Source organism: Halalkalirubrum salinum (assembly GCF_005543295.1).
Classification (GTDB): Archaea; Halobacteriota; Halobacteria; order Halobacteriales; family Haloferacaceae; genus Halalkalirubrum; species Halalkalirubrum salinum.
The window spans coordinates 1-53,925 of the sequence record NZ_SRSG01000011.1 but is presented as its reverse complement, the minus strand read 5'-3'; the positions used below and the strand labels follow the sequence as shown (position 1 = coordinate 53,925).

Below are 53,925 nucleotides of genomic sequence, written 5' to 3'. Positions count from 1 at the left end.
TAAGGAGATGCTCTTCTTCGATCTGATTGTCTGCTTGGTTTGGTTTCACACTACGTCCAAGCAGACACTTCCTCTAATCCGATGTGATCGACTGATACTACACCAGGGAAGTGTCCAAACTATCGCAGACGCTACTTATTGTCGCGCTTCCCGCAATTCTGTTTAATGCCTCGACAATCCTTGCGATCAACCAGCAGATTCTCCCTGAATTCCAGATTTTGGGCCTCCCAACCCTGCAGGTGTTCGTAGCCGTCTCATTCACGATCTCGTTGGCTCCGTACCTCGTATTGACGTCCTACATGCTCCGGCTCTCGACTGTCGCGCAAGTTACCTCCTCCGGCGCGATCTTTTCGCTTAAATAACCGGGACGATCGCTGGTTTCGATCACCGGGACGATCGCTGGTTTCGATCACCGGGGCGATCGCTGGTTCCCATCCATGCACCCCGATCGCACTGGGCAGAACGGCGGCAAAGTGAATAGGAATTCGACTGCCACAGAAACTTCGATATCGTGGGTCCGTCTCGATCACTCGGTACGTCTCACGGTCAGGCAGAATCTGCTTCGTCCGCTTCTGCGGCTGTCTCGTCGGTGGGAGTGTCTTCGCGTATCTCTTCGCTTTTCGCACCCGTTTCAGTGGCGATATCTGGATCTGGATCGATCGCTTCGCCGTGGAGCAGCGCTGGAAGAACGATCCGAGTTGCCTCGAGTATCAAGACGAAGACAATCGGGAGAAAAAAGAACCCGTACCAGCCGAAGAGGATCGGTCCCAGGATGTACGCAAAAAGGAGTAAGATCGCGTTGATCTGTCGTCCGGAAATATACGGCTGCAGAAACGACTGTGGAAGGATATCTAACACGAAGACGTAGACCGCGAGGAGGCCACCGACAAAGAGGAGCTGCCCGCTGCCCTGTTGGACCGCTGCGACCGCGAGGTACCCAATCACAGGCAGGTAGATGATCTTCCCGACAACGAGCGGGATGAGACTGGCGACACCGGTTAGCACGCCGAGTGTGAACACCATCGGGATCTGCATCTCCGGTGAGACAATGAGATTTGTTGCCGCGTACGTCGCTGTTGCGATAACCGACATGACGAGGATAAACAGGAAGTTGCCGAAGAAGATTGATTCGAGATCGCTGTCGACCGCACGCGCGTACGAATACACGGTCGTCTCTCGATCGCCGGCCAGGGTGGCAAACGCCGTTGCGATCGCCTCGTCGTACACGAGTAAGGCGTACGAGAGGGTCGCAGCAAGAGCAACCAAGAGGAGCGCGCCGAGGATCACGTCAACGATATCCAATCCGGTCTGCAGTGCTGACCCAAACAACACGTTTGTTACTTGCTCCAGCGACGGTGGGTTTTGCAGCAGCGACGTGAAATCACCCCCAGTGCTCCCTTGCAGGGCATCCAGCCATGGGAACTGCGAGGTGAGCATCGAGACCGTACGCTCCCCGAGCAGTGGTTCGAGCTGTTGGAACACCCGAAATCCCGCATAGAAGCTAAGCACCAGTACTGGGACCAGTACGATCGATACTGTCAGCGCAGCCGCCAGCGATTTCGATTCGATGACCGTCTGAAACCGAGTACAGATTGGCCTGATTGCGTAGTAGCCGAACAGGCCAAGCACAAGAATACCGACGAAGGAGTACGCAATGTACAGCGCCGCAGCCACGAGAGCAACCACGTAGAGCCACCAGAAAACGTCGTTTCGACGCAGAGCAGTCATATTTCACCCCTCATTCGATCCCGACCCTGCGATCGGGAGGCAGTATCCGCCAAATTAGAGTACCACCAGAGCCAAACGGCCCGAGCCAGAACGTAACTGCTCACTCCAGTTGTGGAGAGATCACCTCCCCCGACCTGACGGCGATCTCGACGAGCGGAGTCGATCCCGATTCGTCGCGGAGTCATATTGGAAGCAGTCGATGACGGTGTTCCGCCGGTGTAGTCAGATATGCGAGCACGAGGTGAACCACGATCATCACCGAGAGGAATCCGACGTTGATCCACGCGGCGTTATACCAGACGAGGTCGATCGACCACGGTGCCGCAAAAAAGGGCCAGAACGGTTCGATCGGCGTCGAAATGTCAGGCGCTGAGAGCGTGTCCGCGACGAGGTGGCTGAGACCGCCAGCCAGGAGCCCGAAGAATGAAAACACGAAGAAACGGGATACGTCGAACTGGTCGCTTTCGATCCAGTCGTCGATCCGAGCCGTGAACAGCCCAGCAACAATCGCGCTGCCAACCAGACTCACTGCCGTGACGAACAAGACTGTGTGCGTCACGCCGTGGTGATGCACCTCCGCGGGAAATAGTATCGTGAGCCACAGATCGATGTCCGGAATGAGCGAACTGCCAACCGCGAGAGCAAGGAACCCGACGCTTGCTCGATCGCTCCATAAAAACCACGCCGGAACCGCAAACAGCAGTCCGAACGCGATGTGGCCCATAATATCTACCATTGGTGTGTCATAGCAGATGTCGACATAAAGCGGGGGTGCTTGTACTCGCAAGTATCCCGGGCTGATATCCCAACAAAGGTGAATCCACGGCCCACCCGAAGGGATGACTTGCCAGAGTACTTTTATTTCACACCCACCACGTGTGCGTATGGGTAACACAGATATCGATCCGATAGAGGATGCTGACCCCGAGAAAGATTTGTACGGGATCACTTCGTGGGAAGAGCGATCGGTACTCGATCGGCTCTCGGTTGCGCTGTACTGGGTGGCAATCCGAACTGGCCAGGCAGTGATCGTCGTCCTTGCGCTGGGGCTATTCTTGGCCGTCGGCGGAGCGACCATTCTCCTCGATCCCCCGATCGGACTGCTGACAGCCATCTCGATTATTCCCGCGTTGATCCTGGCAGGATACGTCTGGCACAGCGACGTGACGGAGAACGAACCACTCTCACTGTTAGCGATCACCTTCTTGCTCGGCGTGCTCACGGCGGGATACGCGGCAATTCTCAACAGCGTGCTTCAGCCGTACTTTTCGGCACTTGGCGCACTCGGGATGGTTCTCTTTTTTTATGTCGTGGTCGGGCCGGTCGAGGAATCGGTCAAAGTACTCGCCGTGCGGCTGTACGCGTACAACGACGATCGGTTTGCGGCCGTGATCGACGGCGCGGTGTACGGGGCTGTCGCCGGCCTTGGATTCGCGACCATCGAAAATGCCATCTACATCAGTCGGGCCGTCGGCGATATCGGTGGCATGGTGATCGGGCTCGGATTGATTGGGATCGGGAGCGATATTACTGCCACTCGTGCCTTGGCCGGCCCCGGCCACGTGGTCTACTCCGCATTTGCGGGGTACTACCTCGGGTTGGCGAAATTCAACCCCGAGAACCGTGGCCCGATTATCGTGAAGGGGCTTATCATCGCTGCCCTGATTCATGCGACCTACAACGCAACCGTGGGAATCGCAAGCTCACTAATACAGACGGTCACTGGACTTCCGAGCATCGCCGCATTCTTCATCTACATTCTGCTGTACGTCGGTGGCTTTGGATATCTGCTCTATCGCAAAATCGATCGATACCGGGTCGCCTACCGGGCGGCTCATACAGGGAGACAATCCGATAGCATCGAGCCGATCGACACGAAACAGAATGATCGGTGACTGCTCTGTGAGTTACATCACGGTCTGGGACACGGACAACCCGTCGGGAATGTTCGCGACGTCAACAACGATCGAGCACTCCGACAACGAGTCTCAGTACCAGTCCCACATGTCAGATCGATACTTTATTGCGTTTCCTCGGTCATGTACAATCATGGCAGTAACAGGACTTGTTGGTTCGGTAGTCGCATTCGTGATTGCGCTGTTGATCGGCGGGCTCGCGATTTACATTAGCGCGCGCGTCGTCTCCGATATCGATGACTACAGTCACGCCGTCGTCACCGCATTTGTGGGGGCGATTGCGTGGGCGTTGACCGCGTGGATTCCGTTGATCGGCCCCGTCATCGCACTGATTGTGTGGATCGGCGTGATCAACTGGCGGTATCCCGGCGGCTGGGGCAAAGCCGCGATCATCGGATTGGCCGCGTGGGTATCCGCGCTCGTGATCCTCTTCGTGGTGAACTCGATCCTCGGACTAGGAATCGGTGCCTTTGGGATTCCGGGAGTATAGCGGGAAGATAGCATGTCATTCACAAAACTACTCGGTGTCGCCTGGACGGCCTGGAAGTTCGCAGCCAAGCGGTTAGGCCCAATCGGGGGGCTCGTCGTCGCGGCTGTGGCTGCCGTTGGCTACGTATATCTCGGTCCCCGACTCGCAGAAAACCATCCCGCGTTAGCGAAGATCATCAGGTGATCGACGAACGAGCATCGTCGCAGTTACAATAAGGTTCAGACGCGTTTGCAGAGACGATCAGTGTACGCCCGGTCGAAGCGACCGTCCAGCGCCGTTCGAAAGCGTTGCAATCGATACGATCGTGAATATCGGAGGGCGGTTATACGCCTTGTTTTGGCAAGCACAACTCTTATTCAGCCTGTTAGCCTCTCAAGAAACACAATGAGTCTAGCAGAAACTGTTTCCGAAATCGGTCGCCTCAGTGATGAACAAAGAGAGTGTATCGAGAACTGTACCGAAGCCGCACAGGCGTGTGAGTGGTGTGCTGATGAGTGTCTCGGCGATCCAGAGATGGAAGGCTGTGCCCGGCTTTGCCGGGACGTTGCAGATCTCACGTCGCTGCACGCCCGATTCATGGCCCGCGATTCGGCGTACAGTACTTCCCTTGCGGGAGTGTGCGCCGAGGCGTGCGAGGCCTGTGCGGAGGAGTGCGAAAGACATCAGGCAGAGCACTGTCAAGTCTGTGCCAAAGTGCTCAAGACGTGTGCGGAGAGCTGTCGAAAGATGATCGCCGCGTGATCGAAGAATCGAAGCGACGGTTCGATCCATTTTTGTGTTGATCCCATCGGAGGTTCGTCTACGAGGATGCCCGGCGAGAGCCCCGAACATACTTATTGGTACGTCTCGAAGTACAATGCGTTATGCCTTCTGAGCAGGTTATCGAGCTATTGCAGCGAGCCTACACCGCGGAGATAGAAACAGTGATGAACTACCAGACGAACGCGATCGTACTCGACGGCGTCAGCGCCGAGGAGATCAAAAACAGTCTTCGCGAAGACGTCCAAGAGGAGCTGGGCCACGCCGATCAACTCGGCCAGCGCCTCAAGCAACTGGGCGCGCGGCCTCCCGGATCCGCAGCGTTTACTGCGCGACAGGAGTCGCTCCAACCGCCGGAAGACTCGACGGACGTGCTCGCGGTTATCGAGGGCGTTCTCGAAGCTGAAAACGAGGCGATCGAAACCTATCGGGATTTAATCAACGCCGCTGAAGCCGAAGACGATCCGGTCACCGAGGACCTCGCCGTGACAATTCTCAGTGACGAAGAGGCCCACCGGACGGAGTTCCAGGGCTTCCGGAAAGAGTACCGCAACGTCTGAAGCAATTGAGCGGGGACACGCTGTGTCGTCACTGTTCCCGCTGGTCCACTGGATGAAAAGACGAACTCATCGGCTAGATGGAACTATTATATTGAAGGAACAGTCGACGTTGGCGCGGCCGATCCGGTAGTCAACGTGTGCACGTCGGCGCGGAGCCGGCGTGCCTGTTCGATCCGCATCGACCGAGCATCCCGATCGCTGAGTGTCGACGGCCCGCTGAGTTGCGGCGAAAGCGGCTGATACTGCGAGAGGTCAAATCCGAGCCGCTGGAGGTACTCTCGAACTTTGGGGTCTGCGAGCCCAGAGTCGATCGCCTGTTGGCTGAGTTTCTGGATCGCCGGGAACTTCGGAACCTGAATACAGTCTCGTCTAACGCCTGGGACGCCGTATGTTAACGATTTTGTCTGCGCCTGTGAGACCAGCCTCCCGACATCGAGCGCTAGTTGAATGACCTGGCTCGGCAACGCTGCATCGGGGGCACGCCACTCGACGGTCGGGTGACACTCCGAGAGCCGAACGGGATTTAATACCGTATCTCCGGGAGTAAAGTACTCCGCAACGACCTCCTCGGAAACACCGCGATCGCCTGCTAATCGTTTGAACGCGGCGTACATGTATTCGGTACGCTGTTGCCACTCGTCGAGGCTATCAGTATAGTTCCAGAGATCGCAGTAGCCACGAAACTCGGCACCACACTTCTTTCGGTAGGCTCGTGCCCGAGAGCAGTATTCCTCGCGCGTGCCACAGTAGTACGGTGAGGAACTCACCAATGCCAGTGCTGGATCGAGTGCCGTCAAGAGATTGAGCTGATCCACAACGTTCTTGTTTTCGAAGTGGATGTGCGTCCCTGCGCAGTTCTTTGCGCTCCGTACATCGTCTCCATAGATTGTTTCGAAGAGCCGACCTCGCTCGCAGTTTGCCGGCGTGTCCGATTCGGTCAGAGGCGTTCCCAGGGGCACAAGCTGTTTGCCGCTGGCATCTGCTGCCCGTATCGCGGTCTGCAGGATCGCTTTCAGGTCGCCTCTCAGCCGCTTTTCGTTTTCGTGAGGCTTTGTCTGTACCTCCACGAGCGGACCAATGAATTCGGGCTCGATTCGATCGTGCGCATCGGCGATCTCACGTCCGTCACACAACTGTCCCGTCTGGTCTATGACCCACAGCTCCAGTTCGATGCCGGTTTTAATGTCACACATAGTTGTTATACGTTGATCGCGTCGACCGTGCCGGAGGTTCCGTCGATCGTCTCATCCGTGCTGTAGTCGATGAGGCCGATGTTCGCCATCATCGGCAGATGTTGATGGTACAGTGCGGTCTCTAATCCTGTAATTGAGTCATCAGTCACCATCTTCGAGTTCTCGCACGCGTCCTGAATGGTCACCTGTCTGGCCAGCGTTCGCACGTCGATCGGCAGTGATTCGCGCTGCAGCGCACAGAGAACCTGTCGACGCCACTTGTTTGCCAGAATTCGGTGTACCTGATCAAGTTTGCCTTCAGTGTCGATCACCATCGGGGGGCTGTCATCGTTGGCGATACTGACTTGCACCTGCGGTGTGTTGCTGGACATGCTGTTTCCCTATGGAAGGATACCCAGAGACAATGGTTGAAGCCTGTGTCTAATATAATTGGGTCGCGACTCGTTTGAATCTGTATTTTTCCAGATCTCCCGCCGCTGCCGCCGAATTAGCCAACATATGTTAAATAAACAATCTTTTTTTAGAGTATATCACACAGCTGGGCTCCTCTTCGCGTGTAACGAGGATTTATGCCGCTCTGTAACCTGAGGCCCGTATGAACGGCCCTCGTGACTGGATGCTACAGTACCTTCGAACCCGTCAAAAATATCTCGTGCGTGCTGAAAGGAAGGGACTGTCAGAGCAACGCTCCAGAGCCGGAATGGCGCTCTCGGATGGTCATCCCCCAGCCGCCGATGATTGACCGCCATGGCGAACCCGTGGATATTCTGTTGGTTGAGGATAATCCAGGGGATGTCCGGCTGACGAGGGAAGCGTTCAAACAGGGACAAATCAACAATACAGTGCACGTTACAACCGACGGCGTCGAAGCGATCGATTTCCTCTGCCAGCGCAACGAGCACGCCGACGCACCACGTCCAGACATCATCCTACTAGATATCAATCTCCCAAAAATGAACGGGGATGAAGTCCTTGAGACAATTCGTGGCGATTCGAAGCTCAAGAATCTCCCCGTCATTGTCCTCACAAGTTCCTCGGCCGAGGAAGATATCATCAAGTCATATGAGCTGCAGGCGAATGCATACCTGACAAAACCCGTCGATCCAGTAGAATTCATCGAGACCATCAGATCCTTTCAACAATTTTGGCTTTCGGTGGTCGTGCTCCCACCCTATGACGAACAATGATATTCGACAAAACCCCCCACATCCTGTTGATCGAAGACAATCCCGGCGACGTGCGGCTGATCGAGGAGATGATTCGCGATTCCGAGCGGATCCTCCAGTTCGGCTCTGACGACACCTCGGCTGGCAGCCGACTACAGCTCCATCGCGAGGGGAAACTATCGACTGGCCTCGAGTATCTCGACGCGAACGATGTCGACCTCGTGTTACTCGATCTGAATCTCCCCGATAGCAGCGGGATCGATACGCTGACCACGATATCCGATGCCACCGAACTACTTCCTATCGTCGTGCTCACCGGACTCGACGATCGGCAGCTCGGAATCGACTCGATCAAGCAGGGCGCACAGGATTATCTCGTGAAAGACGAAGTAACGGGCGACATGCTGCTTTGGACGATTCGCCACGCGCTCGAGCGCAATCGACTAGAACGAAACGAGGTTCGGCGCCGGGAGCAGCTGGAGGTTCTCAACGACCTCAACGAGATCGCTCAAGACATCATTCATATCGTTATCACGGCCTCGACACGCGAAGAGATCGAGCGGGAAATCTGCGATCGGCTTGCCGCGTCAGACGCCTATCGGTTTGCCTGGATTGGAGAAACCCAACGAGGAACCAATGAGGTCGAACCACACGCGGCGGCGGGCGCCGGTGAACGCTACCTCGAGTCGATCTCGATTACCATCGACGGTACCGAGACTGGGCGAGGACCGACCGGAACAGCACTGCAGACACACGAGGTACAGGTCGTCCAGGATATCCAGACGGATCCAAACTACGAACCGTGGCAAGAACTGGCCGAACAGCACGGATACCGGGCATCGATCGCGATTCCGATCACCCACGAGGGGGTTCTCTACGGCGTGTTAAACGTCTATTCGGGGTCAAAAAATGCATTTTCAGCGCCAGAACAGGAGGTGTTCACTCGACTTGGAGAGAGTATCGGCCACGCAATCTCCGCCATTGAGCGGAAAGCCGCACTTGTCAGCGACGTCGTTCTCGAACTCGAGTTCAAAATTACGGGAATCTTTGCGGAGCTGATCGCATTTACTGCCACAAATTTGGGGGAGATTCGAATCGAGAATGTGATGCAGTTCGGCGACGAAATATATGGATACGGGACAGCGTCCGGGTTCTCTGAACCAGCGTTTTCTGAGATAGTTGCAGGGGCAGACTCTGTCAAAGACTACTGCCAGCTGCCGACGAACTCAGAGGGAGACGAGTTCAAATTCGAACTCGCTCTCGCAGCCGCTCGTCCGCTGGTTACCGCGGCCACAGTCCACAGTGGCCGGATCCAATCGATGACCATGACCGGCGGCGAGCTTCGGATCGTTATGGAGTTTCCAAGAGGAAACGACACCCGCGAGATGGTTGGGCTGGTGCAAGACCACGTCTCGGAGGCGACGCTCGTCTCCAAGCGAACGAGACAGCGATCCAGCGTTCGCGGGGTCGCCGAGCCGGTACTGGAAAGCCTCACTCAGAAACAACACGAGGCGATCGAAAAGGCGTACACTGCGGGATATTTCAACTGGCCACGAACGAGCAACGCTAACGAGATGGCCGAGCGACTGGGAATCAGCTCAGCGACGTTCACGCAGCATCTCCGTATTGCCGAACGAAAGGTCTTCGAGCGGATATTTGAGGGAAAATCGCCAGACATGAATGAGAGCGACTTGGAGGTACCTCCCGAGGGATGAGTGGATGAAGCCTATTCTCACGCTCAGACCCCGCACGGATCGGGATGAGTCGATATGAGTAGTCCAGTCGTGTTCTTGCGGCACGTGCTCTCGGTCGTTGGCTCGAGACGTGTCATCGGAACGCTCGGCATTCTGTACCTTACGCTTGCGGTCGGGAGAGCGCTCGCTGAGTTCGCCCAGGGTGTGCCGCCGGTGAGCATCGCAATTATCGGGCTTCTAATCGCCACTCCTGGCGCCCTGCTCCTGTATGGCGCCCACTGGATATCACAGGCCGATATCGACCCCGAGTTCTATCCAGACATCGCCGGCTGGTGTCTCGCCGGATTGGGGGCGCTGGCAGGCGTACTGTTGCTCTATCATATTCAGCCCGGAGAGAGTGTGGCACGGCCACTGTCGTCCCTCCAGATCCTCACGGCACTGAGCAGTGTGGGGGGCCTCACCGTGGGCATCTACGACGCCCTCGAAAAAACCCGAACCCGTCAACTTGAACAACGCACAGAAGAACTCGAAGAAGTCCAACGAGCCCTTGAAGCGACGGTGGCTGAGTCCAAGAACGCAAACGATCGTCTCGAACACTACAAAACGTACACCGGTGACATGCTAGATGCCATCGATGATATCCTCTATGTGCTCGCCAGAGACGGAACAGTCAAACGCTGGAATACGAGCCTCTGTGAGGTGACTGGCTACGCCAAGACAGAGATCTCGTCGATGAGTATTGGAACATTATTCGATTCGGCAGATCAAGAGTCGATCGCGGAGGCAGTCGACGTTGGATTCGAAACCGGGAGCACACAAGTAGAAGCGAAACTCCGAACTAAAGACGGCGAGCGGATCCCCTACGAATTTGTCGCGTCGACGCTGGAAACGCCAGAAGACACGACGGTACTGGCAGGAATCGGTCGGGATATTTCTGAGAACACCGCCCACGAACAAGAACTCAAACAGCGGGCCCGACAACAGGAGGCGATATCCGATCTCGGTCAACTTGCGCTCAATACCGACGATCTCGAAGAACTCATGTATGAGGCCACCCGACGGGTCGCAGATATCATGGAAAACGAGTACTGTAAAGTGCTCGCCCTCGACGATGAGGGCGAAGAACTCCTGCTCAAGCATGGAGTCGGCTGGAAGGAGGGATCCGTGGGTACCGTAACCGTATCCGCCGTCGAAACGGACTCGCAGGCGGCATATACTCTCGAGAACGACCATCCGATCGTCGTCCAGGACCTCACGACGGAAACCCGATTTCACGGCCCGGAATTACTGACGAGCCACGGCGTCAAAAGCGGCATCAGTACGATCATCGGGTCCTTCGATGAACCGTGGGGGATCCTGAGCACCCACGACACGCAACCCCGGACGTTCACCGAAGCGGACGTTAATTTCGTTCAAAGTGTTGCCAACATCCTCGCGGAGGCGATCGAGCGCGACCGGTACCACCGAGATCTCGAACGGTCGATCGCAGAGTTAGAGGAGTCCAACGAGCGCTTAGAGCAGTTTGCGTATGCGGCCTCACACGACCTCCAAGAGCCACTTCGAATGGTTTCGTCGTATCTCCAACTCATCGAGCAGCGATATGCCGACGATCTCGACGAAGAGGGACTTGAATTTCTTGAATTCGCCGTCGACGGGGCCGACAGAATGCGGTCGATGATTGGCGGGCTCCTCGATTACTCCCGCGTGGAGACGAAAGGAAACCCGTTCGAACAGGTGGATTTGACGGCTGTCTTCGAGGAAGTGTACGCAGATCTGCAGCTCACGATCGAAGCCAGCGACGCGACGATTACAACAGAACAACTCCCGACAGTCAGGGGCGATCCCGATCAGTTACGACAGGTGTTTCAGAACATACTGGAGAACGCGATTAATTATAGCGGTGCGGAGCCACCGAATATACAGATTTCCACACGCCGTCGTGGCGATACCTGGATTGTCTCAGTTCACGACGAGGGGATCGGGATCGCGCCCGAGAATCAAGATCGCATCTTTGAGGTATTCCAGCGGGCGGCCGACAGTAGCTCGTCTAGTGGCACCGGAGTTGGTCTCGCGTTGTGTAAACGGATTATCGAACGCCACGAGGGAGAGATCTACATCGAGTCTGTCCCCGGCGAGGGGACGACCGTTTCAGTTACGCTCTCTGCGGCGGATGACGACGGTAAATGACCGCAAAGACGGGATAAAATGGCAGGTAGGAGCCCGTTCACAGGAAACCAGTACGCAAAATAGGGCCACGACAATCAGGGTGATTATGAGTTTCGTGTCGAGTTAGCGCTTGAAGCAGACAACAATGAAATACGGGGGGCAGTATTATGCCGGTTTCGAGCAAATGTGTTGACATGGCTGCTCGTAGTCCAGACCCAACCCAGCGAGGTCGTCATCGGATCGGTACCCGCGGATTGGACGTGTTCCGCGGATTGATTCGAGGCATCGGCGGCGGCCTCCTCGCCACAGCATTGATGACTCTGTACCGGTTCCCGCTCTTTCGCGCCGTTCCGCCGACTGCGGATTTCTGGGCAACGTACATTAGCGGTGGTGCTCCTGAAGCGTCCACCGGAGCAGGGCTTGTGTTACATTTCGTGTATGGTGGGGTTGCCGGTGGCCTGTTTGGATCCGGGTTCAGTCTACTTGGGTTTCGAACCGAGCGTACCCGCCGGTTCGCGGCGATCGGTCTCTCTTTTGGGTATAGCCTCGTGCTTTCTGTCTTTGGGACACGTGTTATTTTCAAACACCTCCTTGATCAAGAACTCGATCCCGACGAGGCGACCATCTTTCACGTTGGCCACGTCATCTACGGGCTAACGCTTGGGACGTGGTTGTGCTCGCGGGAACAAAGCGGCGACGTCTACAAGTAAACGCGGACAGGGGTCTCAAATCGGTTCGAGCTGATCTCAAAAAATACCGATTTGGGCGCTCACGCCGTCAGATTAACTGCTTGAGGAACTGCTAGTTTTGTCAGCGGTTTCTGTGTCATGCTCCGAGGAGTCGCTCGACTCGTCGGTTTTCTCGGCGTAGGTTGTGTCCGAGTCGCCGTTTGTAGTCGTTCGCTTCGAAACCTCTTCGCCAGCGGCCTCCGTTTTTTCGGCCGCGTCTGAACCCAGTTGCTCGACGTGATCGCCAGCTTTCTTCGACTCTGTTTCGACCTGATCGGCGATCGCCTCGCCGCTGCTTTGGACCGTTTCAGCGGCCTGTTCGGTCACTTCTTGGGTTCGCTCAGCGGTTTTTTCGGCTGCGTCCTGGACGAATTCGCTGGATGTCTGGGATTTTCTCCACCAGAGGAGGCCACCAACCGCGCCAGCCAGAAGCAACAACCCAGGGATTCGCCTCCAGCCGCTCGAGTTGCTTACGGGCCTGATTTCGACGACCTTGTCGTTCGATCCCTCGATTGCATCGACGATCGCCTCTGTAATCTGCTCGTCGTCGTCAGACGCCGATGAGCCAGACGAATCTCTAAATGATAATCGTTTCATTGTCACTCGTTTCGCCAAATGAGGTCCAGAGAGTAAAATGTTGTTTTTATTGAAATAACATCTAACATTCATGAGTGCAGTACACTCTCTGTGATCGAAATATTAGATGGAAAACGGATCTAAAATGTGCAGCGAGGCGCAGATCCTTCTATTCGAGAGGCATTCGATTGATTTCTCGGCATCGTGGCACTGATAACAAAGACACTAGATTTACCAGCCCTAAATTCTCACCGAAGAGCGTGAATGTACCGGTATGCGGTTCGCATGGCCGCATCGAGAGGCGTCGTCCGGATACACGGTTCGACGTTGCCATCCCGGATCGCGTCAACGACTGCATCGGGTGTCAACGCTGTCGCTTGGATGCGCGTTACCGCCCGTCCGACTTCGAATGGGTAGTGCGCGTCGCTCCCGGCGACGATCGGGAGATCCAGAGACGCCGCCAACTTCCGGACGCGATCAGCGTTGTCTGGATGTTTGCCATTTATTTCGACCGCGTCGAAGTCGGCGTCGCTCTCACGAACACGGCTCCGCCGAAACGGATGGGCAATGATCGCGGCACAGCCACGCTCATGCGCCAGTGAGACAATCTCTTCTGGAGTGTGCGTTTGAGGCGTTGTTCGGATCGGGGGGTTGGCTCCCACGACCAAGATGTGGCCTATCGTCGTTGAAACTTCGATCCCCGGGATGAACTGTGGCTGCGGTCCCGTTGTGTCGACATCTGGGTAATAATCGTGGTTCGTGAGTGCCACACCGTCAAGGTTCTGTCGGCGAGCACACAGCGACAGTAGTCGGGCCCCGATCGGATCGAAGGCGGTCGGTTTCCCTCGCGGTGGATGAAAAAAGCGCGTGTGCGTATGGAGATCTACGGTGTACATGTGAGCCTCGGGCCGTGACCGGAACAAACTCGAAGCGGATATGAGACTGGTAGAATCATACGTGATCAGGGTTAGGATCGTACGTGTCCCCAACCGCTACCGTGAGCGTCTGCGGACAAACGTCGAGAGAGAGTTCGTTGTATTTGATGATCTCGCCATCGAGACTGAATCTGATTGTGTCCGGTGTATGGACAGTTATGTTCAGTGAGGAGGTCTGGAACCGATCGATGTGCGCTGAATCTCGACCGAAAAGCCGCTCGACGATCCGATCGCTCATCAGATCAAGCGTATCTGCGTCTTTGATGACCGCAACGTCGAACAGTCCGTCTTCCATGTTGGCCTGGCTGTCTCCCGCGGTCGTGAACCGTCGCCCGTTGCCCACCAATACGCTGAGGGCTTTACCGCTCCAAGCTCTTGTTCCCGGTTTGGTTTTGCAGCTGTCGATCGTGATTGGCAGCGAATCGAAATCCGAAATAGATCGAAGAGCCGTAATTACGTATGCCAAGGTTCCCATCCGATTTTTCATGTCTGCAGACGTCTCACTGCTCGAATTAGCAGTCAAGCCGGCAACACAGGAATTCACAAAGAGTCGATCGTTGGCCCGACCGAGATCGATTCGGCGGTGATCACTCTTTTTTAAGACAGAAAACGCGGCATCCAGATCAGTAATGCCAAGCTGTTCGGCGAAGTTGTTGCCTGTCCCAACCGGTACGACCCCGAACGTCACGTCAGCGAAGGCCTCGGCTTGATAAATACCACGAACGACCTCGTTCACTGTTCCGTCCCCGCCGGCAGCAACGATCGTGTCGAATCCGGCTTCTGCGGCCTCTTGTGTCAACAAGATCGCATCGCCTGCGTTCTCTGTTCGTTTAATCGTATAGCCGAGTAACTCTGCGCGGTCTTGTACCGCATCCACGTGGTCTCCGGTCCCACTTTGCGGATTCTGGATTATTATTGTGTTCGACATACCGTTGGTGGACAGCGTGTTCGAGATTTGTACGTCTCCGAAACCGTCTGGACAGATTTAACCGAGATGATACAAACGAACACGCTAAGACAATTTGTTAGGCGCATCGTACGATCGGTAAGCACAGTGTATCCTGCTGCGCTCGCGATACTGCGTCGAATCCGGGCAGAAGTATAGCAGCGTTTGCAATTATTTTCCCTCTGCTATGCAATATTCGTCTGCTTAAACGCTCTTGGACCGAATAGTGTTCTATTTGCTGCAAAGCGTTGTAAACACTATTATAAGTCTCAAACGCTGTAGTGCCACCAACGAGAGACAACAACGAGCAGCCTCGGTCGAATTAAAATCACCCGAGATGGCTACCACGATTGTGCAGAGGATGGGGATTTCGATTCGCTTGAATCGCACCCATATAACAACAAATATTTGTCAATATTGACTAAACTATCTAAGATATAAATATATAAAAAATAATATATTGTAAGAAGACAGTTACGAATACTCGTATATATTTTATAGTATATCGATATATCGTGGATCACTACTCAGACGATCGAACTGGAACGAAGGTCACGATCGACGTTTGGCCGTGGCACCGTCGATCGGCTACCCAGTCAATAGGGTCGTTCAGCTGTAGTGCTTCCGGGTCGTATCATTCAGTCGAATGGACCGGATGGGCACTCTCAGCCACTATTTCAATGGAGGTTTGAAACGTTGCCTCTGAGAAATGTCTCTCTGAGTGTTTCGATGCCAGCGGCTGCAGAATACGTGCGTTACTGGCCGAATGAGACCGCAAAAGGAGTTACAGAACGAGTGAGATCACCGCGAGCACGATGAAGATGATCACAAACCACTTTGCGATCGTCATACTGATGCCGGCAACACCACTTGCGCCAACAACGCCCGCGATAATCGCGAGGACGAAGAATATGATCGCCAATTCGATGAACCCGCCGGAGAACTGTAATGGGATCAGTTGCAGTAGTTCTACGCTGCGTACCGAGCTGCTGGATACCGCCGATTCAATTAGTGCCATACGTATAGTAGTGGCTACAGACATATTGTTATATGTAGATTACAGTGAAATTTGAAAGGTACCCTAAAATAATATCTTACTGATAAAGTAAAACACGATTGTAATCAGAACCATTCCCATTAAGTATAAATAATATGGTATAAATTAAATATTACCGGTATACTTGACCGTACCCAGTCACCTATCTGTCGTTTGGTTCTAAAATAGCGGTCATCGGCAGATCACATGTCCGATTGAGTTCACGTCTTCGATGATCGACAACCAGATAATCAGCACTCGACATCCAGTTGCACACCCCACAAAACAGGAGAGCAGCCTGTTCTATAGTAGCGTTTGCAATGATGTTTCCACTTCGATTCAGCAACGACTGGTTCACACTCTCTCGGACTGAATTTCGAGGTGCCTGTTGCGAAGCGTTGCAAACGTTACGATAGTGAGCCGTGGCACAGTGTACAGAGTCTACTTGCACTTTGAGAGTACAGTCAAAAACGTCAACAAAACCTGAGCGGTCGACACACAGTACAGAGAGAGATCACTGCTCAGCAGAGGCAGTAGGCGGCTGCTGTTCGCCGTATTTGTCCTCAAACTCCTGGATAAGTTGCCCAATTTTGGCGTACCAGTCGTTGAGCATCCGTTGCATGTCTTCTCTGACTTCTCCGGCATCAGTCGGCCGATAGACGTGGTAGTACCCACCTTGCTCGTAGTTGATCTGTTCTTTTTCAATGAACCCCGCCTCGAGTAGCCGCTGGACCGCACGGTACACCGTCGATCGCTCTCTGTCGACATTCTCGGCAATTTCGTCAATTGTCAGCGGTTCAGCGCTCGTGATAAGTGACTCAAAACATCGCTTATCCAGGTCTTTGAGCCCGTGGAAACACTCAAGCAGGCTTTCACACTGCATATCGTTCCGTAGCATCTCTGCAAGTGACTTACTCATTGGTACCGATAATAACAGTGCCAGAAATAAATATTTTTGTAAGTTGTGTACAAGATACGCTCATTTGATCGATCAACACAGCGGACACTCAACGACGGGCAATTTTTGTTCGCAGCAGCCCAGATATCACTATGGAACTTGTTTCAGTCGCTGCGCTGTCTGAGAATGGTGTCATCGGTCGCGATGGAGAGTTGCCGTGGCCGAGCGTTCCGGCTGATAAGCGACAGTACCGAGCGCGAATCGCAAACGATCCCGTGATCTTCGGCCGAGTTACGTTCGAGTCGATGCTCGACGATCTCCCAGGAAGCGCACAGCTCGTCGTGAGTCGATCGATGGATGGCGATGAGGTATCGCTCGAACACACTCAGGTTGTTAGCTCCGTCGAAGAGGCGATCGAGACCGCGGGTACACTCAGCGATACCGCCTACGTCATCGGCGGCGGCACAATATATGAGCTGTTTCAACCGCACGTCGATCGGATGGTGTTGAGCCGCATTCCCGGAACCTACGAGGGAGACACGTACTACCCGTCGTGGGACGACACCGAGTGGACGCTGGTCTCAAAGACGCCAGACAACGGGTTTACGCTCGAAGAGTGGGTCCGAAACGGCTAATCGCGGTCATCGCCTGTGTCACCGGTCGTATCGCGTTCGCCGTGATCACCGATATCACCACGTTTGATCGCGTCCAGTTCGTCATCGATCGCGTCCGCCTCGCGGGTGGACTCCAACTCGTCGTCGATCGAATCCGACTCGTCGAAGACGCCAGCTGATCGAAGTTCCTCCATCGCACGTGCGCGGGCAGTCTCTTCCTCGGTTTGTTCCGCAACTCGGTCGAGTACGGTAGTGATTTCATTCGTGAAACCGGTGCGATCGATCGTTTCCTGCGCCGTTTGCGCGGTGAGACGAGCCTTGAGCACTTCGGCTTCGCTCTCGAAGGCGTCGATCCGCGATCGGAGCTCGTTTCGCTTCTCGATCAGTTCCGCCTGGATGTCTTCGAATTCGGCGATACGGTCGGTCAGTTCGTCGAGGCGGGCAACGCGTCGGTGTTTCGCTTCGAGGATCGATCGGGCGTCATCCTCGCGACCGTCCACGACTGCCTCACGGGCCCGACTGTTGTACGTGCTGATCTCGTCTTCTACCTCCTCGCGTGTCGCCTCCAGGCGCTTCTTTTGGGTCACGAAGTCGGTCAGGCGATTTTCGACGGTGGAACGCTCATCACGCAGCTGCTCGCGGACGAGATCGATTGCCTCAGCGGGATCTTCCTGAGATTCGAGGATCGCAGCCGCCTTCGAGCCGAGTACGTCGGATGCGCGCGAGAACAGTCCCATACCTCAACAAAGAACGGGAAGAATAAAAAATCGTCTGGGACGATGGACACACCGCTGAGAGGAACGCTGGGTCGTGCAGGGAGACTGAGCATTACCGATGTCGATCATGGACGGGTGCCTGGGTAGGCTGGCTGGACTCCACATCTGCCGCACGGCTCCGGTAGAGTTCGAGCATGTCTTCGAGAACGATCGCGTGTGGATGGTTTGGTTCGTACTGATGATCAATGAAGTCCTCGGCGTCAGAGAAGTTCCCCCGTAGCGCATACTTGCGCAACACGACGACGGACTCGAAAAAGGGGACGTCACCGTCAACACTTCCACCCGTTGGCGTGGCACTCGGAGCGATCTCTCGTTTGATCTCCTCGTAGTCGATCGAAACCGGCTCGTAGGAGTCGACAAGCTGTTCGAGAACGTAATCCGACGCAAACCGGTAGAACTCGGATTTGCTCTCGAAGTGGCCGTCAGCGACGAGCGATTCAACCTCCGAGACGACATCTTCAGAGAACCGAACAGTGCTTTTGACCATTACTAAACTGATTATTTTGATGACTATTTAGTCCTTTCCAGCAGATACCCGGATTGTATGACCGCTACTCTTGGCCAGCGACAATCTCTGCAAAGCCGACTGTCGGCGTTACAGTCTCGATGCGGACGGTGAGCAGATCGCCCGGCTCACCGTTCGGGACGACAAGCACATAGCCGCGATCGACTTTTGCGATCCCGTCACCCTGATCGCCGATCGATTCGATCTCGACACGGCGCACCTCTCCTGCCTCGACGGGTGGTTCGTCAACTGGCTCGTGCACGGATCGACTATCCCGCGATCGATCATCCCGCGATCGATCTTCGATTTCGGTGTGATCGCGGCCGTCTAACAACGCAACGCGGACGGTCGTCCCCGCGTCGATGGAGCCAAGCGAGACCTCTCGATCAGGTATCGTGAGGACGATTTCCTCGCCGTCGCGTTCGGCCGTTGCAGTATACAAACAGAGAAGATCGTCTGAAATGTTCATCGTGCTATCGGTACACATCCACAGGTATCAGTGTATCGTTGTGCGCGGACTCGATCGTGGACGATCACACATCGGATCACTATCAATTAAATAAAAACGACAAGCTAATACAGGGTAATATTGTATATTATACCAATAATATCTGGTATAGCAAACTGATCTACAGGGAATACCCCAGTTAGTTTCCAGAAATATAACAGACAGAAATTGTATATCCTGGGTAGCCTCTCGAATAACGTGGGCGTCTCACCAGTCGTGAAAGCGCGTCGCCTATTCGTTTGTCTTCTCAGACAGATTGAGTTCCGCGACGAGGCGTGCGGTGATAGTCTCTTCGACCATCTCAAGCAACTGTGCATCGTCAGACCGGTAGTCAGCAAAGATGCCAAGTGGAATTTCACCGCCCGCAACGTCGTGATGTCCACCGCCGCTTCCGACATCTTTGAACGCCTTGTGCAGTATCCTACCGGCGTTCACGCGTGCGTCTGGTGACCGAGCACTGATGTGGATCGCGTCGTCGACGAGGCCAAACACGATCACGGTTTGAACGCCCTCTAATCGCACCAAATAATCGACCGCTTGGGGGAGTGCATCTCGTTCGGTCGTCCGACCGACATGAGAAATGAGCACCGCTTGTTGGATTGTTCGATTATCGATCGCGGTCGAAATCGCATCGAGCGTTCCCCCAGACACGGACGGCGTCGAAAGTTGCCGGAGCATCTCCTGATCGGCATACTCGTGTAAGTGCCCTGCCGCCTCATACTCTCCGTCAGTCGCTCCCCGAAGGAAATCAAGCGTATCCGATCGGATCGCAAACAGGAGTGCTGTAGCAAGATTTGTCTCCAGTTCAATCTCGAGTGCGCGGACGTATTCGGTAAGAATCGTCGCTGCTGCGCCTAATTCCTCACGATGATCGACGAACCGAGCGTCGATGTCTTCGGCGGGATGGTGGTCGATCACGATATCGACAGCCGTGTCCACGGGAACCGTGTTGTTTTTACCCGGAATAGAGTGATCGACGAATGCAAGTAACGAGTCCGATTGCTGGTTCTGGATTGTCGTGGGTTCGAACGGTTGCAGATCGATATCGAGCAGATTCACGAACGCTCGGTTCTGTTGGTGAGAAATATTGCCGCTGTAGAGAATTTGCCGTTCGTCAATGCCAGCCGCAGCCGCAATTCGACCCAATGCGAGTGCGCTCGCAAGACAATCGGGGTCGGGATTGTTATGACAGACGATATTGAGCTCGCTCCCCTCCTTGAGAAGTTCATGGAGTTGCTGTGCTTGGCTCATATTGTCGTGTCTACGCGCTCCAGACAGTTTACCATACAGGGACGACAGTGGATTGCACATGCCGTGGTGCAAAATGCGAATTTCTAACTTACAGCCGTTGAATGGTGAGCTAACACGATGAGAATTCGAACCGATCGCAGACGGGGTGAATCGTGATCGAACCAACCGATCGAGCTGGACCGGCAGAATCGAACGAACAGTGCACAGGTGCGGGTCCACAGATTGTCGTCGTCTGCGGTCCCCCGGGCGTCGGGAAATCGACTGTTGCAAAGCGAATCGCCGATCGACTCAATGCGGACGTATTTCGAACTGACGTACTGAGAAAGCAATTATTCGAAGATCCCGAATACACCAATAATGAGACCGATCAGACATACAAGGCGCTTTTCGAGCGAATGAACGCAGTCGTTGAGGACGGACGGTCGGCCGTTGTCGACGGAACGTTCAGAACACGGACAATTCGGACCCGGGCTCGAAAGCGGGCCGAGCTCCAGGACGTCCCGTTTTCGCTGGTAAACGTAACGTGTGACGAGTCAGTGATCAAAGCACGGATAGATCAGCGAGAAGACGTAAGTGACGCTGATTTCACAATTCACAAACAAATCAAATCTGAGTTCGAACCGATCGAGATACCACACCTCGTGATCGACAACTCCGGGGGACTCGAGGCGTTATATCGACAGATCGACAAACAACTGTAGTTAGGATCGGAAAGCAAGTGTTCGGTCTGTGATGGTTTTGACGATAGTCTGGATAGCTGGATCCATCCCATGCCAGATCACGATTGTCGACGGAAGGATTAGTATCGACGCGAGGTACGCGTACAACACCCCGAGCGCAAGCAACAGTCCGAAGTCCTGAATCAGCGGGATCAACGCGAGATAGAGAGTTCCAAGCCCGGTGACCGTCGTGATCATGCTTCCGGTGAGCGCTCCCCCCGTTCCACGGGCAGTGACGAGCAGCGCCGCGTGGACGTCTCGCCCGGAATCGAACTCATCAACAAATCGATGCATGAAGTGGACTGTGTAGTCAACTCCGAGCCCGATAGATACCCCGAGAATCGGCGCGTTGATCGGTGTCAACGAGATACCCAGATACCGCATCGATCCCGCCAACACACCAACGGTGACGAGTATTGGGATCAGGTTGATAACGCCGTAAATGGCCCGGGATTCGAGCCACCAGTACGCGATCATGAGGAACGCGCCAGTGAGGAAAAATGCGACAAAGAGACTCCGGATCGACGATTCGGTTATTTGATCGATTACGACCTGATTGACGACGAGGTCACCTGTTGCGACCGCGTCCAGCTCCATCGAATTAGCGATCGACTGGGCAGCCGTGGTGATCTCGTCCTGTTCAGCGTCGACATTGACGGTGTACTGAATCCGTGTTGCCCTCCGGTCGGCGGTGAGATACGTCGCTGCCTCGTCAGACCGCGGCGAGTCCTGCAACTCCGCGTAGACCTGATCGACGTTGCGATCTGGGATGCCGTCTCCAGTCGCGTCTGAGCGCTCAACCAGTTGAGCGAACTCTGGGTCTTCGGCCGCATGATTGTTCATTACGCCGATGATGCTATCGGCGTTCGCGCGGCGATCGCTCGACTCCAGCGCCTCGGGAGTCGATTGAAGTGCTCTGTCAATGTCACGTAACGCCATATCCGACCGGACGTCTGGATCGTCAATATACACCGTAACGGAGCCGACAAAGCCCTCGCCAAAGTCGTTCTCTAGGCGATCGAGTACCTGCATAAATGTGTACTCGCTCGGGGCAAGTGGCCCGGGCAACGCGCCGTACTGTTCAATTCGCTCTTGATCGGGGAAGAACGCTTCCTGAGAGAATTCGGTGTCGACGCCGCTGCCGTACGCACCGCCGGCCGCGCCAAGAACGAGCGCTGAGATGAGAATTACCGCCGGCGCGATCGCCGCTGCCTTTGCGCCGATTGGAAGCACTGTCCCGAGGATCGATCCCTCGCTGCCGATTGGGCTCGACCCAAACTGTGGAATCCGCGATTCCGCACGAAGCCGGTCGGCAACAATCTTGCCGGCCGGTAAAAAGATCCCGAAGATCAGAAACGTAAACAGGATACCGAACGCGGAAACAATACCGAACTCGCGGGTCGACTGCAGAGAACTCGTGAGGTTCGCAGCGAAGCTGAAAACGGTCGTCAGCGTGACGATCAAAAACGCCGCGGTGAGTTGAGTCGTCGTCAACGACATGGCCTTGTCGATCGACGCTCCATGACTACGCTCTTCACGGTATCTGTTAATGGTGTGAATTCCGAAGTCAATCCCGACCGCCAACAACAGCGGAAACACCGTGACCATCGAATCTGAGAAGGGAATATTGGCATAACCCATGAAGCCGAACGTCCAGACAAGGGTCATAACCAGCGAAACGATGCCAAGTGCGAGGTCGATCGGATCTCGATAGGCAATGACGAGGAAAAAGAGGATCAAAAACACAGCTGTCGGAAAGACGATAATGGCGGTATCGGTCAGAAGATCGAGGATCTCGTCTTCGAGGATCGCATCGGCAAAGACGACAACGTTCTCACCAGATTCGAAGCCTTCGACCTCCTCGACAATCTCGACTGTCTCAAACTGGATCTCGCTAACGTCGCTCGTGCCTGCGCTCGCAGGAACGTCGTAGGAGACAAAGACCTGCATCACCGACGCATCAGGACCAGCAGGACTGAAGTCCTCGCTGACCGGACCGAGCGAATCCGTCTCATCAGCGCGGCGGATTGCCGACTCGATCTCGCGCACCGAGGCACGCTCAATCGCTCGCCGCTGAGCCTCTGCCGTCGTCGCCGTTGGATCGATCTGGCGGGCGATGTTCGAGGCCGGACTTCCCGTCTGTTCGACGCGGAGGCGTGGTTCCGTTTCAAGCCGGTCTTGGGCGTCAAGGACCCGAAGCAATACCGGCTTCGAAAGCACATTGCGATCGTCACTAATAAACAACGTCGCGGTTGACCCGCCACTATCGCGGCTGTTCGACTCGAACTCTTCTTGCATGTCTTCTAACGCTTGGGACTCCTCGACGTCTTCAGTGAACTGATCGGAGCCGGCTTGCTGTTCGATGCCGCTGATGCCACCCGCAAAAAGCACCGTTAAGAGAAGAAACGCCGCGAGAATCCGCCATGGCGCGGTCGAAATCGCTCGGTTGACCCAGCGGGTAATTGGATCGTCTGCATCCGGTTGCGGATCGACGGCTGACCCTGAAGTGTCGCCATCAGTACCATTACGACGGTCTGTTGGGGCCATCTACGAGGTCCGTTGACGGTATCGATATCCAACAAGTGCGAGCCCACCGAGGAGTCCGATCGCGAGCAAGACGATCGCCCCCGTGATAAGTGGCGATCGCTCGCCGTCATCGGTCGGCTCAGTTACGCTCACAGGCTGTTGGTATGTATCCGAGAGGACCGATTCGCCCCGTTCGGTCTCGTACTGGAAGTCCATCTCGACGGGATAGGTCTTCGCCATCGTGTCGCTTTCAGCCGAAATCGAAAAGGCAATTTCCTCGGACTCACCGGGTTCGAGGCTGTTGATGAACGCTTCATCGCTATCGGCCGAAAGTGGGCTGTCAGCGAACACCTTCGCGTTGATATTTTCGAGCGTCTCCGGTCGCTCGTTGGTGATCTCCAAGACGAGTTCAGTGCTCCCGCCGGCCGAAACACGAGTCTCAGTCCCGCTAACGGAGAACTCTCGGCGTTGTGGATCGATTTCAACGCGGTGTGCGAGCGGTCCAACCTGTGTGGGTTCGGCCCGATCGTTGTTATATTCGACAGTGAATCGGACCTGTCGTGGCCCAGCATCGACCGAACCACCAATGTCTGTTTGGTACTCGAAGGGAACCGCCTCACCGGGCGCGACGGGTGCGAGCGCAAAGCGCCGCTCTTCGATCGAAATCGAGTCACTCCTCGGCTCGATGACGAGCACGCCGTCAGTGACAGTACGCTCGCCGTCGTTTCTGAGCTCGCCGGCAATTGTACCGCTGTAACCGACAGCGAGCGTGTCGCTGAGGTTTTCGATCTTGAACGATGCGGCGTCTGCGATTGAAACCCGAGAGGCGATCGGATCACTACTGATCGTCGCGGCACCCCCGTTCGCGTATTCAACCGCAAACCGAGCCTGCTGTGCCCCGCCGTCCGCGTTCGGAGAGACTGTTGTTTCAAACGAATAGTCCGTGCTTTCACCCGGTTCAAGCGGCGGTAGTGCAAATCGCGGATCGGTGACTTGGAGGGATTCACCGGTTGATTCAACCACCAATACGCCGTCAGTAATAGTCGAGGTACCGTCGTTACGAACGGTCCCAGAGAGGTCACCACGCTCACCGACCGCGAGCGTCGAGTCGTGGGCCATTACTGAGAACGATGCGGGTGGCTGTGTCATGAACGTGCCTTCAGCCGTGGGTGCATCGCGATCGATTCCATTGTCGTCAGTATACTGAACCGACGCTGTGATCGGAATGGCTTCGCCCTCGAGTTGCTCTGACAGCGTGGTCGAGACGTTGATTCGAGTGGAGTCACCCGCATCAAGATCACTGATCGATGCGTCAACGGCTCCGTCACCGAACGTCAACCCGCTGTTGCCGCGAAGGCTTGCCTGGACGTCGGTGGCATCAGTTGCACCGATATTTGTGAGTTCGACAGTACTAGTTCCACTCATTCCCGGTTGAAGATCAGTTGTTACGTTAGTGATTTCGAAGCGGGGGTCCTCTGTAACGGTGAGTGTCACCGTAACGCGCTGCAGCCGAGTGCGATCATTTACTCGGTTGTCATTTGGCGAGATTGATTGGGTATGAGAGTACCGGACGTTGAGAGAGACCTCGTACGATCCAGGCTCGAGGTCCTCTGGCGTACCGACTCGCAGATCAGCAGTCGTACTCGTGCCGTCAGCGATCGATCCGAGCGGAATCGTTCCCCCACGTATTTCGAACGGGCCCGAATCACGAACTTCAACAGATACCCCGCGAGCAGTGGTGACAGCCTCTGTTTGGGTTCCAACATCAACTTGCCCGTCGTTCTGTAATTGGATTCCGACCGTTGTTTCGCTCCCGGGGACGACTTCATCATCGGGTGCGTATGCAGTGAGTTCGGGTTCTCCACGAGTGTAGCCGTCTTGTTGAGCACTGATAGGGATGGACATCGCCGCAAGTACAACAACGAAAAATAAGCAGGCAGCCAACCAGTGGTGGTCTGTCCCTCTCATTAAGACGCACCTACGGGGGACTGTGTGATCACGCTAAATACTGCCTTTGGACAAACCCACCCTCCCTCAGCACAGGATACACCGGAACGGCAAGAATCGAGGGGTGGTTTGGTCCAAGGCGTCGAAGTACCCAATTTCATATGAACGATTCAACAACTGCCAGATACATAGCCTTGTTGATTGAACATTCAATCAGCATAGTTTTACCACAGTACGTCCACCCTCAGGCAATGACGCAACCGTTTGGCGATCCGAACGACACCCGCGAGGAGATACTCGCAGCCACATATCGCGCGCTCCAGACGCATGGATACGCCGAGCTCACGATTGATCGGATCGACGAAGAGTTCGAAAAGAGCATCTCGCTAATATACCATCATTTTGATAATAAAGATGATGTATTAATTTCTTGTCTTGAATTTATGCTCGATCAGTACGAACACGGCCACGGCGAGATATCCATCGATGAGTCAGATGCAATAGAGGAAATAATCGAATCCGTCCTCAACCCAGCGTGTAGCAGCGAGGAACAATTGTTAGTATCCTCGCTTGTCGAACTTCGCGCGCAGGCAGCACACGATCCAGAGTATCGGGCGCACTTCGAACGGAGCGATCAGGTATTTCGCGACCGGTTTGTAGCGATCATCCGGGCAGGAATTGGCACCGGAGCGTACAACCCGTCGTGTGATCCTAACGCTGTAGCGGACACGATTCACACGGCGCTTATTGGCGCGATGGTCCGCCGAGCAACCACCGATAGTACCGAGTGGATCAACGCAGTAGAAACAGAATTACAGGCGTATCTCCGAGCACAAATATATACCTAATCCATCACAACTATCCGTAGCCATGCACCGATACCCAGAGCGACCGCGTGCACGCAACGCACCCAACGGGCTGTTCGATCGCGGCCACCTCTGGTTGTTCGAAGCGATCGACGGTGCACCGCTGCGATTTCAGCTCACCGACACCGGTGCAATCCGCGTTGGGGATGCGACAACAACGTTTGACCTCCGAGCAGTACCAATTCCGTATCGCTACGCAGTTCAGGAGATTCGCGACCAGATTGACCGCGATGCACTGTTCGAGGCGGTCCCAGCCCTCGAAACGGTCACTTTCTTTGGTGTTGCTCCACAGCGCCGATCGATTCCGTACGAGTTCGATCGGATTCCCGGCTTCTTTGGGAGCGACATCCGGGTTACCGACCGAGGGTTGTTACCACCAGATGTTACGACCAAGATCTACGAGGAGCTCGGGCTCACGACGCTCGCACCGATCGAAAAAGAGGTCAGAGCGGTAGATTTCGACCCCAATCGTCACTCGGTTCCTCCCTCAACGTGGTACGACGGTCCTGCCTTCGGGACGATCGTCCGAAACAAGACTGGTGAGAGTGCTTTTATTGCCGACGACGATGCACCGGTTCCTGAAGCCGAGTTCGCACCCGCCACGACGGAGGCGTTTGTCTCGACGATCGACGTAGAGACGCGGTGTGAGCGAGCGACAACCGCCCTTAACCAAGCTGGAACGGCGGTGACCGTTGACTCGCTGTTCGATCGCGTGATCGCCGCGATCGGCAGGGAGTATCCTGCGCAGTTCGATGACGGCGCGATCGACCAACACGCGTTCTCGTCCGCGCTACGGAGTGAGATTCACCGCTGGCACACGTCTCAGTAACTAGCTCGATTACCACCCAAAATATCAACTATTTTTGTATACTATATTATTGATTTATTTAGGGTGCCCACGGATATCGAGTCGTGAATTCGTTCGAGTTCCAAGACCGCGTCGTCGCTCTCGTCGACACGGAGGTCGTGTTCGGTTCGTGCCGTGTCGGGATCGAAGACAACGATCGCCGGGCCATGACAGCCGTCGACAGATGCACAAATCGAGAACGTCATGGCTCTGGCTTATCGTAGAGCGACGTACTCATCTCCGCTTCTGAGAGGTGACACGCAATCTGGTGTCTCTCGTCGCCGCCGATCGGCGCTGGGAGCGATACGTTGGTTTCACAAACGTCACCGATTTTCTTCGGACAGTGGGTGTGGAACGGACAGCCGCTCGGTGGATCAAGCAGGATCGGAACCGTTCCTTCTAGCAGGATTCGATCGCCCGCTGGCACTGGTATGACTGACGCGTCGAACGCCCCGCGGCTCCTCAAAACGGTCTCACGCGCCTGCGATGTAATTGCTGTGCTAGACGAACTCGACGGTGCGGGAGTGACTGAGGTAGCGACTCGGTTGGATATCTCAAAAAGCGCTGCACATTCGTATCTCAAGACCCTCGAAAATCGCAAGTATCTGGTGTAAAACAGCGACACATATCGACTGGGTCTCGAATTTCTCTACCTCCGAAATACCGTTCGGTACCGAAATCCACTGTTCGTTCACGGCAAAGACGTCGTCGAGCAATTAGCCGAGGAAACCGACGAATTTGCCCACCTCATGTGCGAACAGCACGGGCTTGAGCGGAACGTCTACAAGGTCGCCGGAGGAATGCGGTCGGCGGAGACGACCACGCCGCGAAAGACCGCCGCGCGGACTACCTACACTTCACCGCCACCGGCAAGGCAGTGCTTGCACACCTGCCGGACGTGCGAGTCGATTCGATCGTCGATCGGTACAGACTGGCAACAAAAACACCAAACACGATAACCGATCCCATGGCGCTCCGTGAGGAACTGGCGGCGGTTCGCGAGCGAGGATACGCGATCAACGAAGATGAAGATGTTGTCGGTATTCGGGCGGTCGGTACACCGATCATGGCCCCAGATGGAACCGTTCTCGGAGCGTTGAGCCTCTCTGGACCGACGAGCCGATTCACCGACGAGTTCTGTTCGGAAACACTTCCAGAACTCGTGATCGAACGGGCAGACGTGATCAAAGCCAGTATCAATATGTCAAAGGCGAGTAAATCACTCAAGTGATGCTGGTCTCATTTCGTAAATGACTTCGCGTTAACTGGTGTCTGCGATCGGATTTACACCGATACATTTGTAATGAGGGGTGTCCTACGTCAATTCATGCCAACAAACGGTTCGGTCGCAAACAGCAAGGTTGCGCGAGTCATCGATCGGTACGAACTGGATGGACTCGGCGATCAACTCGAGGATGAATGGCTTGGGAAGAACGGAGCGCGAACGAGCTTACGTGATCTCGCTGACAGATTCAATCGGGCAGTGCTGGAGGCGGCGATCGAGCGAGCAGGTGGGTCAGTGATCGATCGCGATATCCGAAGCACCTACGAGATTCTCACTGGAGATGGCTCCGAGGCTGATCGAATGCGAAAGCGCCGCGAGCTCGAACAGCTCGATGTGGATGTCGACGCCGTGACAAAGGATTTTACAACCCACCAGGCGATTCACACCTACCTGACAAAGTACCGCGACGCAACACTTCCCGATCGGAGTGAGGGCCTCGTTGAGCGAAAGCGCGAGACAATTGAGCGTCTGCAAGGTCGCGTGTCGGCGGTTTCAGAGTCGACAATTGACACCCTCATCAATGCCGACAAACTCACCGATCGAGAGTACGAAACGGTGGTCGACGTGCGAGTGATCTGTTCTGCATGTGGCTCCGATTACGCGATTGGAGCGTTCCTCTCACAGGGAGGGTGTGACTGCTCGGGGTAGCAGTATCGATCGATGCCGAGGGCTGATTATACAGTTACATAAAGGTTTTATATACACAGGCTGATGTCTGAATATAGATGCCATCACAACAACTTGTTGAACAGGATGTCGAGGTGTCGGTAGAAAATATCGGCGGCATCTCGGAGGCAACCGTCTCGCTATCGCCGGGGGTAACTGTTCTCCCCGGTCGGAACGCGACGAACCGGACGTCATTTTTACAATCGATTATGGCTGGGCTTGGCAGCGAGAAACCGTCACTGAAAGCCGACGCAGATGAGGGTCACGTTGAGCTCACAATTGGTGAGGAAACATACACGCGGACACTCAAACGACGCGGTGGTACTGTCGTCTTCGACGGGAATCCATACCTTGATGATCCCGAACTTGCCGACCTATTCGCATTCTTACTTGAAAACAATGAGGCGCGGTTGGCCGTCGCTCGATCCGACGACCTCAGAGATATTATTATGCGGCCGATCGACACCGACGAGATCGACGCCGAAATCGAAGCAAAAAAGCGCGAGCGATCGGCCGTCGACGACGAAATTAACAGACTTGAGCGGCTCGAATCTGAGCTTCCGAAACTAGAGTCGAAGCGGGCTGAGATCAAAAACGAGCTGGGGGACGCCCGCGAAGAGCGCGACGAACTCGAAGCCGAAATCGAGGCCCTAGAGACAGGCGTCAACGAGAGTAAAGATAAAAAAGCCGAACTCGAAGAGGCATTCGGGAAGGTTCGAGAGACACGCTCCACCCTGGACGATCTACAGTTTGATCTGCGGACCGAACGAACATCGTTGTCGGAGCTCGAAAGCGAACACGACGAGCTCGAAGCGACACTCAAAGAGGCCGACGATCTTGGAGAAAGCCCAGAACGGCTCGGCGGACGGATCGAAGAGCTCCGGAACCGAAAACAGTCGATCAACGAGCGGCTCAACCAGCTGGGCAGCATCATCAGCTTCAACGAGGAGATGCTCGACGGTGAAGGAATTGCGCTCGAAACCGACAGCCAAGCCGACGATCCGACCGCCGAATTGATGGCCGGCGATCGCACCACCTGCTGGACGTGTGGATCGACAGTTGAGACCGACAGCATCGAAGACACGCTCGCACAGCTGCGCGACCTTCGCCGAGAGACACTCACAGAGCGAAACGAAGTCGATAGCGAGATCAGCGAACTTGTCGACCGGCGATCGACACTTCGCAACCGTCGTAACGAGATCGATCGAGCCCAACGGCGGCTTGAGACGGTTGCGTCAAAGATCGAACAGGGCAAAGCACGCATCGAAGACCTCGAAACGCAGATCGAAGAGACCGAAGCTGAACTCGAAGAACTCGAAGCGGCCGCAGAGGCCGTCGAAACTGACGATCACGACAAGGCGCTGTCGCTACACAAAGAGCGAAACCGCGTGGACGTCCGGATCGATCGACTCGAATCTGACCTCACCGCCGTCGAGTCAGATATCGACGACCACGAAGATCGGATTTCGCAGAAAGAAACGCTCGTCGAAAAGCGCGACACGCTGGCTGATCGAATCGCCGAGCTTCGAACCCGGGTCGATCGGATCGAAGAGAACGCGGTCGAGGCGTTCAACGACCACATGGAGACCATGTTGGACATCCTTGACTACGAGAATCTCGATCGGATCTGGATCGAACGCCGCGAAACCACGGTCCGCGAGGGCCGAAAAAACGTCATCCAAACCAGATTTGATCTCCACATCGTTCGCTCGACGCCGGAGGGGCGGGCCTACGAGGACACGATCGACCATCTTTCAGAAAGCGAACGAGAAGTAACCGGACTCGTGTTTGCGCTTGCGGGATATCTCGTCCACGAGGTTCACGAGACGGTCCCGTTCATGATTTTGGATTCGCTTGAGGCGATCGACGCCGAACGGATCGCACGGATCGTGGGGTACTTCGGTGAATACGCTGACTACCTCGTCGTTGCGCTGCTGCCAGAGGATGCGGAGCCGCTCGCGGGCGAGCATCCCCGAGTCGAGGCGATCGAGTAATCTTCGTTTCCGAGTCGAGGCGATCGAGTAATCTTCGTTTGTTTCTTATTCAGAAACACAATGTCGAAACGGACATGTAATGAATTAAGTCTCCGCCGTGAGGACGGAGTGTATGTCGAACCCGACGAAAACGGCGGCACAGACCGTCGACGGGACAAAGGAACAGATTATCGAAAGTGGTGTCGTCGCGGTCCTGCGGGGGATCGATCGCGAGACGATCGTCCCGGTAGCGCGGGCGATCCATGAAGCAGGCGTTGACGCACTCGAAGTGACCGCTGACGGCCCAGGAGTGACGGAAAAGATTGCTGCGGTCGATCAGGCGTTGGACGACGCGGTTGTCGGTGCAGGAACTGTGTTGGACGCACAGACGGCGACTGCGGTGATCGATGCGGGCGCGACGTTCGTGCTCGCACCAGACATGAACCCTAACGTGATTGAGGTCTGCAACCGGTATGGCGTCGTCTCTGCGCCGGGCGTCATGACGCCGACCGAGGCCACGCGCGCGCTCGCGGCCGGGGCGGACATCCTGAAGCTGTTTCCAGCCTCCGTCGTCGGCCCTGAACACGTCGGCGCGCTTCGCGGCCCGCTTGGGGACATCGACATCATGCCAACTGGCGGCGTGTCGCCGGAGAACGTCGGGGCGTTCTTCGATGCGGGGGCGATCGCCGTGGGCGTCGGGAGTGAGATCGTCGACTACGAGGCGATTGCTGACGATGACATGACGAGAGTTCGCGACACTGCGGAGCAGTTCGTTGCGGCGGTCGAAACGGCAAAAGACAGCCCGAGAGTGGAATAAAACGCTTTTTCAGGCCGAAATAGCGACGTCTGTAGCCTCGTCGGTCTTCGTTTTCAATGCCTCTCCGGTATCGGGATCGAACAGGTAGACTGCTTCCTCGGGGAACGAAAATGGCACAGCGTCCCCGGCCGCAGGCCGATGGCTCGGGAGCACGCGTGCAGTGATTTCTACGTCACCAAGTTCCATGTAACAGAAGTTCTCGTTGCCCATTGGTTCGACGACGTTCACTATCGCGGTGTTTTCGCCGTCGTCGACCAAGGTGATATCCTCTGGTCGAACACCAACGCGAACCCGTTCATACCCCTCTATGGATCCGGAATCGTCGAGTGTATACGTGAACCCGCCGGGACCAGAAAGCGTTCCGGACTGTACTGTCGCGTCGAGAAGGTTGATACTTGGCGAGCCGATGAAGTCCGCAACAAACTCGTTGACCGGGTGTCGGTAGAGGTCCTCCGGCGGCCCGACCTGCTGGAGCACACCACCGTTCATGACGGCGATCCGATCGCCCATGGCCATCGCCTCGGTCTGATCGTGGGTGACGTAGATTGTCGTGACCCCGAGGTTGGCCTGGAGTTCTTGGAGTTCGGTTCGCATCTCTGCGCGGAGCTTCGCGTCGAGATTCGACAGCGGCTCGTCCATCAAGAACGCAGATGGCTCACGGACGATCGCCCGCCCGAGCGCGACACGCTGCTGTTGGCCGCCCGAGAGCTCTTTCGGCTTGTCATCGAGCAGTTCGGTGATTCCGAGCATGCCGGCAACGGCGTCGACCTTTTGATCGATCTCCGCCGAAGGCAGGCTCGTCGAGAGCTTCAACCCGAAGCCGATATTCTGGCGAACAGTCATGTGTGGGTACAGCGCGTAGTTTTGAAACACCATCGCGATGTCACGCTCGCTGGCGCTGTAGTCAGTGACCGTCTGTTCGCCGAACTGGATCGAGCCCTCGGTGACGTCTTCGAGTCCGGCGATGCAGCGAAGCGTCGTTGACTTCCCGCAGCCAGAGGGCCCGACGAGGACGAGAAACTCGCCGTCCTCGATTGACAGCGACAGATCCTCGACAGCGACGACCGATTCAGCACCGGAGTCGTATACTTTCGTGAGGTCGGTTAGTGTTATACCTGACATAGGTTCGGTGAGTTTTGTTGTGTCGATATTGGTGTGTGGATACGCATAATTGTGTTACTCTTTGAGTGATCCAGCCAAGATACCGCTGACAAACTGTTTTTGTAGGAACAAAAACAGGATGGCGAGCGGAATAATGGCAAGGCTGGTTGCAACCATAATCTGGTCGTAGTACACCCGTTGAGTCCCTTCGAGACCCGCAAGTGCGACCGGAATTGTGTAGTTCGCGGCATCCTCGAGGATGACAAGTGGGTACAAGAACAGGTCCCACTGGAATAAAAAGAGGATAATCGCGAGCGCGGCGACTGATGATCGCATCGCAGGCAGTGCAATGCGGTAGAACAGTTGGAACTCCGTTGCACCGTCCATCCGTGCGGATTCGAGCAACGCGTCGGGAATCGACTGCATGTTCTGGCGCATCAGGAAGATCCCAATTGGATTCGCAAGCCACGGGAGAATAATCGCCCGAAAGGTATCAGTCCAGCCGATCTGTGACATCATCAAAAACAGCGGGATGACGAGCAGCTGGATCGGTAAGACGAGCGTTGCCAAGATCACGTAGAAGATCGGCTCTTTGAACCGGAACTCGTACTTCGCGAACGCGAAGCCGGCCATCGAACATAACAAAATGGAGATAACGGTGTAGACGACCGCAATAAATACGCTGTTGCCGATCGAGCGAACGAAGTTCGCTCGCTCCTGCAGCGCAGTGAAATTCTCGAAGAAAGAAGTTCCCGGATACAGCCGCGGTGGGAACTCAATAAACAGTTCCTGTGGGAGCGACGCCGCAACAACCATCCAGTACAGCGGCACCAACATAACGACGGTCGCTGTAAGGACAAACGTGTACGTAAGGAATCGCCAAACTGCGTCCTTTCGGCGCTGTTCGCGCATCAGTTGTCACCTCCGATCCTGATCTGGATTACCGAGATCACGCTCACAATTGCAACAAAGATCACGGTAAGGGCGCTCGCGTATCCGAGGTTCCAACTCTGGAACGCCTCGCGATAGATGTACTGGACGATGGTGATTGTTGCGTTCGTCGGCCCGCCACCGGTGATGACGTACGGTTCGGCGAAGAGTTTGAACGTCCCAATTGTCGAGAGGACGACCACGAACAGCAACACCGGTTTGAGCTGCGGTAGCGTCACGTAACGGAACTTCTCAATCCGACTTGCGCCGTCAATCTCTGCGGCCTCGTAGAGTTGCTGTGGGATGTTTTGCAATCCAGCGAGCAAGATGATCATGTTGTAGCCGGTCCAGCGCCACGTCACCGCGGCGATGATTGTCTTGCGGGCCCAGAACTCGCTGCGGAGCCACGCGATCGGTTCAGCCCCGATCGTCGCTAGGGCGTAGTTCACTAGCCCGAACTGCTCGTTGAACAACAGTAAGAACACTGTCGAGTACGCAACGATGTTCGCCGAGACCGGGATCGCGATCGCCGTTCGGAAAAAGCCCTTGAAGCGAAGGAACGACGCGTTGAGCGCAATCGCAAGCGCAAGCGCGAGTCCGATCATGATCGGGACCTGTATCGCGAGAATGTACGTCGTGTTGAACATCGACTGCCAGAACAGGCCGTCACCAAGGATACGCACGTAGTTACCGAAGCCGACAAACTGCAGTTCGGCGATCTGTGGAACCTCCACAAAGATCGGCCCGAGATCGACCCAGAACCACCGATCGCCGCTAACGCCTTCATATCGGAAAAATGAGAGGTAAAGTGTGTACGCGATCGGGAACGCTAAAAACAGCGTGAACAAAATAAAAAAGGGCGCAATAAAGAGGTACGCGACTGGACCTACCTCCGGAACGACCCGTGAGTACGTTTGGCGGGCGAACCGGAATCGATCCCACGCACGCGATCGGAGGCTGCCCGCGTCGCTATCTGCGCCGGGGCGATCGTCGTTTGGAAGCCATGTAGACATAACTGTCGGACCCCGAGATCAGGCGAGTTCGCGGTCCGTTCGATCAGCGACAGTTTCGGCGGCGGCCATCACGGCTTCTTCCGGATCGATGTCGTCACGAAGCATCCGCTCAAATTCGGTGTTGATCGCGTCGGAAACCTCCGGCGTGTCGACCGAGAAGCGGTAGTCAGGGATTTCCTGCGCCACGTCCGCAAAGAGGCGTCGTGCGGCCTGCCCACCGAAGAAGTCGAGTTCCTCGTCGAATGCCTCGTTGTCGTACGTCGTTTCGAGCGCGGGAAACAGCCCGAACTCGTCAAACATGAGCATCTGCATCTCCTCAGTTGCCAGCGACCACTGGATGTAGTCCCATCCGCGGTTTCGTTCGGGTTCTTCGATCTGTGCCGGAATCATAAGGCTGGAACCACCCCAGTTCGACGCGCGTGGGCCACCCGACTCGAAGGCCGGGATCTTGTAGACGCCCCAGTCGCCGGCGGTGTCAGGTAGTTCCGCTCGTAGCGTTCCCTCCATCCACGCCGCAGAGGGCAGTGACGCGATTTCGCCGCTCTCGTAGGCACCGAACCACGCCGAAGACCATCCCTCAAGCATCGACGCGATGTCGGCATCATACAACTCTTTCATCGTGCGAGCGATCGTAACCGAATCTTCGTCGTGGATGTTTACCGCACCGTCGTCAGTAAAGGGGTTGTTTCCGAGCTGTCGGAACTGGTACCGCCAGACGCCCGCAAGGTCTCCCGGCGGGAGGTTGAGCATATAAACGTCATCGGGGAGCTTCTGTCCCTCTTCGAGGACATCGTCCCACGTTTCGATCGAATCGACGTCCAATCCGTGCTCGTCGTAGACATCCCGGCGGTAGTACACAGCGGTCGGCCCGATGTCCCACGGAAGTGCGTATATTGCGTCCTCCGTACTGAGTGCCTCCCAGACCCCAGGGACGAAATCGTCGTACACGTCCGCGTCCTCGATGTGTCCGGAAAGGTCGGCGAGTGACTCAGTGTCAATGTAGGAGTGTCCATCGACCATCTCGAGCATCGCCACGTCAGGTGCACCCGATCCACTGGCGAGACGCGTCTGGAGATCGTCTTTCATTGCTGAACGACCGAACTCCTCGACAGTGACGCTGGCGTCGTGTTCTTCTTCGTACGCTTCGGCGGTTAGCTGGAGCGATCGAGCGGCGACATCCCAGCCCCACCCCTCGATCGAGCCAGCCATCTCTGTGCCACCGTTGCCGTCACCATTGCCGCCGTTGCCGTTCCCGTCGCCGTTGCCGCCATTCCCGTTGCCATCGCCGTTTCCGTTGCCGCCGTTTCCATCGGGATCGTCCGTTCCGATACATCCTGCGGCAGCAAACGTGCCGGCTGTGATTAGTCCGCCCAGTACCCTGCGTCGACCGTACATTGAGTTAGTGTTGTGTGGCATACGCTGAAACGCTGTGGAGATAATTGTAACAAACGTATTTAATAGTTTTGGACAGATTCTGCTAGCTCAAACTATAGTAGCGTTTGCAACGCTTTGCAACAAGTCGTACGGTATACGGTCCAAGAGCGTTTGAGCCGACGGTTCTTAAACAGCAGTGGGAAAATAATTGCAAACGCTACTATAGCGTCACCGCTGAACAGCTGGACAAGAGCCGTTAGACCATGTGGTTTTAAGATGACGAGCACCCCAACGTCAATAGATGCCACGTATCGCCTTTATTGGAGCCGGAAGCATGGTGTTCGCCAAGAAACTCGTTGGTGACATCCTCTCGTTTCCGGCGCTGTCCAGCAGTGAGATCGTGCTGATGGACATCGACGAACACCGGCTTGAACAGACGACGCAGATCGCGACTGCGATGGTCGAAAACACCGAGGTCGAGGCAACGATCGAATCGACAACCGATCGCCGCGAGGCACTCGACGGCGCCGATTACGTGCTCAACATGATCAACGTCGGCGGCACCGAGCCGTTTGAAAACGAGATCGAGATCCCACGGGAATACGGCGTTGAGCAGGCGATCGGCGACACGCTTGGGCCAGGCGGAATCTTCCGGGCACTCCGGACGCTGCCGACGATGCTCGACATTGTCGCAGACATGGAGGAACTGTGTCCGAACGCATTGTTTATGAACTACACGAACCCGATGGCGATTCTCTGCTGGGCGCTGTTTGAGGAGACTGATATCGAGACGATCGGGTTGTGTCATAGCGTTCCACATACCGCAGAGGCAATTGCCGAGTATGTCGGAGTGCCCAAAGACGAACTCGACTACTGGGTCGCCGGTATCAACCACATGGCGTGGTTCCTCCAGTGTGAACACGATGGCGAGGACCTGTACCCGCGGCTTCGGGAGGCAATGACCGACGAGTCGATCTACGAGCGCGACACCGTTCGGTTCGACCTGTTCAAACACTTCGGCGCGTTCGTGACAGAGTCGAGCCACCACAACAGCGAGTACCACCCGTACTTCCGGACTGATCCCGAAGAAATTGAGCGGCTGACCGGCACCGACTACGCCGAGCGGATGCCAACAGCAACGTACCTCGAAGGGTGGAAAGCCCGCTCGGCAGAACGTGATCGCGCGCTCGCGGATATCGATCCCCAGTCGGTCACGATCGAACGCTCCGAGGAGTACGCCTCGCGGATCATCCACTCACTGGAGACCGACACGGCGCGTCGGTTCAACCTCAACGTGAGTAATGCAGATGCCTCGATCACCAACCTGCCGCGGTCGGCCTGTGTGGAGGTGCCGTGTTTCGTCGACGGGACGGGCATTCATCCCTGCAGCGTTGGTGATTTGCCGCCGCAGCTTGCTGCGTTGAATCGATCGAACATCCACGTCCAACAGCTGACAGTCAAGGGCGCGCTCGAAGGCGATCGCGAATCGATCCACCAGGCGGTGAAGCTCGATCCATTGACCGCGGCGGCGTTGACCCTCGAAGAGATCCACGAGATGACCGAGGAACTGCTCGACGCGAATGAACCGTATCTTCCAGCGCTGAGCTAACGACTCTACCGAATCCAGACCAATGACAACGATCGTCGACTACGACCTGTACGAAGTACCGCCACGATGGCTATTCCTGCGGATCGAGACCAGCGACGGGACCGTCGGCTGGGGCGAGCCTGTCGTTGAGGGCCGCGCAAAGACCGTCAAAGGAGCCGTCGAAGAGCTGATGGACAACTACCTCCTTCGGGAGGATCCACACCGAATCGAAGATCACTGGCAGACGATGTATCGCGGCGGCTTCTACCGCGGAGGACCGGTGCTCATGAGCGCGATCGCGGGAATCGATCAGGCGCTGTGGGATATCAAGGGCAAGCAGTTCGGCGCGCCTGTCTACGAGCTGTTGGGCGGGCGGGCACGCGATCGCATCCGCGTCTATCAGTGGATTGGCGGCGATCGACCGAGCGAGGTGGGCGACGCGGCTGCCGAGAAGGTCGACAACGGCTTCAGCGCACTCAAGATGAACGCGACCTCGGAACTGCGCCGCGTGGATAATCCCGCGGCGGTCCAGTCTGCCCGCGATCGGCTCGCAGAGGTCCGAGAACGAGTCGGTCCCGAGGTCGACATTGGCGTCGATTTCCACGGACGGGTATCGAAGCCGATGGCAAAACGGCTCGCGAAGGCGCTCGAGCCGTACGAGCCGATGTTCATCGAAGAGCCCGTCCTACCCGAGCACAACGACGCGCTGGGTGACATCGCCGCACACACGACAATCCCGATCGCGACGGGCGAACGAATGTTCTCTCGATGGGACTTCAAGGAGGTGTTCGAGGACGGCAGCGTTGATATCATTCAACCGGATCTCTCACACGCCGGTGGGATCACGGAGGTGAAAAAGATCGCCGCGATGGCTGAGGCCTACGACGTCGCGCTTGCGCCGCACTGTCCGCTCGGCCCGATCGCGCTCGCGTCTTGCGTGCACGTGGATACGGTCTCGCCAAACGCGCTGATCCAAGAACAGAGTCTCAACATTCACTACAACGAGACGAGCGATGTACTGGACTATCTCACGGACCCGACCGTCTTCGAGTACAAAGACGGCTACGTCGATGTGCCGAGCGATCCGGGTCTCGGGATCGACATCAACGAATCCTACGTCAAACGCCAGGCCGAACGGACCGTCAACTGGCACAACCCAGTGTGGCGGAACGACGATGGCAGCGTCACGGAGTGGTAATCCATGCTGACACCAAACGCGAACGGCGGCGGGTCGAACGGCAACGGCAGCGGGGGCAGACTCGACGATCGAACGGCGATTGTCACCGGTTCGACACGCGGGATCGGCGCGGCAATCGCTCGCCGATTCGCTGGCGAGGGCGCGAACGTTGTGGTTTCGGGGCGCAGTGAGGCGGCCGGCGAGGCAGTCGCCCGCGAGATCACGAACGCAGCCAACGACGGTGACGCACGATTTGTTCGCGTGGACATGCGCGAACCCGAGTCGATCGCCGCGCTCATCGAGGAAACCGTCGAGGAATACGGGTCGATCGACGTACTTGTGAACAACGCAGCGGTCCAGACGGAGACAGGCGTTCGGGATGCAACGCTCGAGGACTGGTCGTTCGTCGTCGACACCGACTTCCGAGGGTACTGGCTCGCCGCGAAGGAGGCGATCGAACACATGCCAGAAGGCGGGAGCATCATCAACATCTCATCGAACCACGCGCGGCTCACGATGCCGGAGATATTCCCGTATAATGCCGTCAAGGCAGGGACTGACGGGATGACCCGAGCGATGGCCGTTGAACTCGGTCCGCTCGGGATCCGGGCGAACAGCCTCAATCCGGGCTGGATCGAGGTCGACAGAACCCGCGAGGAGCTCGCGGAGGGCCGCTACGAGGAGGTCGAAGAACTCCACCCGATCGGTCGGATCGGCCAGCCGGGAGACGTCGCGGGCGCGGCGGCGTTCCTCGCCAGCGACGACGCATCGTTCATGACCGGGAGTTCGATCCTGATCGACGGCGGCCGATCGGCGCTCATGGAGGATGCGCCGTTCGTCTCCTACGCACGCGAGATCAAACAAAATGACCGGTAGCTGGTGCGTTTCTCTATACGAAATTTTAATAGTGAAGCGTCCATGCTCCGCGTATGAGCGATCAGACATACCCGGTCGGGGCGGTTCGAACCTCGTTTACGATCATCGAAGCGCTCCGGGAGGCGGGGACAGCCGGGGTGACAGAGCTGGCCGAGAAGACGGGGATCTCGAAGGGGTCAGTGCACAAACACCTCACAACGCTCCGATCGCTCGGTTACGTCGTCAAAGAGGACACGAGCTACAGCCTCGGCTATCGATTTCTCGGGTTGGGCTGTCGAATGCGGGACCGATCGGAGCTATTTCGGATCGCACGCCCGGCGATCGACAATCTTGCGGACACTTCAGGGGCGATTGTCAATCTCATCGTCCCAGAACAGGGGTATGGGATCTATCTGTACCGCGCCGGTGACTCCGCAGCAGTGCAGGGCTATCTTCCCACGATTGGCGAGCGCATATACCTCCATGCGACAGCGGGCGGGAAAGCGATCCTCTCACAGTTACCGCGTGAGGCAGTTGAGACAATTATTGAGACAACCGGGTTGCCGAAGCTGACAGCGAAGACGACCACAGACCCCGACGAACTGTTCGCAATGCTTCGATCCGTTCGTGACCGTGAACTCGCGTTCGAGCGAGGCGAACACCTCCCCTCTGTTCAGTGTGTCGCTGCGCCGATTACCACGGAGGATGGTCCTATCGGAGCTGTAAGTGTCTCCGGGAGCATCGACACAATGAGCGGGAAGAAGCTGGAAGAAGACCTCGCCGGGCTCGTGATCAGTACCGCAAACGAGATCGAACTCCAGCTGTTTTCGCAGTAATTTCGTTATGCGAAACGACATGAGGCTCGTTGCCGATCGCTCATCGTCGCCGCGATAGAAACGTTTAGGTTACGGCCGGCGGTCGATCGGGTATGGCGATCGGAACGTGTTACTTTCCGGAGCACTGGCCGCCCGAACGGTGGGCAACAGACATTGAACGCATGGCAGAAGCGGGAATCAAGTACGTCCGAATGGGGGAGTTCGCGTGGGAGCGGATCGAGCCTGAACGCGGGACGTTCGACTTCGAGTGGCTCGACACGGCGCTGTCGCTAATCGACGATCATGGGCTGGAGGCAATTCTCTGTACCCCGACAGCGACGCCGCCGAAGTGGCTCGTCGACGAGTATCCCGAGATTCACCAACGTGACCTCAATGGAACAGTCCGAGGGTTTGGGAGCCGGCGACACTACTGTTTTAATTCCGCGCGCTATCGCGCGGAGACCGAACGCATCGTGTCGATCCTTGCGGAGCGGTACGCGGATCACCCGGCGGTTGCGGGTTGGCAGACGGACAACGAATTCGGCTGCCACCGGACGGTGCGGTGTTACTGTGATGAGTGTGCATCGGCGTTCCGAACGTGGCTACGCGAGCGGTACGACGACATCGACCACCTCAACGAGGCCTGGGGGAACGCGTTTTGGTCCCAAGGATACCCCTCGTTTGCGGCGATCGATCCACCCCAGCCGACGCCGGCCGAACAGCATCCGTCCCGAACGCTGGCGTACGCGCGATTTTCGAGCGACAGCGTCGTCGAGTATAACAAGATCCACACACAGGTCCTTCGGGAGACAAACCCCGAGTGGTTCGTGACACACAACTTCATGGGGCATTTCCCGACCCTCAACGCCTACGACGTCAGCGAGGCGCTCGATCTGGTTTCATGGGATTCGTATCCGACCGGATTCGTCCAGGACCGCCGCGACGGCGAGGCGACCGTTGACGAACTCCGGGCGGGCGATCCCGATCAAGTCGGGCTGAACCACGACCTGTATCGGGGTGCGCTTGGCCAGCCTTTCTGGGTGATGGAACAACAGCCCGGCGACGTAAACTGGCCCCCGCGCTGTCCGCAGCCCGCGGAGGGCGCAATGCGACTGTGGGCACACCACGCGGCCGCGCACGGTGCGGATGCCGTGTTGTACTTTCGGTGGCGGCGGTGTCTCTCCGGACAAGAACAGTACCACGCTGGCCTGTTGAAACAGGACGGCAGTCCCGATCGCGGCTACGCGGACGCCGCACAGGCAGCCGAGGAGTTCGATCGCCTCAGCGAATTCGGTTCGGTGAATGCGCCGGTGGCGGTGCTACACGACTACGACTCGCTTTGGGCACTGTCCGAACAGCCACACAGTCCCGACTTCGACTACTGGTCGCTGGTCGACGGGTTCTACGGCGCGGTTCGGTCCCGAGGTGTACAGGTCGATGTTATCGATCCCGCGACGTCGCTTTCGGACTACGATGTCGTCATCGCTCCCTCGCTGTACCTTATGACCGAGGAGTTGGCCGATCGGCTCACCACCTACGTCGAAGACGGTGGCGAACTCCTTATCGGCCCGCGGAGTGGATCAAAAGACCACCACAACACACTTAGGGCAGAGCCACAGCCGGGACCGCTCGCGTCGCTTGTCGGCGCGACCGTCGACCAACACGAATCGGTTCCCAATCGGATGGAGACGCGCGTCCGCGAGACCGAGACCGATCGATCGTTCGCGTACCGAACGTGGGCTGAGTGGCTCGAACCGACGGACGCGATCGTCCGAATGCGGTACGAACACGGTCCTGGAGCAGACGCCGCGGCGGTCGTCGAACACGCTGCCGGCGACGGAACGGTTACGTACTGCGGGGTGTGGCCTCGCGAGGACCTCGCAGACGAACTTGTAACCGAGTGCCTCAGTCGGGGCGACGTCGCACACACCGATCGGCTTCCGGTCGGAGTCAGAGTCGGAGCTCGCGGGGACCGCACGTGGATAGTCAACTTCACCAGTGAGGACTACGAGATCGACACCGGGGGTGACTGGCTTGTTGGCGATAGTGCGCTCGAACCATTCGGCTGTGCAGTCGCCAAACACGCGCCGATCGACCAGCTCCAAATCGAGCTGGCTGACCAGTAGGCTGTGAGAATTATTTCGTATAGAGAAACAATGGCTGGCACAAAGAGGAATTACAGCATTATATTTGTAATTTTCAACAGGGATGAGTAAGCGTACCGAGATCACTCTGATGGCGGCGTTCCTCCCGTACGGACAAAGAGCGGCGAGACGACTGTTGGGTCCTCCACTGACGTTTCAAACGTCGACAACGTGTCCGAGAGAACCCCCGATTGAGCCGACAGGGTCGACGCCGATCGCGAGACAGAGTGGAGTTCACTCACCTGTTTGTCCGCAAGAGCGTCCACAACGCGGGCCTCAGCACTGGTTTCTCTGGCGATCGATGCCGCCTGTGCTGCCATTGAAACCACTTCGTCAGTCGACTCGGCCTGTTGTTTCGTCGATGCGGAGATTGCCTGGACGCCGTCGTTCGTCTCTTGGGCGTAGTCGTCGATCCGCTCAAGTGCCGTTACAGCGTCAGTGACCCGATCGCTAACCTCGTCGATCTGCTCGCTCGTTCGTTCGACCTCGTGGACAGATCGACCGGTCTGTTCACGTATCCGATCGAGTCGCGTCTCGATCTCTTCGGCGACCGACTTCGTGTCTCTCGAAAGAGATTTAATTTCGTTAACAACGAAATCAAATCCATCGGCATTTGCCGCTGACGCGCTCTCGGATCGAGACGCCTCAATCGTCGTATCCAGTGCAAGCATGTTAGTCTGATCAGCGATCTCGCCGATCCGATCGATGAGTTCGTCGACTTGTTCGACCTCTGATTGCAACGTAATAATTTCTGCGACGGCCTGCTTGGAAGAGGTTTCGACCTCGTCCATCCCGTCGATCGCGTTCGCCGCGGCGACCCGCCCTGTTTCGCTTGCGTCGGCAGTCTGGGCAGCGAGGGTTGCGACCTCGTCGGTGGAAGCAGAGATATCCTCTGTTACCGCCGCCAAGTCTGACAGCTCAGTGGTCGCCGCCTGTAATAGCTCGTTTTGTGACTGTGCGTCCGCCGCGATTTCACCGATCGAATCGCTCACCCGTTCGCTTGCTGTGCGAACCGAATCGCTCGACGTTGTAACGTCTTCGCTCGTCGCAGCCACGTGCTCGGCGAACTCATTAAGTTGTGCGACCGTCCGCTCTGTCGTCTGTAGCATCTCGTTAAACTCGGCTGCGATCTGCTCCATCTGTGGTGTGTCAGAAATATTTGTATCCATTCGAACTGTTAGATCTCCGTCTGCGGCTGCGCGCATCACTTGCGCGTAGGTGTCGGCCGTCGCTTGGAGATCGTCGTTGAGCTGTTGGACGTGTTCTCGTTCGGCCTCCGCGTCGGCTCGGGCTCGTTCTGCCCGCTGAATCTGGGAGACGAGCGCGTCACGCATCGATCCGAGTCCGTCGTACAGTCGGCCAAGGTCGTCGATCCGATCGCTCTCAAAATTAACGTCGAGATCACCGGCCTCCATTCGTTCAGTTTTCTGTTTGAGTTCACTGACCGCTGCCGAGCGATTCTGTCCCATTACCCCACCGACGAGCATGATGAGAAAGATCCCGACGACAGTGATAATCCGCCCATACAACTGTACCGTATCAATGAAGCCAAAAACGTTCTCTTGGGGGGTATGAACGACGAGATAGAGCCCATTCAGATCATCGCCAGGAATACGCGCGTACGACGCAATGTATTCGCCGTCGACATTGGTTCGGTCAGGATTTGACGCGGCGATCGATCGCTGCAACGATTCAGCCGGGACGCCGAACTCAGTCGTTCCCTGTGTACCAACGATATCACTGCCGTGTGGATACGCGTCGAAGTACGATTCTCCGGCAGGATCTGCGATAACTCGGTTATCTGTTGGGTCGACAACATACGAGATAGTTCCGTCTGCGTTGAGTAACTCCTCGCTGAGTGAGTCTAGACGAGCGGTTACAATCAAGAACCGCTCGGAGTTGAGGTACTGGCCACGATCGTTTGGGATTGGCTTTGCGTACGCGACGACAGGTGTACCATCATGAGAAATATACGCACCGAGCGATCGAGTTTTTGCGAACTCCAGCGCGGTGGTGTCGTCGCGTTCGTCGAGTGGCCTGAGTGATCCCCATGGTTCCTCGACTGTATCGAGATCTCGTGACACATCCGAAGAGGTACTGTACGTTACCTCGCGCTCGCCTACGTCAACGTAGTGGATGTGGTTTACCGTTCCTGCGTACTGTGCCTTCGTCCGCGAAAAGTACGCGTCGTCGACATCACCCGCAACGACGACATCAGAGGTGGTGAGTGCGTCCGTAATGAAGTAGTTGCGATCGTGCCAGTTGCTCACGTGTCTGGCTTCCTGTTCGGCGAGTGTCGACTGTTCTGCGTACGCACGGTCTTGAACCTCACCGGCGAGTTGCTCGGTCCCGAGATGCCCCATTGCGCCGATGCAGAGGCCAATAAGCAACAAAACGAGCATAAACTTCAGCGCGTATCGCTGCCGGATTACGTCGGGGACGACGCGTCGGAACCATTGGGGCATGCCCACACCACGCGCACAGACGATCATTATGATTCCGATCGTTTGATACTGAGCGAGCGGGAGGAACAAGCAGGAACTGATATGCAATTCGATCAGCGATGGCCGCCACTTCGATCCGCAGAGACGATCCGGTCGATCGCAATTGTCACCGCGTGTGTACTCGCAGTTGCGATCGCGGGGCGATACGCCGCAGCCCTATTGCCCGCTGTTGCCGGCGGTATTGTACTCCTCATCGTAATGAGTATTATTCTATATATGATTGGATACTTGTTTGCAGTTGGATATAAACTGAATCCGCAACCAGGGCTGGAGGGTGTGGTACCCATAAGTATGACCGGGCGCGACGCGGTTGTCATCACCGTTGTCGTCACGGCAGCCCCGGCCGGACTACTCGCGCTCACGGCGTTGGCTGCTGCAGACGGGATCCCGACCGGTGGTGGTGCCTCTGTGGCTTTTTTATTGGGATCAACAACAGCAATTGCGACGATGCTCGCTACGCTGTACGTTATTCCAGTGATGATCGCGGTCCGGCTCCGAGGGCGATCATTCCGAGACGCACTGTTGCTTTCAGAGTCCCGAGACGTGCTTCGAACGACCGACTATCTGGGATCGTGGGCCATTGGCTTTGCGGCCGTGGCGCTGGCGGGCTGGTTCGGCTCGATCACGGCCCGATCGCTAGGTATCGTGGGAGTACTTTCGGCTGTTGTCGCTGCCTATCTGTTGATCGTTGGCGTCCGATCGCTCGCGATCGATCCCAACAACTGATTCGTCGCCAAAAAAGCGATTGACAGCGCTCAAACGACGCGTTCGACGTCGCCCTCGAGACGGCGATTGCGGATCGCATTGCCAGTTTCAGTTGAAAAGACGTGCAGCGCCTCCTCTGGAATGCGGACCGAAACGCGATCAATACCCGCGATATCGCTTATGCCATCGATTGTTGCGATGAGAACGAGTTGGTCGTCGTCGATACCGACATCGCCGCTGTCGAATCGAAGATACACGACGTTTTCATCGCCCATCGGCTCAACGACATCGACGATCATCGAGAGTGCACGGGAGTCTTCCGGCTCTTCAGTGGATAGTTCGAGATCCTCTGGACGAATCCCGAGCGTCACGTCGAAGACTCCCTCAAGTTCGGCGGCCAGGTCTGCAGAGATCGGATATGTGAACTCGTCGCTAACGAACGCGTCGCCGTCGATCGTTCCAGTAATCATGTTCATCGACGGCTCGCCAATAAATCCGGCAACAAACAGGTTTGCCGGCCGGTGATAGCATTCGAGTGGTGTTCCGACCTGCTGGAGTTTCCCATCGTTGAGAACCGCGATCCGATCGCCCATCGTCATCGCCTCCGTCTGGTCGTGTGTGACGTATATTGTGGTCGTGTCGAGTCCCTCCTGGAGCCGCTGGAGCTCCATACGCATCTGCGAGCGGAGCTTCGCGTCGAGGTTCGACAGCGGTTCGTCCATCAAGAACACGTCGGGATCGCGAACGATCGCTCGCCCGAGCGCGACCCGTTGTTGCTGACCGCCAGAGAGCTCGTCAGGGGTGCGATCAAGCATCCCCTCGATTCCCAACATCTCAGCGGTTTCGGTGACGAGCGCGTCGATTTCCTCGTCCGGGAGATCAGTCGACTCCTCAAGTCCGAATGCCATGTTGCCCCGGACGGTCATGTGTGGATACAGCGCGTAGGACTGGAACACCATCGCGATGTCTCGGTCCTGTGCGGGGAGATCGTTGATGACGCGATCATCAAGACGGATCCTTCCGTCAGTGATTGTCTCGAGCCCGGCGACCATCCGCAGCGTCGTCGATTTGCCACAGCCGGAGGGACCGACGAGAACGAGGAACTCTCCGTCTTCGATTTCGATCGAGACGTCGTCAACAGCGACGATATCGTTGGCGTTGTCGTCAGTGAATACTTTCGTGATATGTTCGAGTGTTGTTCGTGCCATGATTAGTAGGCCTCCTGTATTGGAGTGTGTTGGATACCGATCGATTCGACCCTGTCCGTCTCGGCGGGCCGTGCTGTCTGATGACTCATACCTTAACCCCCTCGGCAAACTCGTCCGCAAAGAGCACGTAGACGATGAGGGTCGGCAGTGCGGCGACGAACGCGCCGGCCATCCGCAGTGGGAAGTCAACGCCTTCCATTGCCTCGCCGAGCCCCGAGAGGATGAGCGTCACAGACGCCGCGGGATCGCTCACACTTCTGATGAGCGTCAACGAGAACAGGAACTCGTTCCAGATCTGGGTGAACTGGAAGATGAACACCACTGCGAACATCGGGATCGAAAGCGGCAGGACGATCCGGCGATAGACACGCCACATCGACGCACCGTCGAGGCGCGCGGCTTCGATCATCTCCCACGACATCGTCTGGTACTGCGCACGGAACAACACGGTACAGATCGGGATGCCATACGCAGTGTGCGTGATGATGAGTTCGATGATCGTCGCGTGTTTTTCAGCCAGGAGTGGGAGTCCCCACAAGAAGGCTAAGCGACCGTCGAGATTCACCCAGACGGTCCAAAACTCCGAGAGTGGAATGATGACCGCCTGATATGGAATGAAGATGCCTGCGATAAACGTTGCAAAGACGAGCACCTGGCCGCGCCAGTTCGCGAGAGTCAATCCGTAGGCAGCCATACTCCCGAAGACCGCACAGAGAATCGTCGAGGGAATTGTAAACAACATGCTGTTTATCATTCCACTCGAGAGTGCCTCGAACGCGACCTGCCACTTTTCGAATGTAATGCCAGCTGCACCCGGCGGGAGGAATGGCAGCGTCTCGCGCAATGCCTGACTCGTCTTGATCGAGGTGACGAGCCCGGTTTGGATCGGCGTCAGATAAAACGCAACCAGCCCGAGCAAGAGCGCGTATAATCCGACATCGCTGGCACTCACGCGATCGATCCACGACGAGGTGGGATCAGTGTCTGTTGAGGAGTGTGTATCAGTGCTCATAGATTACCCTGTGTATACTGTTGATAGAGGTACGGTGCGATGATGGCTAACGAGAGGATAAACAGTACGATCGCGATCGACGCGCCGTAGGCCCACTCCTGTCGTTGGAACGCCTCTCGAACCATCTTGGTTGCGAGAATGTCTGCGCCGCGGCGTGGGCGGAACCCCCAGATCGCGTAGAGGAAGTCGAACGCCTTCAGCGCGAACAACACGAGCACCACCGAGGCGCTGACTGTTGCTGGTTTCAGTTGGGGAATAATGACCCGCCAGTAGAGCTTCAGCGTGTTCGCCCCGTCAACGCGAGCAGCCTCGTATTGATCACCTGGAATCGCCCGAAGCGCGGCGAGATACACGACCATCGTGTAGCCGCTGAACTGCCACATTAACGCGAAAATTACCGAACCGAGCACCAGCCGCGGGCTGCCAAGCCAGCTATAGGGGCCGAGCCCGACAAGCCCAAAGAGGCCGTTGATAATGCCGAAATCGAAGTTGTACATCCACATCCAAAACTGCGCGGTGACGATGAACGACAGCGCGAACGGCAACAGGTAAATCGTTCTGAACGTGCGCTCAAATCGAATTTTTCGATCCAAGAGGATCGCAAGCGACAGCCCCAACACCAAACAGGCAAGCGTGAACGCCACGAGCAACACGAGCGTGTTCCGGGTCGCCGCCCAAAATCCAGCATCCGCGACGAGTTCGACGTAGTTGTGTAACCCGATTGTCGAATAGTCGATGTCACCGAACCCTGAATACTCGGTCAGAGAAATAAGGAAGTTCCAGCCAATCGCGGCGTAGACAAAAAATCCCATTAATAAAAATGGGGGCAGCCAAAACGGCACGGACTGGACGAAATCACTGTCGCGCCACCGCTGGAGACGTGTCCGCTCGTAGTCGTCAGTTATGGCTGTTTCGCCGGCGACACCGCCGTCGCTGCGAAGCGCGCTGGCGTCCGGACTGTTTTCGGCGGCGTCCGCAAGGCTTGCGGGACGATCGGCCCGGCCGTCACAGCCGCCATCGTCTGAACGGGCGTGACGAGCCCGTGATCGCATCGCGTGTATGATTCGTTTCATAAAATACAGAGTGAGCGTTGTTACAGGGCGTCGATGAAGCCGTCGGTCGCCGCCTCAACATCGTACGGATCGAGGAAGGTGTCGGCCAAGACATCCTCAAGATCAGCCTGCAGCGACGGGGTAACGGCCAGTCCGTGAGCGATCGCCGGTGGTCGATGCTCGGCATTCTGGAAATCCTCGATCGTCTCGGTGAGGTATGGACTGAAGTCCGACGTGTCAACATCGCGGGTCGGGATCGAACCCTTCAGGCGGTTGAACTCGATCTGAGCGGTTTCGCTGCCGGCAAATCGGAGGAACGCGTGTGTCTCATCGGGGCTCGGGTTGTCGGCTGGGTAAATAAATGAGTCGACGTGGAAGCCGTACATGTTCTCGGTTCCGGGGAACTGGATCCGGTCCCAGTCGCTTCCGAACTCAAGGCCCTCAGCCACATATGCACCAGCGGCCCAGTTGCCCTGGTGAATAAACCCGGCGTCGCCGGTCATAATCCGCTGGTTTGCTTCGGTGAAACCGATCTCAGGGGCGTCGTCGTTGAGGTAGGTGTCAAGGAGTTCTTCAACCCGCTCGAAGGACTCCTGGACCGCACTTCTGTCTCCGTCGCCCTCGATAAAGTTCATGTACGCGTCGAATCCCTGTCCGCCGAGCATGACCTGCGCCCAGAGCTGGAGCACAGTCCACGCTTCAAGAGAATTCGCGTATGGCTGGGCGTCAGTTTCGGACTCAATGGCCTCAAGCGCGTCGAGGAACGCATCGAACGTGTCGATACTATCCGGATCGACGCCTGCAGCTTCAACAACTTCCACATTATAAAACAGGTCGTTCATCCGGTGCGAACCAATCGGCACCGCAGCCATCCCGCCGTCGAACCGGCAGAGTTCTGCGACCTCCTCGACGTGAGCGTCGAAGAGCCCTGCCTCTTCCCACACCTCAGCTTCCATGTCGCCGAGGACGCCCTCGTACTGGGAGAGGTTTTTTCCGGGCCACCCGGCGAACGCGCTCGGTGGTACACCGTCACGGAGACGGCTCGCGACTGAAGCATCGAGTTCGACGTTCCCGCCGCCGCCGATCGCACGGAAGGAGGTATCCATGTCCGGATACTCTTCCTCGAAGGCAGTGGTGAGCGCCTCAACGGCGTCGGCGCCGTCGCCGCCGGTCCAGCCGTGCATGACTTCGAGGGTCTCCTCAAAGCCGCTATCGTCGCCGTTGCCGTTGTCCCCGTTGCCATTGCCACCATTGCCGTTACCACCGTTGCCGTTGCCGTTGCCGCCATCACCGGTACAGCCAGCGAGGCCAACAACACCGAGCGCACCTGTCAGTCGAAGCACTTGCCGTCGGGAAGGACGTGCGTCCTTCAGAGACTTTCGAGTCATTACTATCGTCCACCTTCCCAGTTTGAGCGAAATTACTTAAAACTATCTATAGTTATAATTATTTTTCATTTGATCGACCGGAACGGTTTTGAGCAGTCCTGAGCGTAGTCACGCTCATGGGCACAGTCTACAACCGTAGGACGTTCGGACCTCGAAAGCTCGGTGGTGTGGATCAATGACTGACGGCGATAGCGGCTCTGAAGGCGAGGGAGAGGGGTTCGAAGACGGAATCGGTCCGTCGGCCCCGGAGCCGAGCGGAGAATATCAACTCCAAAATCTCGGCAACATCAAATCCGAATGGGAAGCGACGACGATTTACCTGCCGGCGGATCTCAAGAGTGCAGTTGAGTTGGCGTATCGACGATCAAGCTACGAGTGCAAACGCGAGAGCGGATACGACATGCAAAAGCTCCAAGATTTTTATCCCCTGTTGATCGCAATGGGATTGAACAACCTCAACCGATCTGGGACTGAGGATATATTAACGCTTCTGGCGTACGTCCAATCGGAATACGGCGCGGACATGTAGCGACGGTTCCGTTGGTCCCTCAATGATGAGGCCACCACAGTTTTTATACTAATAAAGAATTGACTGGCCCGCAATCACAGACGATCCGATCGATCTAGCTGATTGGTGCCACTAAGCTGGGGAGCAACACTGGTAAAAAGTAATACTAGTATTACCAATAACGGACAGAATAAGTATTACTTTCAATACCAATACAAGCAAATTACACCAATACATTTGTAACGTATTATACCCGTCGGGGTACACACCGATCGAGAACGCATCAGTTACCCATTCGCGTGCACGCCATTTTCTGAATAAAAGACAACCAGAACGTGTCCAATTGTGGAAGTCTAACCGTGCGCGCGAAAAATTGAGGCCCAAACCGCATGCATGCGGTGGATTCGGTTGTTGATCCGACCCACGGGTACGGTACGGTACAGTATAATTATGGCTACGAATTCTTGGGGTGTGAGAATGTGCTCGTAGCGGCGACGAACGTATTCGGGTAAAGGCCGATATCGATCGAGCGCCAACCCGATCGTGTATGCCAACGTTAGATGTACGCGACATTCCACCAGTAAACAGGCACGAGCGGATCCACAAGACGTTTGCGGAGATGGCACCCGGCGAGACGTTGACGATCGTCAACGATCACGAGCCAAAGCCGTTGTTCTACGAGATGCAAGCGGAGATACCAGAGTTCGACGCCGAGGGCTATTCGGTCGAACAGCCTGAACCACAGAGGTTCGTGGCGTCGTTCCCGAAAACAGAGTGAGATGGTCGACGTACAGTCACTCTCCGAACTCGAGGCGACACCGCACGCGGTGGTCTTTCCGAGCGTAGAGCCGAAGACAGTTCGACTCGATCTGACAGCGGGAGAGTCAGTGCCACCGCACGAACACCCAGATCGTGAGATCGTCCTCTACATACTCGAGGGACAGCTCGATCTGACCGTCGCTGAGGAGACATATGAACTCACCGCGGGAGATGTCGCACGATTCGACGGCGCACAGGACATCTCGCCGACCGCGATCGAAGACAGCCGCGCCCTACTCGTGCTTGCCAAACGGTGCGATCGGGACTGAACCGATCGAATTCGGGCTGTGGGTCCAGACGGTGTGGATCATATTGAACGCGAACAGGCCCGCACCGCCGATTGCGATCGCCGCGCCCACCGCAACCGTCGGAACCGCAGTCGCGATCCCGATCGTGAGGAGACCAAATCCACACAGGACACACCAGAAGTCGATCGCCGCGATCCGACTGTCGTAGAGATCGTCAATCATCGGGACGTCCTCCAGCCCGAGGCGATCGCTGTAGCGGTGGACCCAGATGATGAAGGGAACGATGTGATACAGCGTCCCGAGCACGACAAATCCAATTATTCCGACGAGCAAGACTACGCCAAAGTGTGGGTCGCCCAACACGAATGTCCGTGTGAGCGACGCGTCGGTCCAGGCTACGGCGGCAGTGATCGGCCAGAGGACCATAGAGGCGGCGACGACCCAGTACCGCGAGAGCATGGGAGTCCCTTCGACCGTCGATCGATAGAGACAGCGGCCGAGAAATACTCCGGTCAAACCAAGTCCAAGGGCAACAAGGAGTCCACCAACTGTTGCGATCGGTACCGCTGCGGTGAGCCGTCCACCAGCAAGTAGCACTACACCAATCGGGTAAACAACCGTCTCGATCCGCTGAATCATTCGATCGACGTCCATTTCGGTGTACTGGGTGAACATCGGGCCTAACTGAAACAGCGCGCCAATCACAGTCGTCAAAACGCCGCCGAACACTGCAAGCGTGACGTGGGCGGTAACTATCGATATCCGGGTGCTCGTGGCAAACCCGTACCGGTAATCAAGTGCCAGCGTTGCTCCAAGTAGGGTCGCCATAAGAAAGAACACGAGCGCGAGCACGAAGTGCCACTCCGTGACGTCGAACGGACGAGCAGCCGCGAGCGTCCGTGCGACGTTGTAGATGAAGATCACAAATCCACCGAACAGCACCACAGCGAACGGGGCCACGAGCGTCACGTGGCCGATCGCGAACGCAATCGCCAGCCCAGACACCCCGATCGCGACCGCGACAGCTTGGAGTGTCGCCAGCCGATCGGCGTGAAGCGTCACGCCAGACCAGACGGGGACGAACTGCGTCATCGCGCCCATGATCGTCACGCAGACCCATCCCACCAACAGAAGGTGGGCGTAGCTGAGAGGGAACAGCGGTGTACCAAAGCCGATCGCGTGAATAACTGCAGTGAGTCCGCCGGCAATGAGAAACACCAGCCCCAGCAGGAAATGTCGCAATGGGACGGCCATTGGCGGCTGTGCATCGACCGAAACCGAACCTGGGACGCCGTGCGTGACATCCTCGCCCGCCGTGAACGGCGGGGCTTCCACACCACGTGGAATACCCAGATTGGCCGGGATTAAGGTTTCAAGACGTGTTCGCGCCACT

The 53,925-nt window shown here is 56.4% G+C and carries 54 protein-coding genes and 1 pseudogene; 28 read left to right on the top strand and 27 right to left on the bottom strand.

Annotation, left to right across the window (positions count from 1 at the left end; genetic code table 11):
• The first annotated feature begins 110 nt into the window (after positions 1-110).
• Positions 111-362 carry a hypothetical protein gene (locus E5K03_RS05295; RefSeq protein WP_240729951.1) on the top strand — a complete coding sequence of 84 codons (252 nt, stop codon included), beginning with the start codon at positions 111-113 and terminating at the stop codon, positions 360-362.
• 184 nt (positions 363-546) lie between these two features.
• On the opposite strand, the gene E5K03_RS05290 is transcribed toward E5K03_RS05295, so the two are convergent.
• Both E5K03_RS05290 and E5K03_RS05285 read right to left on the bottom strand, forming a co-directional pair.
• Positions 547-1,728 carry an AI-2E family transporter gene (locus tag E5K03_RS05290; RefSeq protein WP_138005315.1) on the bottom strand — a complete coding sequence of 394 codons (1,182 nt, stop codon included), beginning with the start codon at positions 1,726-1,728 and terminating at the stop codon, positions 547-549.
• A gap of 181 nt (positions 1,729-1,909) precedes the next feature.
• Positions 1,910-2,464: a metal-dependent hydrolase gene (locus tag E5K03_RS05285; protein WP_240729950.1), complete on the bottom strand. Its 555-nt coding sequence runs from the start codon at positions 2,462-2,464 to the stop codon at positions 1,910-1,912.
• 148 nt (positions 2,465-2,612) lie between these two features.
• Between E5K03_RS05285 and E5K03_RS05280 the strand changes: the two genes are divergently transcribed.
• The 5 genes from E5K03_RS05280 to E5K03_RS05265 all read left to right on the top strand — a co-directional run bounded on the left by E5K03_RS05280 (position 2,613) and on the right by E5K03_RS05265 (position 5,453).
• A complete protein-coding gene (locus tag E5K03_RS05280; protein WP_138005314.1) occupies positions 2,613-3,623 on the top strand; it encodes a PrsW family intramembrane metalloprotease in 1,011 nt (336 codons plus the stop codon).
• Between the two features lie 154 nt (positions 3,624-3,777).
• A complete protein-coding gene (locus E5K03_RS05275; RefSeq protein ID WP_138005313.1) occupies positions 3,778-4,134 on the top strand; it encodes a hypothetical protein in 357 nt (118 codons plus the stop codon).
• A gap of 12 nt (positions 4,135-4,146) precedes the next feature.
• On the top strand, positions 4,147-4,317 hold the full coding sequence (locus tag E5K03_RS17100) for a hypothetical protein (RefSeq protein ID WP_171006603.1): 171 nt from the start codon (positions 4,147-4,149) through the stop codon (positions 4,315-4,317).
• 201 nt (positions 4,318-4,518) lie between these two features.
• On the top strand, positions 4,519-4,875 hold the full coding sequence (locus tag E5K03_RS05270) for a four-helix bundle copper-binding protein (protein WP_138005312.1): 357 nt from the start codon (positions 4,519-4,521) through the stop codon (positions 4,873-4,875).
• Positions 4,876-4,997: 122 nt separating this feature from the next.
• A complete protein-coding gene (locus E5K03_RS05265; RefSeq protein ID WP_138005311.1) occupies positions 4,998-5,453 on the top strand; it encodes a ferritin-like domain-containing protein in 456 nt (151 codons plus the stop codon).
• Between the two features lie 86 nt (positions 5,454-5,539).
• Here E5K03_RS05265 and E5K03_RS05260 read toward each other — a convergent pair whose 3' ends face one another.
• Positions 5,540-6,646, bottom strand: coding sequence for a glutamate-cysteine ligase family protein (locus E5K03_RS05260; protein ID WP_138005310.1), 1,107 nt, complete (start codon positions 6,644-6,646; stop codon positions 5,540-5,542).
• Positions 6,647-6,651: 5 nt separating this feature from the next.
• On the bottom strand, positions 6,652-7,017 hold the full coding sequence (locus E5K03_RS05255) for a DUF7344 domain-containing protein (RefSeq protein ID WP_138005309.1): 366 nt from the start codon (positions 7,015-7,017) through the stop codon (positions 6,652-6,654).
• 342 nt (positions 7,018-7,359) lie between these two features.
• Between E5K03_RS05255 and E5K03_RS05250 the strand changes: the two genes are divergently transcribed.
• The 4 genes from E5K03_RS05250 (at position 7,360) to E5K03_RS05235 (ending at position 12,382) form a co-directional block, all read left to right on the top strand.
• Complete coding sequence (locus E5K03_RS05250) at positions 7,360-7,833, top strand: response regulator (protein ID WP_240729949.1); 474 nt, start codon at positions 7,360-7,362, stop codon at positions 7,831-7,833.
• Positions 7,830-9,527: a bacterio-opsin activator domain-containing protein gene (locus E5K03_RS05245; RefSeq protein WP_138005308.1), complete on the top strand. Its 1,698-nt coding sequence runs from the start codon at positions 7,830-7,832 to the stop codon at positions 9,525-9,527. The genes E5K03_RS05250 and E5K03_RS05245 overlap by 4 nt, the downstream gene beginning before the upstream one ends.
• A gap of 54 nt (positions 9,528-9,581) precedes the next feature.
• On the top strand, positions 9,582-11,693 hold the full coding sequence (locus tag E5K03_RS05240; RefSeq protein WP_138005307.1) for an ATP-binding protein: 2,112 nt from the start codon (positions 9,582-9,584) through the stop codon (positions 11,691-11,693).
• A 173-nt stretch (positions 11,694-11,866) separates the two neighbouring features.
• A complete protein-coding gene (locus tag E5K03_RS05235; RefSeq protein WP_138005306.1) occupies positions 11,867-12,382 on the top strand; it encodes a hypothetical protein in 516 nt (171 codons plus the stop codon).
• A gap of 72 nt (positions 12,383-12,454) precedes the next feature.
• Here E5K03_RS05235 and E5K03_RS05230 read toward each other — a convergent pair whose 3' ends face one another.
• The 5 genes from E5K03_RS05230 to E5K03_RS05210 form a co-directional block, all read right to left on the bottom strand.
• Positions 12,455-12,997, bottom strand: a complete 543-nt coding sequence (locus tag E5K03_RS05230; RefSeq protein WP_138005305.1) for a hypothetical protein — start codon at positions 12,995-12,997, stop codon at positions 12,455-12,457.
• Between the two features lie 227 nt (positions 12,998-13,224).
• Complete coding sequence (locus E5K03_RS05225) at positions 13,225-13,872, bottom strand: PHP-associated domain-containing protein (protein WP_138005304.1); 648 nt, start codon at positions 13,870-13,872, stop codon at positions 13,225-13,227.
• Between the two features lie 55 nt (positions 13,873-13,927).
• Positions 13,928-14,839, bottom strand: a complete 912-nt coding sequence (locus E5K03_RS05220) for a diacylglycerol/lipid kinase family protein (RefSeq protein ID WP_138005303.1) — start codon at positions 14,837-14,839, stop codon at positions 13,928-13,930.
• A gap of 802 nt (positions 14,840-15,641) precedes the next feature.
• The gene (locus E5K03_RS05215; RefSeq protein ID WP_138005302.1) at positions 15,642-15,875 is read right to left on the bottom strand and encodes a DUF1328 domain-containing protein; all 234 of its coding nucleotides are present in this window, start codon (positions 15,873-15,875) and stop codon (positions 15,642-15,644) included.
• A gap of 532 nt (positions 15,876-16,407) precedes the next feature.
• Complete coding sequence (locus tag E5K03_RS05210; protein ID WP_138005301.1) at positions 16,408-16,812, bottom strand: helix-turn-helix domain-containing protein; 405 nt, start codon at positions 16,810-16,812, stop codon at positions 16,408-16,410.
• A 131-nt stretch (positions 16,813-16,943) separates the two neighbouring features.
• On the opposite strand from E5K03_RS05210, the gene E5K03_RS05205 reads away from it, so the two are divergent.
• Positions 16,944-17,426: a dihydrofolate reductase gene (locus E5K03_RS05205; protein WP_138005300.1), complete on the top strand. Its 483-nt coding sequence runs from the start codon at positions 16,944-16,946 to the stop codon at positions 17,424-17,426.
• Here E5K03_RS05205 and E5K03_RS05200 read toward each other — a convergent pair.
• The 4 genes from E5K03_RS05200 to E5K03_RS05185 form a co-directional block, all read right to left on the bottom strand.
• Positions 17,423-18,142 (bottom strand): PspA/IM30 family protein, encoded by a 720-nt coding sequence (locus tag E5K03_RS05200; RefSeq protein ID WP_138005299.1) that lies wholly within the window; start codon positions 18,140-18,142, stop codon positions 17,423-17,425. The two genes, E5K03_RS05205 and E5K03_RS05200, sit on opposite strands and share 4 nt — an antisense overlap.
• Before the next feature lie 91 nt (positions 18,143-18,233).
• Positions 18,234-18,668: a hypothetical protein gene (locus tag E5K03_RS05195; RefSeq protein WP_138005298.1), complete on the bottom strand. Its 435-nt coding sequence runs from the start codon at positions 18,666-18,668 to the stop codon at positions 18,234-18,236.
• Between the two features lie 64 nt (positions 18,669-18,732).
• Entirely contained in the window at positions 18,733-19,155 is a 423-nt protein-coding gene (locus E5K03_RS05190) for a TRAM domain-containing protein (protein ID WP_171006602.1), read from the bottom strand.
• Positions 19,156-19,425: 270 nt separating this feature from the next.
• On the bottom strand, positions 19,426-20,445 hold the full coding sequence (locus E5K03_RS05185; protein ID WP_138005296.1) for a DHH family phosphoesterase: 1,020 nt from the start codon (positions 20,443-20,445) through the stop codon (positions 19,426-19,428).
• Between the two features lie 152 nt (positions 20,446-20,597).
• On the opposite strand from E5K03_RS05185, the gene E5K03_RS05180 reads away from it, so the two are divergent.
• A complete protein-coding gene (locus E5K03_RS05180; protein ID WP_240729948.1) occupies positions 20,598-21,146 on the top strand; it encodes an AAA family ATPase in 549 nt (182 codons plus the stop codon).
• Here the strand turns inward: E5K03_RS05180 and E5K03_RS05175 are convergent, their stop codons facing one another.
• On the bottom strand, positions 21,147-23,711 hold the full coding sequence (locus tag E5K03_RS05175; RefSeq protein WP_138005295.1) for an efflux RND transporter permease subunit: 2,565 nt from the start codon (positions 23,709-23,711) through the stop codon (positions 21,147-21,149). It lies immediately after the preceding gene.
• The gene (locus E5K03_RS05170; protein WP_138005294.1) at positions 23,712-25,595 is read right to left on the bottom strand and encodes a COG1361 S-layer family protein; all 1,884 of its coding nucleotides are present in this window, start codon (positions 25,593-25,595) and stop codon (positions 23,712-23,714) included.
• Positions 25,596-25,888: 293 nt separating this feature from the next.
• On the opposite strand from E5K03_RS05170, the gene E5K03_RS05165 reads away from it, so the two are divergent.
• Positions 25,889-26,485: a TetR/AcrR family transcriptional regulator gene (locus E5K03_RS05165; RefSeq protein ID WP_171006601.1), complete on the top strand. Its 597-nt coding sequence runs from the start codon at positions 25,889-25,891 to the stop codon at positions 26,483-26,485.
• Between the two features lie 22 nt (positions 26,486-26,507).
• Positions 26,508-27,332 (top strand): hypothetical protein, encoded by an 825-nt coding sequence (locus E5K03_RS05160; protein ID WP_138005292.1) that lies wholly within the window; start codon positions 26,508-26,510, stop codon positions 27,330-27,332.
• Positions 27,333-27,373: 41 nt separating this feature from the next.
• Here the strand turns inward: E5K03_RS05160 and E5K03_RS05155 are convergent, their stop codons facing one another.
• Together E5K03_RS05155 and E5K03_RS05150 are read right to left on the bottom strand one after the other, a co-directional pair.
• Positions 27,374-27,556 (bottom strand): hypothetical protein, encoded by a 183-nt coding sequence (locus E5K03_RS05155; protein WP_138005291.1) that lies wholly within the window; start codon positions 27,554-27,556, stop codon positions 27,374-27,376.
• A pseudogene (locus E5K03_RS05150) lies at positions 27,553-27,765 on the bottom strand (hypothetical protein); the annotation flags it as partial. The pseudogene E5K03_RS05150 and the gene E5K03_RS05155, both read right to left, overlap by 4 nt.
• Before the next feature lie 16 nt (positions 27,766-27,781).
• Between E5K03_RS05150 and E5K03_RS17485 the strand changes: the two are divergent.
• From E5K03_RS17485 to E5K03_RS05130, 5 genes are all read left to right on the top strand, one after another.
• Positions 27,782-27,964, top strand: a complete 183-nt coding sequence (locus E5K03_RS17485) for a helix-turn-helix domain-containing protein (protein ID WP_240729946.1) — start codon at positions 27,782-27,784, stop codon at positions 27,962-27,964.
• Positions 27,965-28,227: 263 nt separating this feature from the next.
• Positions 28,228-28,581 (top strand): IclR family transcriptional regulator, encoded by a 354-nt coding sequence (locus tag E5K03_RS17480; RefSeq protein WP_240729945.1) that lies wholly within the window; start codon positions 28,228-28,230, stop codon positions 28,579-28,581.
• Between the two features lie 96 nt (positions 28,582-28,677).
• On the top strand, positions 28,678-29,283 hold the full coding sequence (rdfA, locus tag E5K03_RS05140) for a rod-determining factor RdfA (protein WP_138005290.1): 606 nt from the start codon (positions 28,678-28,680) through the stop codon (positions 29,281-29,283).
• Positions 29,284-29,360: 77 nt separating this feature from the next.
• The gene (locus E5K03_RS05135; RefSeq protein WP_138005289.1) at positions 29,361-31,295 is read left to right on the top strand and encodes an archaea-specific SMC-related protein; all 1,935 of its coding nucleotides are present in this window, start codon (positions 29,361-29,363) and stop codon (positions 31,293-31,295) included.
• A gap of 112 nt (positions 31,296-31,407) precedes the next feature.
• Positions 31,408-32,091, top strand: a complete 684-nt coding sequence (locus tag E5K03_RS05130) for a bifunctional 4-hydroxy-2-oxoglutarate aldolase/2-dehydro-3-deoxy-phosphogluconate aldolase (RefSeq protein WP_138005288.1) — start codon at positions 31,408-31,410, stop codon at positions 32,089-32,091.
• 9 nt (positions 32,092-32,100) lie between these two features.
• Here E5K03_RS05130 and E5K03_RS05125 read toward each other — a convergent pair whose 3' ends face one another.
• From E5K03_RS05125 to E5K03_RS05110, 4 genes are read right to left on the bottom strand one after another with little or no spacing between them, the layout of a single operon-like run.
• Positions 32,101-33,213: an ABC transporter ATP-binding protein gene (locus E5K03_RS05125; RefSeq protein ID WP_138005287.1), complete on the bottom strand. Its 1,113-nt coding sequence runs from the start codon at positions 33,211-33,213 to the stop codon at positions 32,101-32,103.
• Positions 33,214-33,267: 54 nt separating this feature from the next.
• The gene (locus E5K03_RS05120; protein WP_138005286.1) at positions 33,268-34,104 is read right to left on the bottom strand and encodes a carbohydrate ABC transporter permease; all 837 of its coding nucleotides are present in this window, start codon (positions 34,102-34,104) and stop codon (positions 33,268-33,270) included.
• On the bottom strand, positions 34,104-35,135 hold the full coding sequence (locus tag E5K03_RS05115) for a carbohydrate ABC transporter permease (RefSeq protein WP_138005285.1): 1,032 nt from the start codon (positions 35,133-35,135) through the stop codon (positions 34,104-34,106). Before E5K03_RS05115 ends, E5K03_RS05120 begins: the two co-directional genes overlap by 1 nt.
• A gap of 18 nt (positions 35,136-35,153) precedes the next feature.
• Positions 35,154-36,530 carry an ABC transporter substrate-binding protein gene (locus E5K03_RS05110; protein ID WP_240729944.1) on the bottom strand — a complete coding sequence of 459 codons (1,377 nt, stop codon included), beginning with the start codon at positions 36,528-36,530 and terminating at the stop codon, positions 35,154-35,156.
• 280 nt (positions 36,531-36,810) lie between these two features.
• On the opposite strand from E5K03_RS05110, the gene melA reads away from it, so the two are divergent.
• The 5 genes from melA (at position 36,811) to E5K03_RS05085 (ending at position 43,070) form a co-directional block, all read left to right on the top strand.
• Positions 36,811-38,118 (top strand): alpha-glucosidase/alpha-galactosidase, encoded by a 1,308-nt coding sequence (gene melA / locus E5K03_RS05105; RefSeq protein WP_138005283.1) that lies wholly within the window; start codon positions 36,811-36,813, stop codon positions 38,116-38,118.
• A 22-nt stretch (positions 38,119-38,140) separates the two neighbouring features.
• Positions 38,141-39,295, top strand: a complete 1,155-nt coding sequence (gene dgoD / locus E5K03_RS05100) for a galactonate dehydratase (RefSeq protein WP_138005282.1) — start codon at positions 38,141-38,143, stop codon at positions 39,293-39,295.
• 3 nt (positions 39,296-39,298) lie between these two features.
• The gene (locus E5K03_RS05095) at positions 39,299-40,150 is read left to right on the top strand and encodes an SDR family NAD(P)-dependent oxidoreductase (protein WP_138005281.1); all 852 of its coding nucleotides are present in this window, start codon (positions 39,299-39,301) and stop codon (positions 40,148-40,150) included.
• A 53-nt stretch (positions 40,151-40,203) separates the two neighbouring features.
• Complete coding sequence (locus tag E5K03_RS05090) at positions 40,204-40,965, top strand: IclR family transcriptional regulator (protein WP_138005280.1); 762 nt, start codon at positions 40,204-40,206, stop codon at positions 40,963-40,965.
• A gap of 92 nt (positions 40,966-41,057) precedes the next feature.
• Complete coding sequence (locus tag E5K03_RS05085) at positions 41,058-43,070, top strand: beta-galactosidase (protein WP_138005279.1); 2,013 nt, start codon at positions 41,058-41,060, stop codon at positions 43,068-43,070.
• Between the two features lie 101 nt (positions 43,071-43,171).
• Here the strand turns inward: E5K03_RS05085 and E5K03_RS05080 are convergent, their stop codons facing one another.
• Entirely contained in the window at positions 43,172-45,553 is a 2,382-nt protein-coding gene (locus tag E5K03_RS05080; RefSeq protein ID WP_171006600.1) for a methyl-accepting chemotaxis protein, read from the bottom strand.
• An 81-nt stretch (positions 45,554-45,634) separates the two neighbouring features.
• Here E5K03_RS05080 and E5K03_RS05075 point away from each other — a divergent pair, with 81 nt between their 5' ends.
• Positions 45,635-46,318, top strand: a complete 684-nt coding sequence (locus tag E5K03_RS05075; RefSeq protein ID WP_138005277.1) for a DUF4013 domain-containing protein — start codon at positions 45,635-45,637, stop codon at positions 46,316-46,318.
• Between the two features lie 29 nt (positions 46,319-46,347).
• Here the strand turns inward: E5K03_RS05075 and E5K03_RS05070 are convergent, their stop codons facing one another.
• The 4 genes from E5K03_RS05070 to E5K03_RS05055 all read right to left on the bottom strand — a co-directional run bounded on the left by E5K03_RS05070 (position 46,348) and on the right by E5K03_RS05055 (position 50,957).
• The gene (locus tag E5K03_RS05070) at positions 46,348-47,505 is read right to left on the bottom strand and encodes an ABC transporter ATP-binding protein (protein WP_138005276.1); all 1,158 of its coding nucleotides are present in this window, start codon (positions 47,503-47,505) and stop codon (positions 46,348-46,350) included.
• An 85-nt stretch (positions 47,506-47,590) separates the two neighbouring features.
• Positions 47,591-48,517, bottom strand: a complete 927-nt coding sequence (locus E5K03_RS05065) for a carbohydrate ABC transporter permease (RefSeq protein ID WP_138005275.1) — start codon at positions 48,515-48,517, stop codon at positions 47,591-47,593.
• The gene (locus E5K03_RS05060; protein WP_138005274.1) at positions 48,514-49,569 is read right to left on the bottom strand and encodes a carbohydrate ABC transporter permease; all 1,056 of its coding nucleotides are present in this window, start codon (positions 49,567-49,569) and stop codon (positions 48,514-48,516) included. The genes E5K03_RS05065 and E5K03_RS05060 overlap by 4 nt, the downstream gene beginning before the upstream one ends.
• A 41-nt stretch (positions 49,570-49,610) precedes the next feature.
• Positions 49,611-50,957, bottom strand: a complete 1,347-nt coding sequence (locus E5K03_RS05055) for an ABC transporter substrate-binding protein (RefSeq protein ID WP_138005273.1) — start codon at positions 50,955-50,957, stop codon at positions 49,611-49,613.
• A 175-nt stretch (positions 50,958-51,132) separates the two neighbouring features.
• Here E5K03_RS05055 and E5K03_RS05050 point away from each other — a divergent pair, with 175 nt between their 5' ends.
• From E5K03_RS05050 to E5K03_RS05040, 3 genes are all read left to right on the top strand, one after another.
• Positions 51,133-51,486, top strand: a complete 354-nt coding sequence (locus E5K03_RS05050) for a hypothetical protein (protein WP_138005272.1) — start codon at positions 51,133-51,135, stop codon at positions 51,484-51,486.
• A 526-nt stretch (positions 51,487-52,012) separates the two neighbouring features.
• Entirely contained in the window at positions 52,013-52,243 is a 231-nt protein-coding gene (locus E5K03_RS05045; RefSeq protein ID WP_138005271.1) for a DUF2249 domain-containing protein, read from the top strand.
• Between the two features lies 1 nt (position 52,244).
• Complete coding sequence (locus E5K03_RS05040) at positions 52,245-52,553, top strand: cupin domain-containing protein (protein ID WP_138005270.1); 309 nt, start codon at positions 52,245-52,247, stop codon at positions 52,551-52,553.
• Here the strand turns inward: E5K03_RS05040 and E5K03_RS05035 are convergent.
• The coding region (locus tag E5K03_RS05035) for a hypothetical protein (protein WP_321167625.1) at positions 52,518-53,925 on the bottom strand (1,408 nt) is incomplete at its 5' end. The genes E5K03_RS05040 and E5K03_RS05035 overlap by 36 nt on opposite strands.

What these genes read in the sequence shown, in the direction of transcription:
- rdfA (WP_138005290.1), top strand. Translation starts at nt 28,678, where the DNA reads ATGCCAACAAACGGTTCGGTCGCAAACAGCAAGGTTGCGCGAGTCATC.
- E5K03_RS05215 (WP_138005302.1), bottom strand. Translation starts at nt 15,875, where the DNA reads ATGGCACTAATTGAATCGGCGGTATCCAGCAGCTCGGTACGCAGCGTA.
- E5K03_RS05095 (WP_138005281.1), top strand. Translation starts at nt 39,299, where the DNA reads ATGCTGACACCAAACGCGAACGGCGGCGGGTCGAACGGCAACGGCAGC.
- E5K03_RS05200 (WP_138005299.1), bottom strand. Translation starts at nt 18,142, where the DNA reads ATGGGACTGTTCTCGCGCGCATCCGACGTACTCGGCTCGAAGGCGGCT.
- E5K03_RS05250 (WP_240729949.1), top strand. Translation starts at nt 7,360, where the DNA reads ATGGTCATCCCCCAGCCGCCGATGATTGACCGCCATGGCGAACCCGTG.
- E5K03_RS05270 (WP_138005312.1), top strand. Translation starts at nt 4,519, where the DNA reads ATGAGTCTAGCAGAAACTGTTTCCGAAATCGGTCGCCTCAGTGATGAA.
- E5K03_RS05125 (WP_138005287.1), bottom strand. Translation starts at nt 33,213, where the DNA reads ATGTCAGGTATAACACTAACCGACCTCACGAAAGTATACGACTCCGGT.
- E5K03_RS05160 (WP_138005292.1), top strand. Translation starts at nt 26,508, where the DNA reads ATGCACCGATACCCAGAGCGACCGCGTGCACGCAACGCACCCAACGGG.
- E5K03_RS05110 (WP_240729944.1), bottom strand. Translation starts at nt 36,530, where the DNA reads ATGTACGGTCGACGCAGGGTACTGGGCGGACTAATCACAGCCGGCACG.
- E5K03_RS05080 (WP_171006600.1), bottom strand. Translation starts at nt 45,553, where the DNA reads ATGCCCCAATGGTTCCGACGCGTCGTCCCCGACGTAATCCGGCAGCGA.
- E5K03_RS05190 (WP_171006602.1), bottom strand. Translation starts at nt 19,155, where the DNA reads ATGAACATTTCAGACGATCTTCTCTGTTTGTATACTGCAACGGCCGAA.
- E5K03_RS05065 (WP_138005275.1), bottom strand. Translation starts at nt 48,517, where the DNA reads ATGAGCACTGATACACACTCCTCAACAGACACTGATCCCACCTCGTCG.
- E5K03_RS17485 (WP_240729946.1), top strand. Translation starts at nt 27,782, where the DNA reads ATGACTGACGCGTCGAACGCCCCGCGGCTCCTCAAAACGGTCTCACGC.
- E5K03_RS05135 (WP_138005289.1), top strand. Translation starts at nt 29,361, where the DNA reads ATGCCATCACAACAACTTGTTGAACAGGATGTCGAGGTGTCGGTAGAA.
- E5K03_RS05240 (WP_138005307.1), top strand. Translation starts at nt 9,582, where the DNA reads ATGAGTAGTCCAGTCGTGTTCTTGCGGCACGTGCTCTCGGTCGTTGGC.
- E5K03_RS05275 (WP_138005313.1), top strand. Translation starts at nt 3,778, where the DNA reads ATGGCAGTAACAGGACTTGTTGGTTCGGTAGTCGCATTCGTGATTGCG.
- E5K03_RS05220 (WP_138005303.1), bottom strand. Translation starts at nt 14,839, where the DNA reads ATGTCGAACACAATAATAATCCAGAATCCGCAAAGTGGGACCGGAGAC.
- E5K03_RS05235 (WP_138005306.1), top strand. Translation starts at nt 11,867, where the DNA reads ATGGCTGCTCGTAGTCCAGACCCAACCCAGCGAGGTCGTCATCGGATC.
- dgoD (WP_138005282.1), top strand. Translation starts at nt 38,141, where the DNA reads ATGACAACGATCGTCGACTACGACCTGTACGAAGTACCGCCACGATGG.
- E5K03_RS05175 (WP_138005295.1), bottom strand. Translation starts at nt 23,711, where the DNA reads ATGGCCCCAACAGACCGTCGTAATGGTACTGATGGCGACACTTCAGGG.
- E5K03_RS05245 (WP_138005308.1), top strand. Translation starts at nt 7,830, where the DNA reads ATGATATTCGACAAAACCCCCCACATCCTGTTGATCGAAGACAATCCC.
- E5K03_RS05170 (WP_138005294.1), bottom strand. Translation starts at nt 25,595, where the DNA reads ATGTCCATCCCTATCAGTGCTCAACAAGACGGCTACACTCGTGGAGAA.
- E5K03_RS05060 (WP_138005274.1), bottom strand. Translation starts at nt 49,569, where the DNA reads ATGCGATCACGGGCTCGTCACGCCCGTTCAGACGATGGCGGCTGTGAC.
- E5K03_RS05210 (WP_138005301.1), bottom strand. Translation starts at nt 16,812, where the DNA reads ATGAGTAAGTCACTTGCAGAGATGCTACGGAACGATATGCAGTGTGAA.
- E5K03_RS05265 (WP_138005311.1), top strand. Translation starts at nt 4,998, where the DNA reads ATGCCTTCTGAGCAGGTTATCGAGCTATTGCAGCGAGCCTACACCGCG.
- E5K03_RS05260 (WP_138005310.1), bottom strand. Translation starts at nt 6,646, where the DNA reads ATGTGTGACATTAAAACCGGCATCGAACTGGAGCTGTGGGTCATAGAC.
- E5K03_RS05155 (WP_138005291.1), bottom strand. Translation starts at nt 27,556, where the DNA reads ATGACGTTCTCGATTTGTGCATCTGTCGACGGCTGTCATGGCCCGGCG.
- E5K03_RS05230 (WP_138005305.1), bottom strand. Translation starts at nt 12,997, where the DNA reads ATGAAACGATTATCATTTAGAGATTCGTCTGGCTCATCGGCGTCTGAC.
- E5K03_RS05195 (WP_138005298.1), bottom strand. Translation starts at nt 18,668, where the DNA reads ATGGTCAAAAGCACTGTTCGGTTCTCTGAAGATGTCGTCTCGGAGGTT.
- E5K03_RS05185 (WP_138005296.1), bottom strand. Translation starts at nt 20,445, where the DNA reads ATGAGCCAAGCACAGCAACTCCATGAACTTCTCAAGGAGGGGAGCGAG.
- E5K03_RS05090 (WP_138005280.1), top strand. Translation starts at nt 40,204, where the DNA reads ATGAGCGATCAGACATACCCGGTCGGGGCGGTTCGAACCTCGTTTACG.
- E5K03_RS05085 (WP_138005279.1), top strand. Translation starts at nt 41,058, where the DNA reads ATGGCGATCGGAACGTGTTACTTTCCGGAGCACTGGCCGCCCGAACGG.
- E5K03_RS05040 (WP_138005270.1), top strand. Translation starts at nt 52,245, where the DNA reads ATGGTCGACGTACAGTCACTCTCCGAACTCGAGGCGACACCGCACGCG.
- E5K03_RS05050 (WP_138005272.1), top strand. Translation starts at nt 51,133, where the DNA reads ATGACTGACGGCGATAGCGGCTCTGAAGGCGAGGGAGAGGGGTTCGAA.
- E5K03_RS05225 (WP_138005304.1), bottom strand. Translation starts at nt 13,872, where the DNA reads ATGTACACCGTAGATCTCCATACGCACACGCGCTTTTTTCATCCACCG.
- E5K03_RS17100 (WP_171006603.1), top strand. Translation starts at nt 4,147, where the DNA reads ATGTCATTCACAAAACTACTCGGTGTCGCCTGGACGGCCTGGAAGTTC.
- E5K03_RS05045 (WP_138005271.1), top strand. Translation starts at nt 52,013, where the DNA reads ATGCCAACGTTAGATGTACGCGACATTCCACCAGTAAACAGGCACGAG.
- E5K03_RS05115 (WP_138005285.1), bottom strand. Translation starts at nt 35,135, where the DNA reads ATGTCTACATGGCTTCCAAACGACGATCGCCCCGGCGCAGATAGCGAC.
- E5K03_RS05075 (WP_138005277.1), top strand. Translation starts at nt 45,635, where the DNA reads ATGCAATTCGATCAGCGATGGCCGCCACTTCGATCCGCAGAGACGATC.
- E5K03_RS05165 (WP_171006601.1), top strand. Translation starts at nt 25,889, where the DNA reads ATGACGCAACCGTTTGGCGATCCGAACGACACCCGCGAGGAGATACTC.
- E5K03_RS05290 (WP_138005315.1), bottom strand. Translation starts at nt 1,728, where the DNA reads ATGACTGCTCTGCGTCGAAACGACGTTTTCTGGTGGCTCTACGTGGTT.
- E5K03_RS05070 (WP_138005276.1), bottom strand. Translation starts at nt 47,505, where the DNA reads ATGGCACGAACAACACTCGAACATATCACGAAAGTATTCACTGACGAC.
- E5K03_RS05055 (WP_138005273.1), bottom strand. Translation starts at nt 50,957, where the DNA reads ATGACTCGAAAGTCTCTGAAGGACGCACGTCCTTCCCGACGGCAAGTG.
- melA (WP_138005283.1), top strand. Translation starts at nt 36,811, where the DNA reads ATGCCACGTATCGCCTTTATTGGAGCCGGAAGCATGGTGTTCGCCAAG.
- E5K03_RS05280 (WP_138005314.1), top strand. Translation starts at nt 2,613, where the DNA reads ATGGGTAACACAGATATCGATCCGATAGAGGATGCTGACCCCGAGAAA.
- E5K03_RS05120 (WP_138005286.1), bottom strand. Translation starts at nt 34,104, where the DNA reads ATGCGCGAACAGCGCCGAAAGGACGCAGTTTGGCGATTCCTTACGTAC.
- E5K03_RS05130 (WP_138005288.1), top strand. Translation starts at nt 31,408, where the DNA reads ATGTCGAACCCGACGAAAACGGCGGCACAGACCGTCGACGGGACAAAG.
- E5K03_RS05285 (WP_240729950.1), bottom strand. Translation starts at nt 2,464, where the DNA reads ATGGTAGATATTATGGGCCACATCGCGTTCGGACTGCTGTTTGCGGTT.
- E5K03_RS05255 (WP_138005309.1), bottom strand. Translation starts at nt 7,017, where the DNA reads ATGTCCAGCAACACACCGCAGGTGCAAGTCAGTATCGCCAACGATGAC.
- E5K03_RS05205 (WP_138005300.1), top strand. Translation starts at nt 16,944, where the DNA reads ATGGAACTTGTTTCAGTCGCTGCGCTGTCTGAGAATGGTGTCATCGGT.